Source organism: Herpetosiphon sp. (genome assembly GCF_003512625.1).
Classification (GTDB): domain Bacteria; phylum Chloroflexota; class Chloroflexia; order Chloroflexales; family Herpetosiphonaceae; genus Herpetosiphon; species Herpetosiphon aurantiacus.
On sequence record NZ_DOPT01000087.1, the window covers coordinates 1 to 57,671 of the forward strand.

General features: G+C 51.3%; 49 protein-coding genes, 1 tRNA gene and 1 other RNA gene. 18 read left to right on the top strand and 33 right to left on the bottom strand.

The window, feature by feature from the left end; all coding sequences use genetic code 11:
• Nucleotides 1–107 precede the first annotated feature (107 nt).
• The 8 genes from DEF47_RS18170 to DEF47_RS18205 form a co-directional block, all read right to left on the bottom strand.
• Nucleotides 108–1,343, bottom strand: coding sequence for a HAMP domain-containing protein (locus tag DEF47_RS18170; protein ID WP_012191140.1), 1,236 nt, complete (start codon nucleotides 1,341–1,343; stop codon nucleotides 108–110).
• An 81-nt stretch (nucleotides 1,344–1,424) separates the two neighbouring features.
• Nucleotides 1,425–1,664 (bottom strand): hypothetical protein, encoded by a 240-nt coding sequence (locus DEF47_RS18175; protein ID WP_012191139.1) that lies wholly within the window; start codon nucleotides 1,662–1,664, stop codon nucleotides 1,425–1,427.
• A 66-nt stretch (nucleotides 1,665–1,730) separates the two neighbouring features.
• Complete coding sequence (locus tag DEF47_RS18180; protein WP_012191138.1) at nucleotides 1,731–2,030, bottom strand: AzlD domain-containing protein; 300 nt, start codon at nucleotides 2,028–2,030, stop codon at nucleotides 1,731–1,733.
• Nucleotides 2,027–2,713 (bottom strand): AzlC family ABC transporter permease, encoded by a 687-nt coding sequence (locus DEF47_RS18185; RefSeq protein ID WP_012191137.1) that lies wholly within the window; start codon nucleotides 2,711–2,713, stop codon nucleotides 2,027–2,029. Before DEF47_RS18185 ends, DEF47_RS18180 begins: the two co-directional genes overlap by 4 nt.
• Nucleotides 2,714–2,776: 63 nt before the next feature.
• A complete protein-coding gene (locus DEF47_RS18190; protein WP_012191136.1) occupies nucleotides 2,777–3,631 on the bottom strand; it encodes an alpha/beta fold hydrolase in 855 nt (284 codons plus the stop codon).
• A gap of 24 nt (nucleotides 3,632–3,655) precedes the next feature.
• Entirely contained in the window at nucleotides 3,656–4,549 is an 894-nt protein-coding gene (locus DEF47_RS18195) for a DUF2085 domain-containing protein (RefSeq protein WP_012191135.1), read from the bottom strand.
• 38 nt (nucleotides 4,550–4,587) lie between these two features.
• Nucleotides 4,588–5,139 carry a TlpA family protein disulfide reductase gene (locus DEF47_RS18200; RefSeq protein WP_012191134.1) on the bottom strand — a complete coding sequence of 184 codons (552 nt, stop codon included), beginning with the start codon at nucleotides 5,137–5,139 and terminating at the stop codon, nucleotides 4,588–4,590.
• A gap of 2 nt (nucleotides 5,140–5,141) precedes the next feature.
• Entirely contained in the window at nucleotides 5,142–5,396 is a 255-nt protein-coding gene (locus DEF47_RS18205) for a glutaredoxin family protein (RefSeq protein ID WP_041304680.1), read from the bottom strand.
• Nucleotides 5,397–5,467: 71 nt separating this feature from the next.
• On the opposite strand from DEF47_RS18205, the gene DEF47_RS18210 reads away from it, so the two are divergent.
• From DEF47_RS18210 to DEF47_RS18220, 3 genes are all read left to right on the top strand, one after another.
• Nucleotides 5,468–6,262, top strand: coding sequence for an alpha/beta fold hydrolase (locus tag DEF47_RS18210; RefSeq protein WP_012191133.1), 795 nt, complete (start codon nucleotides 5,468–5,470; stop codon nucleotides 6,260–6,262).
• A gap of 63 nt (nucleotides 6,263–6,325) precedes the next feature.
• Nucleotides 6,326–7,042: a carbonic anhydrase gene (locus DEF47_RS18215; protein ID WP_012191132.1), complete on the top strand. Its 717-nt coding sequence runs from the start codon at nucleotides 6,326–6,328 to the stop codon at nucleotides 7,040–7,042.
• Between the two features lie 109 nt (nucleotides 7,043–7,151).
• Entirely contained in the window at nucleotides 7,152–7,790 is a 639-nt protein-coding gene (locus tag DEF47_RS18220; protein WP_012191131.1) for a carbonic anhydrase, read from the top strand.
• Nucleotides 7,791–7,793: 3 nt separating this feature from the next.
• Here DEF47_RS18220 and DEF47_RS18225 read toward each other — a convergent pair whose 3' ends face one another.
• Entirely contained in the window at nucleotides 7,794–8,507 is a 714-nt protein-coding gene (locus DEF47_RS18225) for a peptidylprolyl isomerase (protein ID WP_012191130.1), read from the bottom strand.
• Between the two features lie 400 nt (nucleotides 8,508–8,907).
• Nucleotides 8,908–9,531 (bottom strand): histidine phosphatase family protein, encoded by a 624-nt coding sequence (locus tag DEF47_RS18230; RefSeq protein ID WP_012191129.1) that lies wholly within the window; start codon nucleotides 9,529–9,531, stop codon nucleotides 8,908–8,910.
• Between the two features lie 152 nt (nucleotides 9,532–9,683).
• On the opposite strand from DEF47_RS18230, the gene DEF47_RS18235 reads away from it, so the two are divergent.
• Together DEF47_RS18235 and DEF47_RS18240 are read left to right on the top strand one after the other, a co-directional pair.
• Nucleotides 9,684–10,904, top strand: coding sequence for an SH3 domain-containing protein (locus DEF47_RS18235; RefSeq protein ID WP_012191128.1), 1,221 nt, complete (start codon nucleotides 9,684–9,686; stop codon nucleotides 10,902–10,904).
• Nucleotides 10,905–11,002: 98 nt separating this feature from the next.
• On the top strand, nucleotides 11,003–12,184 hold the full coding sequence (locus DEF47_RS18240; protein ID WP_012191127.1) for an AAA family ATPase: 1,182 nt from the start codon (nucleotides 11,003–11,005) through the stop codon (nucleotides 12,182–12,184).
• 86 nt (nucleotides 12,185–12,270) lie between these two features.
• Here the strand turns inward: DEF47_RS18240 and rsgA are convergent, their stop codons facing one another.
• From rsgA to DEF47_RS18255, 3 genes are all read right to left on the bottom strand, one after another.
• On the bottom strand, nucleotides 12,271–13,191 hold the full coding sequence (gene rsgA / locus DEF47_RS18245) for a ribosome small subunit-dependent GTPase A (protein ID WP_012191126.1): 921 nt from the start codon (nucleotides 13,189–13,191) through the stop codon (nucleotides 12,271–12,273).
• Nucleotides 13,192–14,091 (bottom strand): ABC transporter ATP-binding protein, encoded by a 900-nt coding sequence (locus DEF47_RS18250; RefSeq protein WP_012191125.1) that lies wholly within the window; start codon nucleotides 14,089–14,091, stop codon nucleotides 13,192–13,194.
• A gap of 106 nt (nucleotides 14,092–14,197) precedes the next feature.
• Entirely contained in the window at nucleotides 14,198–14,413 is a 216-nt protein-coding gene (locus tag DEF47_RS18255; RefSeq protein WP_041304678.1) for a hypothetical protein, read from the bottom strand.
• Between the two features lie 444 nt (nucleotides 14,414–14,857).
• On the opposite strand from DEF47_RS18255, the gene DEF47_RS18260 reads away from it, so the two are divergent.
• From DEF47_RS18260 to DEF47_RS18280, 5 genes are all read left to right on the top strand, one after another.
• Nucleotides 14,858–15,361, top strand: coding sequence for a hypothetical protein (locus DEF47_RS18260; protein WP_012191124.1), 504 nt, complete (start codon nucleotides 14,858–14,860; stop codon nucleotides 15,359–15,361).
• On the top strand, nucleotides 15,336–16,373 hold the full coding sequence (locus tag DEF47_RS18265) for a C40 family peptidase (protein ID WP_012191123.1): 1,038 nt from the start codon (nucleotides 15,336–15,338) through the stop codon (nucleotides 16,371–16,373). Before DEF47_RS18260 ends, DEF47_RS18265 begins: the two co-directional genes overlap by 26 nt.
• A gap of 2 nt (nucleotides 16,374–16,375) precedes the next feature.
• Nucleotides 16,376–17,413, top strand: coding sequence for a dipeptide epimerase (locus DEF47_RS18270; protein ID WP_012191122.1), 1,038 nt, complete (start codon nucleotides 16,376–16,378; stop codon nucleotides 17,411–17,413).
• 138 nt (nucleotides 17,414–17,551) lie between these two features.
• The gene (locus tag DEF47_RS18275; protein ID WP_012191121.1) at nucleotides 17,552–19,357 is read left to right on the top strand and encodes an aldehyde ferredoxin oxidoreductase family protein; all 1,806 of its coding nucleotides are present in this window, start codon (nucleotides 17,552–17,554) and stop codon (nucleotides 19,355–19,357) included.
• 55 nt (nucleotides 19,358–19,412) lie between these two features.
• Nucleotides 19,413–20,354, top strand: a complete 942-nt coding sequence (locus DEF47_RS18280; protein WP_012191120.1) for a PrsW family intramembrane metalloprotease — start codon at nucleotides 19,413–19,415, stop codon at nucleotides 20,352–20,354.
• Here the strand turns inward: DEF47_RS18280 and DEF47_RS18285 are convergent.
• Nucleotides 20,351–21,316 (bottom strand): metallophosphoesterase, encoded by a 966-nt coding sequence (locus tag DEF47_RS18285; protein ID WP_012191119.1) that lies wholly within the window; start codon nucleotides 21,314–21,316, stop codon nucleotides 20,351–20,353. The two genes, DEF47_RS18280 and DEF47_RS18285, sit on opposite strands and share 4 nt — an antisense overlap.
• A gap of 442 nt (nucleotides 21,317–21,758) precedes the next feature.
• Here DEF47_RS18285 and DEF47_RS18290 point away from each other — a divergent pair, with 442 nt between their 5' ends.
• Nucleotides 21,759–23,558 (top strand): S8 family peptidase, encoded by a 1,800-nt coding sequence (locus tag DEF47_RS18290; RefSeq protein WP_012191118.1) that lies wholly within the window; start codon nucleotides 21,759–21,761, stop codon nucleotides 23,556–23,558.
• Between the two features lie 105 nt (nucleotides 23,559–23,663).
• Here DEF47_RS18290 and DEF47_RS18295 read toward each other — a convergent pair whose 3' ends face one another.
• From DEF47_RS18295 to DEF47_RS18360, 14 genes are all read right to left on the bottom strand, one after another.
• On the bottom strand, nucleotides 23,664–27,035 hold the full coding sequence (locus tag DEF47_RS18295) for an ATP-binding protein (protein WP_012191117.1): 3,372 nt from the start codon (nucleotides 27,033–27,035) through the stop codon (nucleotides 23,664–23,666).
• 222 nt (nucleotides 27,036–27,257) lie between these two features.
• Complete coding sequence (locus DEF47_RS18300) at nucleotides 27,258–29,567, bottom strand: cellulose biosynthesis cyclic di-GMP-binding regulatory protein BcsB (RefSeq protein ID WP_012191116.1); 2,310 nt, start codon at nucleotides 29,565–29,567, stop codon at nucleotides 27,258–27,260.
• 69 nt (nucleotides 29,568–29,636) lie between these two features.
• Complete coding sequence (gene asnB, locus DEF47_RS18305; protein WP_012191115.1) at nucleotides 29,637–31,523, bottom strand: asparagine synthase (glutamine-hydrolyzing); 1,887 nt, start codon at nucleotides 31,521–31,523, stop codon at nucleotides 29,637–29,639.
• Between the two features lie 33 nt (nucleotides 31,524–31,556).
• Nucleotides 31,557–32,744, bottom strand: a complete 1,188-nt coding sequence (locus tag DEF47_RS18310) for a glycosyltransferase family 2 protein (RefSeq protein ID WP_012191114.1) — start codon at nucleotides 32,742–32,744, stop codon at nucleotides 31,557–31,559.
• A 265-nt stretch (nucleotides 32,745–33,009) separates the two neighbouring features.
• The gene (locus DEF47_RS18315) at nucleotides 33,010–34,155 is read right to left on the bottom strand and encodes a glycosyltransferase family 4 protein (RefSeq protein WP_012191113.1); all 1,146 of its coding nucleotides are present in this window, start codon (nucleotides 34,153–34,155) and stop codon (nucleotides 33,010–33,012) included.
• Nucleotides 34,152–35,288, bottom strand: a complete 1,137-nt coding sequence (locus DEF47_RS18320; RefSeq protein WP_012191112.1) for a glycosyltransferase — start codon at nucleotides 35,286–35,288, stop codon at nucleotides 34,152–34,154. Before DEF47_RS18320 ends, DEF47_RS18315 begins: the two co-directional genes overlap by 4 nt.
• A gap of 1 nt (nucleotide 35,289) precedes the next feature.
• Nucleotides 35,290–36,756: a lipopolysaccharide biosynthesis protein gene (locus DEF47_RS18325; protein ID WP_012191111.1), complete on the bottom strand. Its 1,467-nt coding sequence runs from the start codon at nucleotides 36,754–36,756 to the stop codon at nucleotides 35,290–35,292.
• The gene (locus DEF47_RS18330; protein WP_012191110.1) at nucleotides 36,740–38,245 is read right to left on the bottom strand and encodes an O-antigen ligase family protein; all 1,506 of its coding nucleotides are present in this window, start codon (nucleotides 38,243–38,245) and stop codon (nucleotides 36,740–36,742) included. The genes DEF47_RS18325 and DEF47_RS18330 overlap by 17 nt, the downstream gene beginning before the upstream one ends.
• 53 nt (nucleotides 38,246–38,298) lie before the next feature.
• Nucleotides 38,299–39,402 carry a YveK family protein gene (locus DEF47_RS18335; protein ID WP_012191109.1) on the bottom strand — a complete coding sequence of 368 codons (1,104 nt, stop codon included), beginning with the start codon at nucleotides 39,400–39,402 and terminating at the stop codon, nucleotides 38,299–38,301.
• Between the two features lie 35 nt (nucleotides 39,403–39,437).
• Nucleotides 39,438–40,571, bottom strand: coding sequence for a glycosyltransferase family 4 protein (locus DEF47_RS18340; protein WP_012191108.1), 1,134 nt, complete (start codon nucleotides 40,569–40,571; stop codon nucleotides 39,438–39,440).
• 18 nt (nucleotides 40,572–40,589) lie between these two features.
• Nucleotides 40,590–41,837, bottom strand: a complete 1,248-nt coding sequence (locus DEF47_RS18345) for a glycosyltransferase (protein ID WP_012191107.1) — start codon at nucleotides 41,835–41,837, stop codon at nucleotides 40,590–40,592.
• Nucleotides 41,837–42,313 carry a sugar transferase gene (locus DEF47_RS18350; protein WP_012191106.1) on the bottom strand — a complete coding sequence of 159 codons (477 nt, stop codon included), beginning with the start codon at nucleotides 42,311–42,313 and terminating at the stop codon, nucleotides 41,837–41,839. The genes DEF47_RS18345 and DEF47_RS18350 overlap by 1 nt, the downstream gene beginning before the upstream one ends.
• A gap of 29 nt (nucleotides 42,314–42,342) precedes the next feature.
• Nucleotides 42,343–42,504: a hypothetical protein gene (locus DEF47_RS18355; protein ID WP_287045279.1), complete on the bottom strand. Its 162-nt coding sequence runs from the start codon at nucleotides 42,502–42,504 to the stop codon at nucleotides 42,343–42,345.
• A gap of 35 nt (nucleotides 42,505–42,539) precedes the next feature.
• A complete protein-coding gene (locus DEF47_RS18360; protein WP_012191105.1) occupies nucleotides 42,540–43,415 on the bottom strand; it encodes a nucleotidyl cyclase domain-containing protein in 876 nt (291 codons plus the stop codon).
• Nucleotides 43,416–43,887: 472 nt separating this feature from the next.
• Here DEF47_RS18360 and ffs point away from each other — a divergent pair.
• Nucleotides 43,888–43,987: signal recognition particle sRNA small type (gene ffs, locus DEF47_RS18365), an RNA gene on the top strand.
• Nucleotides 43,988–44,035: 48 nt separating this feature from the next.
• On the opposite strand, the gene DEF47_RS18370 is transcribed toward ffs, so the two are convergent.
• Nucleotides 44,036–45,115, bottom strand: coding sequence for a sensor histidine kinase (locus tag DEF47_RS18370; protein ID WP_287045281.1), 1,080 nt, complete (start codon nucleotides 45,113–45,115; stop codon nucleotides 44,036–44,038).
• Between the two features lie 245 nt (nucleotides 45,116–45,360).
• Here DEF47_RS18370 and DEF47_RS18375 point away from each other — a divergent pair.
• From DEF47_RS18375 to der, 6 genes are all read left to right on the top strand, one after another.
• Nucleotides 45,361–45,436 (top strand) — tRNA-Gly (locus DEF47_RS18375).
• Between the two features lie 61 nt (nucleotides 45,437–45,497).
• The gene (yhbY, locus tag DEF47_RS18380) at nucleotides 45,498–45,800 is read left to right on the top strand and encodes a ribosome assembly RNA-binding protein YhbY (protein WP_012191103.1); all 303 of its coding nucleotides are present in this window, start codon (nucleotides 45,498–45,500) and stop codon (nucleotides 45,798–45,800) included.
• A 350-nt stretch (nucleotides 45,801–46,150) separates the two neighbouring features.
• Nucleotides 46,151–47,722 carry a DUF512 domain-containing protein gene (locus tag DEF47_RS18385; protein ID WP_012191102.1) on the top strand — a complete coding sequence of 524 codons (1,572 nt, stop codon included), beginning with the start codon at nucleotides 46,151–46,153 and terminating at the stop codon, nucleotides 47,720–47,722.
• Between the two features lie 46 nt (nucleotides 47,723–47,768).
• A complete protein-coding gene (locus DEF47_RS18390) occupies nucleotides 47,769–49,484 on the top strand; it encodes an HD domain-containing phosphohydrolase (protein ID WP_012191101.1) in 1,716 nt (571 codons plus the stop codon).
• A gap of 105 nt (nucleotides 49,485–49,589) precedes the next feature.
• Nucleotides 49,590–50,900 (top strand): THUMP domain-containing class I SAM-dependent methyltransferase, encoded by a 1,311-nt coding sequence (locus tag DEF47_RS18395; RefSeq protein ID WP_287045282.1) that lies wholly within the window; start codon nucleotides 49,590–49,592, stop codon nucleotides 50,898–50,900.
• Nucleotides 50,901–50,941: 41 nt separating this feature from the next.
• Entirely contained in the window at nucleotides 50,942–52,309 is a 1,368-nt protein-coding gene (gene der, locus DEF47_RS18400) for a ribosome biogenesis GTPase Der (RefSeq protein ID WP_012191099.1), read from the top strand.
• A gap of 89 nt (nucleotides 52,310–52,398) precedes the next feature.
• Here der and DEF47_RS18405 read toward each other — a convergent pair whose 3' ends face one another.
• The 4 genes from DEF47_RS18405 to proC form a co-directional block, all read right to left on the bottom strand.
• On the bottom strand, nucleotides 52,399–53,547 hold the full coding sequence (locus DEF47_RS18405; protein ID WP_012191098.1) for an acyl-CoA dehydrogenase: 1,149 nt from the start codon (nucleotides 53,545–53,547) through the stop codon (nucleotides 52,399–52,401).
• A gap of 208 nt (nucleotides 53,548–53,755) precedes the next feature.
• Entirely contained in the window at nucleotides 53,756–55,000 is a 1,245-nt protein-coding gene (locus tag DEF47_RS18410) for a hypothetical protein (RefSeq protein ID WP_287045283.1), read from the bottom strand.
• A gap of 8 nt (nucleotides 55,001–55,008) precedes the next feature.
• On the bottom strand, nucleotides 55,009–56,625 hold the full coding sequence (locus tag DEF47_RS18415) for a Mur ligase family protein (RefSeq protein ID WP_012191096.1): 1,617 nt from the start codon (nucleotides 56,623–56,625) through the stop codon (nucleotides 55,009–55,011).
• A 139-nt stretch (nucleotides 56,626–56,764) separates the two neighbouring features.
• A complete protein-coding gene (gene proC, locus DEF47_RS18420) occupies nucleotides 56,765–57,580 on the bottom strand; it encodes a pyrroline-5-carboxylate reductase (RefSeq protein ID WP_012191095.1) in 816 nt (271 codons plus the stop codon).
• Between the last annotated feature and the right edge of the window lie 91 nt (nucleotides 57,581–57,671).

Sequence of the window (57,671 nt, forward strand, 5' to 3'; positions counted from 1 at the left end):
GTGCGTCCCTGTCCGCCCTTAAAGTGCGGCGGGAGAGGGGAGTTCCAAGTTTCATGATGTGGTAGTTCCCCTCGCCTAGTGGGCGGCAAAGGGTGTGAGGGCATCACTTAGCTATGGCGTTCGGCGTAGGCGATGCCTGCTTGCAAGGTCGCCTCAACCACTAAACTATTGAAATTCATGCCAGTGGTAACTAGCGCTTGAGCAACTTCGGGCCGAATGCCAACCAGCATTGGTTCGCTGCCCAAGAGTCGCACACTATCAATCAGTTCTGAGAAGGCTTGGCTGACCATATTGTCGATTACTGGCACACCCGTCACATCGATAATAATCCAGCGTGGGCGGTCAGTCGAGATCCGACCAAGCACATTGGTTTGCAGGGTTTTGAGGCGTTGTGGTCCAAGTTCGCCGATTAATGGCACAACCAACATGCGCTTGCCAACAGGCAAAATCGGCACACTCATCGAGCGAATAATTGCCCGTTGATTTTGGATGGTGTCAAGTTGAGCGGCGGCATCGCTACGGGCAATTTCGGCCTCATGACGAGCTTGATCGACCCGCTCAACCTGATCGCGTAAGGCTTGCTGCTCGTTGTTAATGCTATCGAGTAGATGGTTGAAGGCCACAAACACATCGCCAATTTCATCGAGGCGTTTAACTTCGGCCCGTTGCGCATAATCGCCAGCAGCCACAGTTTGGGCCGTTTTTTGTAAGGCGCGAATTGGCTTAAAGATCATATGATGAAATAAGATCGTCATGCCAATCAGGGCAATCACCCCAATCACGCCCAGCACATTCATATAACGCAATGGATTATTGGAGATATTAGCGCGGCGCTGAACGCCTTCTTCGGTGACTAAATCGCGGTAGGTTTTGAAGCGCGTATCGAACGATAAATTCAAATCGCGCACTTGGTCGAAGCGGCGTTCGATCACGCGAGGATCGTCGGTGGCAGAGCGATCAATAAAGGTTTGGGTATCTTCAATAATTGATTGAACTGATCGGCGTAAGGCAACATAGGCTGCTTGAACTGGCTGATTGGTATCATCAGTTAAGCCATCCATCACTCCAATTAAACGCTCAGTTTCGCGCACCCAACCAGTTCGCGAAAGCAGATATTGATCATCTTTGGTTTGCAAAAATGCGAGAGTATTTTGGGTGATGCCTTGGGCACTGGTTTGCAGCCGCAACAATGAATCGAGTTGCGGAATCGTTTGATCGATCAGCGCCTCGACATCAGTGCGATACTTGCCTAGTGACCAGCGAGCAATGATATTGGCACTGCCCACCACCATCACCAGAATGATCAGGCCTAAGCCAAAACGTTGACGAATCGATGAACGCATAATGCCTCAGTGTAAATAGTGTTGATATGATCCATGCGATTATGCTGTTGTTGATTCGTTGTTGAGCGTTGCAAGAATGGCTTACAAGACCATTTGGGCAGCTCGCCCCGCAACCAAAAAGCAAAACAGCGCAACGGCGACTGTCCAACCGACTCCACCCAAAACTGCGCCGACGCGAGCACCAGCGCTAGGCCGAGCTTCTACCAAACGCGGGATAATTTCATTGGTCAGGGTGCGATAGCCAGTGGCTAACAAAATGGCTCCTAGCCCTAAATGCGCTAAGCCAAACCCTAGAATGACAATACTGCCAATCAGCTGCATGGTCGTCTCCTTTGCCGATCAAGGATGCTGCTCTTCTATTCTACGGGAGAACCGCATGACCTGCAACTAATTTAGTAACAAAAACACGATAAAACCAGCTACGAGGGTTGGTATGACTTGGCGCGTATACCAAGCCACGATGATCGCGATTGCCCCAGCCGCCATTTTGGGATTAATCAGATCAATCTGCTGATTGCTAATCGCTAAATCACTGGCAATAATCGCCGCCAAAACCGCTGCTGGCACAAAGCGTAGGCCGCGCTTGATGATTTCAGGTACATTGGCGTTGCCAAACAAGGCAATGAAGGAGTAGCGAATTCCGAATGTGAGCAAACCGATAATCACAATTGTGAGCCACTGACTCATGCCCGTTTTCCTTCCAGCCCTAAACCAACCCCAATGCCCACAATTGCCGCCACAATCAAGCCCAATTTATAGGGCAAGCCTGCCGCTAGCACTGCCACACTCGCCCCAGTCACCGCTGCGCCAATCACCGCTCTATCGCGTAAAGTCGGGACCAAAATACCAATGAAGGTCAGGGCTAAGGCGATTTCCAAGACTGGCATTGTACCAATTTGGCTACCAACCAATAAGCCAATTGCCGTGCTGAGCTGCCACGAGAACCAAAGCATGAAGCCTGCCCCGAAGAAGTACCAGTGGCCATACTCAGGGTCATTGCGTTCTTGATAGCCGGTAATTGCCACGGCATAGGCCTCGTCGGTCAGCAAATAGGCCAAAAGGATGCGCCAAGTGCGTTTAAGTTGTTGCAGGTAGGGCGCAACCGAGGCACTATACAAGGCGTGGCGCAAATTTACCACCGCTGCGGTCAGAATAATCGCCAAGTTGGGCACGCCTGTGCCAAACAATTGAGCCACGATCATCTGCGAGGAGCCAGCAAAAATAATTGTAGACATGGCTTGGATGAGCCATGGTGATAAGCCGAGTTTTAATGCAGTTACGCCGTAAATCACCCCAAATGGCACAACCCCTAAAACGATCGGGATTTCGGCTTTAATTCCGGCGAACCAGGCTTGATATTTTGGATGCATGCAGCTTCCTTGGCTAAAAAAACAGCAGGCTGTTGAATCAGCCTGCTGAAACATCGACCCAACTTAGAGGCTTTGCAGAAAGGCCTGCACACCTTGACTGGCTAGCTCGGGCTGCTCGATAAAATAGCAATGGCCGCTGCCAGGAATTAATTGAAATTCAGCATTGGGAATGATCTGCGCCAGCAACCGCCCGTTGCCAATTGGCACCAAAACATCGGCATCGCCATGCTGCACCAGCGTAGGATGCTGGAGTTTAGGCAGACGCTCGATCGTGCTGTGGTTCATAATTGCGCTCCATTGGCCCATAAAGCCATGAGCTGGCCCATGATTTTGCATGCCCACCTCAATATATTCCTCGATCACTTCGGGATGAGCTTCGACAAAGGCTGGAGCAAAATTAAAGCGTACACTATCTTGCATAACTTCGTGGGCAGTTTTTTGCGTGCCACTCAGCATCAACTCTAAAACCCAGGCTTCGGGCGCAAGGTTGCTAGCTTCAGCATGAAATTCATCGGGCAAGGCAGGAATATTGGCGGGATCGTTGGCGTAATGCGGTAGCGTACAGCCCAAAACCAAACCTTGCACCCGCTCAGGGTAATTCAAGGCCACATGTTGGGCGATCATTCCACCCATCGAAACGCCCCAAACGTGCGCCCGCTCAATCCCCAGATGATCCAATAAGCCAATCGCATCGGCAGCAAAATGCTCCATGCTATAGGCGGTGAAATCGGTGGGAGCGGTGGTTTTACCAACCCCACGATTATCGTAATAGATCACCTGAAAATGTTTGGTTAAAAACGGCAATTCTTTGCGCCAGCCATCGGTCGTGCCGCCCAATCCCATAATCAAGAGCAAGGGTGCGCCTTGCCCAGCGACTTCATAATTAAGCGTGATGCCATTGATTGCTGCCTGGGGCATGCCAAAGTACCTCCAAAAAATCTACTAAGCGACTGAACGTTCCATAATGATCCGCAGCCATGCCAACAAGCCAAACTCAGCGGCGGTCATAAAGCTCGCAAAAATCGCTGGCCGCGCCAGTTGGCTCAAACGCACAACCGTGTTCTCGCTGCGGGTGATCATGGCGATGATCATAATATTGACGATAAACATAACACTTAAAATGCCGACCGTGCTGAAAATTGCCAATGGATAGGCAATAAATGGTGAGGCCAGTTGGGTCAGCACAAACAGACAAACTGCCACCGCCACTAAAATCGCATAATCGCGCCAACTGCCAATAATTCGTTGATCGTGGCGAGCATTGGCTCGCACACTGATGTTGAAGGCAAACAGCAACATCGAACCCATGCTAATACCCATCGCCAAGCCTGAGAGGATGCGCAAAATTGGCTGCGGCGTGTAGAGATTGTAGTTGCCAATATCGAGCAACAACGAATTAAAGCCATCGCTGCCCATCCAAGCCACACTCAGCACCAGCACAATCCCAATTGCCAAGGGTGGTAGTTTGGCGGCACGGCCACGGCCCAATAAGCTGAGCGTGATGATTGTGGCCAAGAAACCGCTATACAAGCCTGTATTGCGCTGACAGAGTGGCATCATCGTGCCGCCAAGGCTCAGGGTATGTTCCTTCGAGCAAACTCCATGCACCACCCAACTAAGTTTCTCGGTGAAATTGCCAGGAATTAAAAACAGCCCAGCAATTGTTAAGGTGAGTAACACCCCGATCAAGCCCCATAAGGCTGGGCGTTCATCGCGTTCGGGTAAGGGCTGGGGTTTGCGAGCCTCTTGAACAATAACTTCACGCTCAGCTTTACGAGCTTCAACTTGTTGCTTGGCCTTTTCAAGCACTAAACGATTGAGATCGCGTTCATTCATGATCGGGCTACTCCTACTACTTAGGGTTGTTTTATAGCTTAGGGTTGCCCAAAATCGCTGATCAGCTTAAGCGTTTGCGAACGGCTGATTGCGCCAACATGGATTTTTTGGACTAACCCATTGGGATCAATAAAGTAGGTTGTGGGCAAATAGTTAACATTAAAAGCTTGGCTAATACTGCCATCGCGATCCAGTGGCAATACATAGCTTACCCCAATTTCGCTGGCAAAACGCTGCACAACTTCAGCATTTTCATCTTTGTTCACACCAATAAAGACCACATCTTGGCGTTCGCGGGCGATCGCCTCGAAATCGGGCATTTCGGTGCGGCAGGGCACACAGGTGGTTTGCCAAAAATTGAGCACCACAACTTTGCCACGAAAATCGCTCAGCGCGACCTTTTTACCTGCTTGCTCATAGCTTAGCTCAGGAATTTGCTCGCCAATTTGCACTGTACCTTCAGCCAAACTCAAGTTTTGGGCCAAGCTGACATTGGCGGCTGGCAGGCTTTGTGCTGTGGGACTAGCTTGACTGGCACATGCAGCCAGTAACAAAAATATACATCCAAACGAGGCTAAACGGCCTATCATTATTAAACTCCTTGATCTGGATTCGGTATAGAGTTGAGTGCATTGCGGATGGTAGTCTCATTGAACGGATAGTACCAAGATTGGGCTGCAATTTGCAGCACAGGTATCTTATACTTATAACGCTCATACACTGCTATATCATCAAGAATATTGATACACACAAGCTGAGCTTGAAACTCCTGCGCTAGCGCTTCAAGCCAATGCTCGGCTTCGTCGCATAAGTGACACCCGGGACGCATATAAAGCTGCCAGTTCATTATGACCCTCCTAGCATGCTATTGTACCGCGTCCACGATCAACGAGTGTATTTTTTGGAAGGAGCTAGCTCATGCCGCCGATTGACGTTCGTGGTCATAGTTTGATGTACGATGATGGTGGTGATGGCGAGGTGGTGTTGTGTATCCATGGGTTTCCCTTCAATCGTTCGATGTGGGATGAAGCGCGATTGGCCTTAGCTAGTCGTTATCGGGTGCTTAGCCCCGATTTACGTGGTTTTGGCGAATCAAGTGGCAGCGAGAGTTGGACGCTCGACGATCAGGCCAATGATTTAATTGAATTATTGGATCAGTTGGGAATTGATCGGGTGGCCGTGCTTGGTTTATCGATGGGTGGTTATATTGCACTGAATTTGGCGCGACGCTACCCTGAGCGTTTGTGGGCAATGGTGTTAATTGATACCAAAGCTACATCTGATAATTACGATGCTAAGCAAAATCGCTTGAAAACCGCTGAGACCGCTCTCCGCGAAGGTGCAGCCCCGATTGCCGCCCAAATGTTGCCTAAATTGCTCAGCCCCGCCAATGCTGATGATCAGCGTTTAATTGAGCGGCTCAATAGTATGATGCTCACGACCAATCCCAAAACGATTGCCAGCGCAGCCCATGCCATGGCCAGTCGCCCTGATTCAACGCCCTATCTTTCGACCATGGCGCTGCCAAGCATGGTGATTGTTGGCAACGACGACCAAATTACCACGCCCAATGATGCCCATGCCATGGTTGCTGCCCTGCCACACGCCAGTTTAGTGACGATTCCCGATGCTGGGCATATGAGTGTTTTGGAGCAACCAGAAATTGCCTATGGCGCAATTCGGGTCTTTTTGGAGCAGGCTCAACAGGGTTGATTGGCGCAAACGTTAGGGCTATAATGGGCAAGTTTGATTCTAGCTATCTAAGGAGTAGCCCTCATGGATGTGCGCAAACTATCGCGACGACAATTTTTAGGTGTGTCGGGAGTTGCGACGTTAGGTTTATTGGCTGGTTGCGGAGCTGAAGAAACCATCAAGCCTGCGGCAACCGCTGAGCCAACTGAATTTAACGCCGATAGTGCGTTACAACTGCTCAAAGATGGCAATGCCCGTTTTGTGGCCAATCTTACGGTTGACCCCAACCAAGATCCCAATCGCCGCACAACCACGGCCAAAGGCCAAAACCCCTTTGCCACAATTGTTGGCTGTGTCGATTCGCGGGTTGGGCCAGAAGTGGTATTTGATCGCGGGATTGGCGATTTGTTTGTGGTGCGCACGGCAGGCCAAGTGATTGATGACGTGGCGATTGGCAGCATCGAATTTGGAACTGCTGAGTTGGGTATTCCTTTGGTGATGGTTTTGGGCCATCAAAAATGTGGTGCCGTAACCGCTACGATCGAATCGGTTGAAAAAAACACGCCTGCGCCCGACCAAATTGCCGCAATCGTTGAGCACATTCGGCCTGCGGTTGAGGCCGTCAAGGCTTCAGGCCAAGAACCAAGCGATTTGGTTGACGCAGTGGTGCGCGAAAATACCAAATTAACCGTGGCTGCCTTGAAAGCAGCGCCATTGTTGGCTCAACTTGAGTCTGAAGGTAAAGTCCGAATTATCGGCGGCTACTACCATTTAGATAGTGGCACTGTCGAATTTTTCTAGGCTTGGGTCATTAGATACGTATCTTGGGTAGCGGAACCATAACAGTGTTGGAGCCAAGGCTTGGTATGCTGGTAGCAATGATGCTTTGCATACAAGGAAAGGTTTTCCGATGGCTCCACCTGTTGTTTTGCCAGATCTGCAAACATTGACCGTTGATGCGGCGGCGGCACTAGCCTATTTGCTGGCTGGGAATGCCCGTTTCGTCGCCAACCTCCCACTCGAACCTCACCACGATAGTTTATACCGCCAACAACTAACGCAAGGCCAACACCCATTTGCCATGATCCTCGGCTGCGTCGATTCACGGGTGATTCCCGAATTATTGTTTGATTGTGGCTTTGGCGATTTGTTAGTGATTCGCACGGCAGGCCATGCAATCGATGAAGTAACTGTTGGCAGCATTGAGTTTGGCGCTGATGTGCTAGAAATTCCGTTGTTGGTGGTGCTTGGTCATGAGCATTGCGGCGCTGTCAAAGCGACAATTAACATGCTTGATCAGCATCAAACCGCGCCCGATCGCATTGCTGTTTTAGTTGATCATCTGCGCCCAGCGGTTGCTGAAATTGATATTCATGCTCCCGACCGCTTAGATGCGGCAGTTCGGGCGAATGTGGTGCATACCGTGGCTGAGTTGCAGCGAATACCATTGTTGGCTCAGCGTGAGCAAGCGGGCCTGTTGAGGATTGTAGGGGCGTATTATAGTTTAGTCAGTGGCGCAGTCGAGTTATTGACTACGCCACTTGATTAAGCACTATTTTTCTTCGATCGTAACCGTCAAGATCGCATCGCCAGGTGCGCCACCCATGTTTGGATCGCGAGGCGTGATCTGATCAACGACATCTTGACCAGCAGTTACTTGGCCGAAGATTGTATAGGCATCGGGGGTCAAGTGCAAGGCTGGAGCCAAGGTAATGAAGAATTGTGAACCATTGGTATTAGGGCCAGCGTTGGCCATGGCCAAAACCCCAGCTTTATCGAAGAGCAAATTGCTGGTGGTATCTTCATATTCGTTGACAAACTCATAGCCTGGGCCACCCATCCCAGTGCCAGTTGGATCGCCACCTTGAGCCATAAAGCCTGGAATCACGCGATGGAAAGTCACGTTATCGTAGAAACCTTCACGAGCCAAAAACACAAAGTTATTGACCGTGCGGGGAGCATTTTTGGCGTTGAGTTCAATCACAATATCGCCTTTTTGGGTTTTGAGGGTCGCGATATATTGCTTGTTAACGTCAATCGTCATGGCTGGCTCGCTGGCATATTGCTTCGGCATGCCAGGGCTGCTGGTGTTGCCACCATCGCTAGGAGCAGTGGTTGGTCGGCCAGTGCTTGCCTCGGTTGGGGCTACTTCAGCAGTTGGGGCGGTGGTTGGGCGCGTTTCGATCGTTGGAATTGCGGTTGATTCAGCTGAACCACAAGCGGTTAATACGAGCGCCAACAGCGCAATCGTGGTTGTTCGTCGCATCGGTTAAGGCTCCTCACAGGACATAAAAAATCACCGTGGGATTATAGCACGGGAGTGAGAACATAGAACATAGAGCATAGGGGCGAAACCACGAAGAGCACGCAGAGCGTGAAGTTTATGTTTGATCCACGAAGGGCACGAAGTTACACAAAGTTTGTTTTTGATCCACGAAGGGCACGAAGGGCACGAAATAGGGCTATAGGCTAAGGGCTTTTGGCTAGCGAAATACTTGCGATACCACCAATATGTTCCGATATCCGATAGCCTTCAGCCCATAGCCTCACATCCTCTGCGCCTCTGCGTTAAACGCCCGATCTCTGACCCTAATCCTTTCCTTATGTTCTATGCTCTATGTTCTTTCTTCGCTTTTGCCTTTTGCTTTTTGCCTTTTGCTTTGTACTCACTCGCCTTTGGCAAACACTCCATCAAGATGAGCGGCATCGTTGACGCGCAAGACCCGCCATTCATCGCCGTGAGCTACAATCTCGACGAACGCGCCATTATCGAGCCATAAACGGCCAAAGTGACGTAGCGGTGCTGCCAGCAAGTGGCAGACCAAAGCGCGAATTGCGCCGCCATGTGAAACCGCTACCACGGTTTGACCACGGTGATTGGCGGCAAAATGCTCGAAGGCCTTGGCCATGCGCTGTTGCAACTCAGCATACGATTCGCCATTCAGGCGTTGAGTACTGTCGGGGTTGAGTTTGATCAATTGCATATGGTCGGGAAACAGATCGTGCAATTCTTCAGGAGTATGGCCGGCCCAATCGCCATCGTTGATCTCACGCAGATCAATTAATGGCTCAGGCGTAAGGCCAATTTGCTCGCCAATGATGGTGGCGGTCTCCCACGCCCGGGCAATATCGCTGGCATAAAGATGATCGATTGCTAGGTTTGCTAGGCGTTGACCAGCGCATAAGGCTTGTTCGCGCCCGCGCTGATTCAACGGAATTGGCAAATGACCTTGATAACGGCGTTCAGCATTCCAGGCTGTTTCGCCATGACGAACCACGATCAACCGCATAAGACGACCTCGCTTGACACTAATGCTAGGCTATTGTATCAGAGCCAACACTTGGCTTCGTTGTCAAATCAATCTCTCCTCGCTATAATACGCCCTAAAGCGATAACTTTGCATTTTTTAGTAACCCACACTTCGTGGGGGAGGCGAGCCGAATGTCTCAAGTTGCCTTAACACCACGTTCTCAGCCAACGACTGTTTGGCAGTTACGGCGCAAAAAAGTCCCCGATCAACTTTCGTTGCCTGCTGATTATGTTCCAACTGACTATACGTCGTTGCCAACTCCCGAAGAGCCAAAAAAAGGTGGCGGTCTAGGGATGATTTTGGTTGTGGTGGTCTTGTTCTTGGCGTTGGGGGCAATTGCCTATGCTGTTTGGGGGCAGGGTAGCGGCGAGGAAGATGTTGTTCCAACCAAAGTGCCAACCACCGCGCTAACGATTGATCGGGCTAGTATGATCGTGAGCGATGGCAAATTGACGGCTCAAATCTCCATTACCACAGATGCACCTGATGAGAGTCAAGTGGGAGCGATCTTATTGGAAGATGGCCGCCCATTTGAATTTTTTGATACCGATGCCATGACCACCACTGTCAGCGGCGGCAAGGCTCGCTTGATTATTCCTGAAATGGAAGGTCACGAAGATGGCCGCAAATCGTCGGAATATACTGTCCAAGTAACCGTTGCGAGCGCTGATGGCGATGTTCTAGCCAAAGCCGACGAAGCGATTGAAATCAAGGGCGATGCGCTTGATCGTTTCTTGGGCGATACCGCAGTAACTCCAATCGATGTAACCCCAACCATCACTGATCCAATTTCAGGCACGATGGTACCAACGCCTGCTGATGGCTCGACTCCAGTAACCCAAGTTACGCCAGTTCAGCCAACTGCCGCACCTGGTGGCCTGCCCGTGCCGTTGGATAATGTGGTGATCAGCCGCCCAGGCATTGTCTATACCACGCCGTTTGGCCCAGCCAACCAACGTGGCAACGTAACTGCTGGCGAAATTGCGCGAATTGTCGTCAAGATGCCAGTGAATGGTGAAGTTTGGTATTTGGTCGCGATCAGCCAAAGCGGTCAATCAGGCTGGCTCAATAGCAGCACGATTGACTTACCTGCAACTGAAGTCAACAAAATTACCCCTGTTAGCGGCGATGCACCATTTGCCGTAGCCTTCAATGGCGGTAATGTGCGCTCAGCACCTGGGGGCGATGTTTTGACCCAAGTTGATGCTGGGGTCAATGTCTCGCTGATCAACCGCAGCAGCGATAGCGCTTGGTTCAAAATCAAGTTACCAAATGGTAGTGAAGGATGGGTCGTTGGTCAGATCTTGACTATCAACCCTGCGGTATTAAATACCATCCCTGTAGCACCCTAAAAAACAGTACTAAGCATCCTTGACTCAGCAAAAACCCGTGGGATACAATAGTCTCACGGGTTTTGCCATGGTTGCCGTATCTGTCTTGGAGGTAAAGTATGGATGAACAGCAAAAAACACCGATCAGCGGTTCCATGCAACGAGCGGTGCGCGGTGATAAAAACCCACTCGATGCCGTTGAACAAGAATTACGCACCAGCGTCTTTGGCCAAAATCGCGCGATCGAAAGCTTAATTCGTGCCCTGAATCGTGCTCGCTTTGGCTTTAGTGCTGGTAGTCAGCAGCGTCCACGCGCAACGTTGCTGTTTCTTGGGCCAACTGGCGTTGGTAAAAGTGAATGTGCTAAGCGCTTAGCTGCATTTTTACATCCGCAAGGCGGTGGGTTTCTCAAGCTCGATTGTTCGCTGTTTAGCCAAGGCCACGAAGTTTCGGCGTTGCTTGGCGCTCCTCCCTCCTACGTCGGACGCGATCAAAAGCCCTTGCTCGACCCTGAGTTGATCGAGCAAGAAAATGCGGTGATCTTGTTTGACGAAATTGAAAAAGCCACATCCGAGCTTTGGAATTTGTTGCTGCAAATCATGGAAGATGGCGAGATTACCTTGCTCAACGGTGGGCGCAAAGTTTCATTCCATCGCGCTATTGTTATCATGACCACGAATGTTGGCGCTCAGGAAATGGCAAATTATGTCTCGCAACGCACCATCGGTTTCCGCACACCCAATCGCGTCGTCGAATCGACTGGCCAACAAATTTATCAAATCGGCTTTGAATCGCTGCAAAAGGTCTTTAGTCCTGAATGGATCAACCGGATCGATGAAATTATCGCTTTCCGGCCATTAAGCAGCGACACATTGCGCCAAGTCCTTGATCGCATGGTCGCTGAATCGAATGAGCAATATCGTCGCCATGGAGTGGAAATTAGCTTAAACGAGGAAGCCCGCGATTATATTTTGCGCCGTGGTTTCGACCCACGTTTTGGCGCTCGCCCGTTGCGCTCCCGTTTGATGAAGGATATCGATGCTCCATTGGCCGATTTGCTCGCTTCGGGCGGGATTCCCAGCGGGGCAAAAGTGCAAATTGTGGTCTCGGAAGAAGAAGCCAAGGATGGCAATAATCTCGATTTCTTCTACGAGCCTGATGCAACCTTGGCGGCCTTTGCCGCAGATTATGCGGCTAAGCAAGAGCAAGCTCCGCCATCAGCCCGTGAAGTTGCTGGGCCACCGTCACATACCCCTGGCCCATCGATTGCTCGCTCAACCGAAAACAATAATCGACGCTAAGTTCCCTCACCCCAACCCCTCTCCCACTGAACGCGGGAGAGGGGCTTTTTTTACGTCTCGTTGGGCGAAAGCAGGGCTGAGGGAACTTAAAAGCGTTGACTAGCGCTTTGTTCAGCGGTGTGGTCGCGTAGTTTTTGGTAGCTTTGATGGCGGGCGCTGCTGATTTGACCAGCCTCAACTGCGGCCAAGACTGCGCATTCTGGCTCGTGAGTATGGGTGCAATCGCTAAAGCCACATTCATCGATAAATGGCCGGAATTCGCGGAAGCACCATTCAAGTTCATCTGGCTCCATTTGATAGAGGCCCAGCTCGCGAATGCCTGGAGTATCGGCCACAAAACCACCAGCATGCAATGGCACCAATTCGCCTGCCACCGTGGTATGCTGGCCTTTATTGACTGCATCGCTGACATCGCCAGTGCGCAAATTCAGGCCTGGCTGAATCGCATTGAGCAAACTCGATTTGCCAACCCCCGAAGGGCCAGTAAAGGCCGAAATTTTATTATGAATTATCTCTTGAACTTGCTCGATGCCTTGGCCAGTGCTCACGCTGGTGTAAAACACCGGATAGCCAATTTGCTCGTAGATGCCAAAGACCTTTTGATGGCTATCGCTGACTAAATCGCATTTATTGGCAATAATTGCTACATCAAGATTATTGGCCTCAGCAATCACCAAAAAGCGATCGATCATGCGCACATGTGGCTCAGGGTGAGCTACGGCAAAGGTAATTAGCACAATATCTAAATTAGCAACAATTACTTGTTCAAAATGTGCGCCCTTGATGGCGGTACGGGCAAGCTTGCTGCGCCGTGGGTAAATCTCTTCAACCACACCTTCGTTGGGAATGGTTGGCGTGATCCGCACGAAATCGCCAAGCGTGGCAAGATCGCTATACTGTTTGGTTTTTTTGAGCCGCCCGCGCAGGGTGCAGCGCAGCGTTTCGCCTGTTTCATCGAGTTTTACCCAGAAAAAGCCACTTTGGGCACGCATGATCGTTCCGTTCATTCACGCTCCTTCGATGCTGTGTTCAGCGTTGTCTTCATGATGATGCTCCATATAGTCGGTGTCTTCGTCCATAAAATCTTCATCGGCCAATGATCGGCCTGTGAGGGTCATAAAAACGTCTTCCATAGTGGCATTGGACTTGCCAATTTGCTGACCAATGCGATCTTTGAGACCTTGCGGGGTATCCAAAGCTACAATTTTGCCAGCATCGATAATCGCGATGCGGTCGCAAAGCCGGTCGGCTTCGTCCATATCGTGGGTGGTCAAAAAGACGGTTGTGCCCGATTCATCGCGCAAACGCCGCACAAAGCGTTGCACATCCGAGCGCGAACGTGGGTCAAGCCCGGTCGTTGGCTCATCAAGCAGCAATAACCGTGGTTTGGTCAACAGGCCACGGGCGATTGCAACTTTTTGCTGCATGCCGCGTGACATATTTTCCAGCGGCTCGTACAAGCGTTTTTCCTTCAAGCCCAGCGCCGCCAAAATGCGCACACATTCGGCGCGAGCATAGGCTGGCTTGAGATCATACAAACGGGCGGCGTACATTAAGTTTTCTAAGGCGCTCAATTTCTTAAAAAACGAAGCCTCAACGCTAACCCGATTGATTAAGCGTTTGACGGCTTTCTCATCGTTGCGGACATCGAGGCCAAAAACCTGAATCTTGCCCGAATCGGGAATAAGTAAGGTTGAGATCAAGCGAATCAAGGTTGATTTGCCTGAGCCGTTGGCTCCCAATAAGCCAAAAATCTCGCCCTCGGCCACATCGAGGCTGACGTGATCAACCGCGACGACTGGTGGCTTGGGGTTAGGACGAGGGCGACGAGTGAGCCAATGTTTGACTTCACTCGTGCCAAATTGTTTATAAATATTTGCTACCACTAAAGCAGGTGCTTGCTGCATTGGGATACTCCATCCAAGGGTTGCACGAACTGGTCAATTGCTATGAGCAATTCCATGATATGCGATAGATGGGATCGATCAACTCTCTCTCTTCATTGAGGAGGATTTATCGACGTTTGCTGGCGTGGTCGTCGCTAACGTGTAATTCCAAGCGCCGAAAACCTAGTTGATCGAAGGCCAGATCCACCAAGCGGCCAATGCGGCTGGTTTGATCTTGATCTGGTTCGTGGGGCAACTCGGCATAAGCCCGTTTCATCGAGTTGGGCTTGGGCTTGGGCTTTTCTACACACAGGACGGTTCCATCGCGGTCGAGCATTAACACTAGGAGCCTCCTAAACAAACGTAATAGACCATGAGTATCTTGCTTGAAAGAATGCTCACGGCCCATCATAGAAAGGCAGGTCCACAGCCGTAGAAAACAAGAGCCGTGAGCGTTGTTAGAATCACGCCCACGGCCCTCGGTGCTTATTAGCGAATCGCTTTAGGAGAGAAGCACGAGGTAGATGGGCGCATGGGTGCCTGCATCACTTGCAGTGCGCACTGGATTGTTGATCAAGTTGATCATCATGCAGCCTCCATCTAAGAAAATAGCAGAATTGATTTCGAACAGGCCTAGAATAGCATAGCCGCTTGCAGGCCGTCAAGTAGCGATCACTCAGTCTTTAGTCGGATTATCGAACTAGGACTCTTGGTGGAGTTGGGGATCGTTCGGATTGCCCAAAAATATGGTAGCATACCCATTAATCACGATCTCAAAGGATACCCCATGGATCATTGGCAAACCTTACACATGGCAACTCGCCTAGGGGTGCTTGATGCCCCCTACCCACTGCGCTACCTGAGTATCGACGATGGAGTTGATTTGGGTCGCTTGTTGCATGCTGCCGCCGCGCCATTGCCAAATGAGCCAACGCCCACGCTTTCGGCCACAATCGATTGGGCCTTTGCTGCCTTGCAAGGCGATTACGGTCGTTTATTAGATGCTTGCTCATTTGCGATCGAAACGCGTAGCGGTTTGCTCGGCGCAATTGTGGTGGTCAAACAGGCCAGCACGGTTAAGATTTTGCAATTGGCGGTAGCGCAAGCGTTTCAAAACCAACAATTTGAACCAGTGCTGCTGAGTGCGGCGCTAAATGCCCTAGCCCAAGCGCGTTATCCACAAGTTCAGGTAGCCGTTTTAGCCAATAGTTCACAAGCCCACTTTTTCACCGCTCAAGGTTTCATGCTAGCAGAGGACGTGAACGATGCATCCACTTCAAACCACGATTGATCAGTATGCAGCCCAATTTGATCGTCGGCGCATGACGATTTTAGCTGCCCACGTCGAAGAAGACAATGGAACGGTGCTCCGTGGTCGGGTGTTGGATCGCAGCCAGCATGCGGCGTTGTTGGCTTTATTGCCAAATGTGCGCGATGAATTGATTGTGCTGCGCGAACAGCCGGAGCATGGCTTTGCAACCGTTACTTTTGGGGTATTAGATGTGCGCTGGCAGGCTACTCGCGATTCGGAATTGGTGACTGAGGCCAGTTTTGGCGAAGGCTTAGAGGTACTGGCCCACGAGCATGAATGGTTGCAAGTAATTACCAGCGATGGTTATTTGGGTTGGGTACGGCGCAATGGTGTTGTGCTGCACGAGCAGCCAAGCACCTATCGAAGTGCTGCAACCCACGTTGTGACCAGCCGTTGGTTGCCATTGTGGGGTTTAGAGGGCGACCAAATTGGCTTGTTGCCATGGGGCATTCGGCTTGAAATTGACGAATTTCGTGATGGCAAAGCCTTTATGCGCTCACCTGCAGGCCTGCCAGGTTGGCTCGAAGCCGATTCATTAACGCCCGTTGAAGATTTGTGTTCGGTTGATAGCGCTGGTATCGAGGATATGTTGCAAGCAATTCGCCAATTGATTGGTGTGCCCTATTTGTGGGGTGGCACAACTAGTTTTGGTTTCGATTGCTCAGGTTTGGCTCAGGCTGCCTATCGTTGGCTGGGTGTGCAATTGCCACGCGACGCTGATCAACAATCGCAAATTGGTCGTTTAATTAGCCGTGAGCAGGTTGCAGCTGGCGATTTACTGTTTTGGGGCGTGCTACGCAACATCGAAGATTATCGCCACGAACGGATTAACCATGTGTCGATTGCCCTTGACAACGAGTGGATGATTCATGCAAATCAACGCAATTGGAGCATCTCGCTTGATCGCATTGATGAAGTGAATGCGCAGGTCTATCAAGCACAAGGGAACCCAGGGTTGGTGGTAATTCGGCGGATTCGCGAGGAGCAGTAGCCATGGAATGGGCGATTTATCCGGTTGAACTACGCTTGCGCAACACGTTTCGGATTGCCCACGGAGCTAGCAATACCCGCCATAATGTGTTGTTGAATTTAGATGATGGCTGGGGCGAGGCCGCTGCTGTAGCCTACCACGGCGAAACTGCTGCTAAAATTCAGGCTTGGCTGGAACGCTATCGCGAAACAATTACCAGCAGCTATGATCCAGCGGCAATTCATTGGCTCTTGGCCAAGCTCGATTTTGAGAGCCGCGCCGCCCGCGCTGCTGTCGATTTAGCCTTGCATGATCGCTTAGGCCAACAACTTGGTGTGTCATTGCGTCATCTTTTGGGCTTGAACGGCTTAGAACTCCCACAAACCTCAGTTACCTTGCCAATTGAAGAGCCTGAAGCTTTGCGCCAACAAGCTTTGGCCGTAGCGCATTATCCAATTCTCAAGGTGAAGTTGGGCGGCCCTGCCGATTTAGCCAGCGTGGTTTTGATTCGCGAAGCCGCACCCAACAGCCGCCTGCGGGTTGATGCCAATGCTGGTTGGAGCCGTGAAACCGCCGCCCAATTGATTCCGGCGCTGGCTGAATTGGGCGTGGAGTTGATTGAGCAACCGTTGGCAGTTGATGATTTAGCGGGCTATGCTCAACTTAAAGCTGCCAACTATGGCGTGCCAATTTTTGCCGACGAGCCGATTAAAACTGCGGCTGATGTGGCGCGTTGGGCCAAGGTGGTTGATGGCGTAAACCTCAAGTTGATGAAAACTGGCGGAATTGTCGGGGCGTGCGCAGCGATTGCCACCGCCAGAGCCCATGATTTACAAGTGATGCTTGGGTGTATGATTGAAAGTAGCATCGGGGTTTCAGCGGCCTGTGCTTTGGCTGGCTTGGCCGATTTCGTTGACCTTGATGGGCCATTATTGATCGCCAACGATCTGGCAACTGGATTGAACTTTGCAACCGCTACGATTCAGCCAGCAGCAACGCCAGGTTTAGGCGTGCAAATTGACTGGACAGCACTAAACAGCGCCCGACTTGAAACACGCTAGCATGCAGCCTACAACGACTAGAGAAGCGGTTTTAGGCCAGTCCTGCGGTCGGGCTGACAAGCGTACAGGGTATGCGTTGCTAGACTTGTGTACCTACTGTACAATACCCATCGTAGTAGCTTCGGAAGGAGACCACGCATGGCGTTTATCGGGCGTGCGTTACGCATTAACCTCGACACAGCCAGTACTTCCACGTTTGACATCCCATCGCCAATTCGCGAGCTATATTTGGGTGGACGTGGGCTGACAGCGGGCTTGATGTATCATTTTGTTCCCCCCGATACAGCAGTTCGCTCTCCCGATAATCCGTTGCTGTTGGCTCCTGGGGTGTTGGCTGGCACTCCGGCCTATGCTACTGGCGGCTTTGTGGCTACCACTCGTTCGCCCTTGACTGGCAATTTGATTCATAGTTGGGCGGTCGGCGATTGGGGCGCGGCGCTCAAACGCGCTGGTTTTGATGCGGTTTGGGTGGTTGGTCAGGCAACTGCTTGGCTCTACGCCGTGATCGATAATGGCCAAGCTGAACTCTACCCCGCGAATCATCTCAATGGCCTTGATACCCAGCAAATTAACGATGCCCTGATGGCCGAGCACGGCGCTGATGCACGAGTTTTGACGCTTGGTCAGGCTGGCGAAAAGATGTTGCCCTATGCGGCTTTGGTGGCCGAAGGCCGCTACTTGGCCGAGCCGGCTGGCACGGGCATGGTGATGGCCTTGAAACGGCTCAAGGCAATTGTGGTGCGCGGCACACGTATGGTCAAGCCTGCCGATACCGCCAACTTTCTCTCATCGTTTAAGCCAATTACCGAGCGCATCGACCGCGACCCATTGGCAACCGCGATTCGCGATTATGGTTCAAGCTACTATGTTGATTTAGCCGCTAACCATGGGGCCATCACCGGACGCAATGGCCAAGATCCTGAGCCAAGCGTGATGCCAACCACTGGCGATTATGCTGGCGAGATTTATGATCGTGGTTGCCCACGCTGCCCACTGCCCTGCTACCATGATTTTGCTACCACCAACCAACCTCGCCCCGAAATTGAGGCGATTGTGGGTTTTGGGGCACGCTGCGGTTTACAATCACCAGCAGCAATTATCGAAGCCAACCAACGCTGCCTGCGCTATGGGCTTGATCCCAATGCAACTGCCAATGCAATTGCCTTTTTGATGGAATGTCGCCAGCGTGAATTGACCCGCCAATACGATTTGCAATGGGGCGATGAAGCGGCGATTTTGGCGGCGATCGATGCGATTGCCACCAAACAAGGCATTGGAGGCTTGCTCTCGTTGGGTGTATACGAGATGAGCCAAGTCTTTTACGGCAGCGAGCAATTTGCCCCGCTGGCCAATAATTTGACGATCAGCCCACTTGACCCACGCGCTGCCCAAGGTTGGGCCTTGCACTTGGCGACCAGTTCAATTGGTGGCGATGCACGAGGAGCTATGCCTTGGTATGAGTGGCTTGATACCATTCCCCAATGGCTCAAAGGCAACGACGACCATCAACCAAACGTGGTCAATGGCAAGCCTGAACGCCTGATTTGGCATGAACGCTTTGTCGCTGGCCTCGATAGCGCTGGAATTTGTCGGCGCTTGGCGGCCTTGGCCTACCAAATTACCCCCAAAGAACTGGCGACAATTCTAAGTGCCGATATTGGCAAGAGCGTTTCGCCGACCGATTTAGCCAAAGTTGGCGAGCGAATTATTACGGTCGAGCGGCTGCTGGCCTTGCAATGGGGCCATAGCGACGACCTCAGCACCCGCTGGCAACAACAACCATTGACCAGCGGTATTGCCGCCAATCAAATTCCCACCCTTGACACACTGCTAACGAAATATTATGCTCTGCATGGATGGGACAGTGATGGGATTCCCACAAATGCCCGTCTCGCTGAGCTAAGTATTCCCGAACCCGATTCCCGACCATGGGTGACGGAGTAGGTCATACCGTATTGATGGCCAGGCTGAGCGCCGCAATCAATCAACGAGAAAATCAATGTGGCTTGCAATTGTTTTGACGGTATTGCCAACGCTGCTGTACGTGACCTTTTTGTGGTGGCTTGATCGCTATGAAAAAGAACCATGGCCGCTGCTGTTAGCAGTGTTTGTATGGGGTGCGGTGCCTGCCGTGGCCCTCGCGTTGTTGGCTGAATTGCCCAATACTGCTTCAACTTTAGGTTTTGACCGTGGCAGCCAACCAGTTTGGTATGCTCCGTTGGTCGAAGAACCACTCAAAGCCTTGGCATTGTTTGGCATTTATATGTTCTTTCGCTATGAGTTCGATGGCGTGCTCGATGGCATTATTTATGGCGCACTGATTGGTTTTGGCTTTGCTATGACCGAAAATGCGATTTATTTTGCTAGTCGTGGCGGCTCGATTACTTCATTACTGTGGCTGCGTGTGGTGCTATTTGGCTTTAATCATGCCTTCTACACCAGCATCATTGGGGTGGCGTTGGGCATGATTCGCTACGAGCGCCGCCGTTGGGTGGTGGTTGTGATGCAGCCATTGAGCCTGATTTTGGCTGTCGTGTTCCACGCACTGCACAATATGACGATTAGCTATCGCTTTCCTGGTGTATTGATCGCATGGTTGATCAGCAGCGGCGGCGTGTTAATTGTGGTGTTGGTGGCAATCATCGCCTGGCGTAAAGAGCGCTATTGGATCGATCTAGAATTGGTTGAGGAAATTCGCTGTGGATTTATCGACCAAGCGACCTACCAAACCGTGCGGTCAACCCGCCGTCGGGTGCAAAGCCAATGGGAAGCGCTCTTTCGCGGCGGCTGGCGAGCAGTGCAAACGGTGCGTACTCGCCATCATTTACTCACTGAGTTGGCATTCTTGAAATATCAGCTGCGGATCGGCGATGTGCATTGTCGTCCCGCCGATTTATACCCGCTGCGCCGCCGAATTCTCGAAGTTCACGAAGATTTCTAGGTTGCCATTAAGGTCAATAAGCCAACCTCGGGCGTTGCCCCAAAGCGAATTGGCAGACCTGCCAAACCCCGACTCACATACAACCCACATTGGCCGATGCGAAATTGGCCGTGTGGGTATTTTTCGCCCCAACGTGGCACAACCAACGGCCCCAACCACGGTGCATTGATATGGCCAGCATGGGCGTGTCCCGAAAGTTGTAAGGCTACTGGCTGCTCAGCCGCGATGTCGGCAAAATCGGGGCCATGGGCTAGCAATACCACTGGTACTGCTGGAGCGTTGTGCAACGCCTGTGCCAAATCAGCATCGGCCTGCCATGGATCGGCTACTCCAGCGATGACAATTGATTGATCCCGCCATTGCACCAGCCGATGTTGATTGATCAATACCTCTACGCCAACTTTTTTGAGCGTGCGGGCAATCAGTTGCGGATCGTCCCAGTAGTCGTGGTTGCCAAGGCAGGCATACACGCCCAAGGGCGCTGAAATTCCCGTCAGCATCTGTTCTAATGTATCAACATCGCTTGGACGATTAACAAAATCGCCAGTTAATAAAATAATTTCAGGTTGCCAAGCGTTGATCGCGTTGAGTGCTTGACGCAGCACACGCTGGCTATAGTTTGGCCCAAGATGCAAATCGCTGAGATGGGCAATTTTGAAGCCATTGAGGGCACTTGGCCAGCGGGGTAAGCGCAATGTATGCCGTTCAACTGCTAAGCGCCAAATGTTACCAACCCCAAGCCCACCCGCAGTCAGCCCCGCTGCTAGCAACGAGCCGAGTATTGGCTTGGCCCAACGTGGTGGTTGGCTAGCAAATAAGGCAGTAAGGCTGCCCAACCCAAGCATTCCCAATACTCCACCAAGGTATTGCCAGCGCCGCGAATAGACTAAATGCGAGACATTTGGAATATCTTTGCTGCCGCGTGGCACAGCCACTAAATCGGCAAAAGGATCGTCAATCATCAAAAATTCCTTATAGGCGGGTTGTTGTAATGTGCATAGATCACCCTTCAAGGATCGGTTTTTAACCAATCATTGGGATTCACCACCCTTCCGTCCCGCCTCAAGGCGGGAAACGCCGGGGGCTTTAATCCCCCAGCACCCCCTCAAGGGCAATCTGGGGTAGTCACCCATCCAATGATGAACCATAGAATCATTGGTACGAAGCGTAAAACCTATGTCAGAACCCAATGCATCCTTGTAAGCCATGGAGCACGCTGTTGAAGTTATAGCATAGCGAGCTTAATGGTTGATGAAAAAGCTACTACAAGCCTTGGCATCTCCCCCATGGGCTAGTATAAGCTAGGACTAATGGCCATACATAACGTCGAATACTGGCATAGCCTATGATATAGCAGCCTCATTCCGCTCGAAACATCGCATGTATGCCAATTTTGGAGGCGCTATGGATAGAGAACATCGCAGAGGATTTTTTCGCAGTTTATTGCTGGCAAGCCTCTTTTTGAGTGCGATTGGCCTTGCACAGCCTGTTGCAACCACCCAACCGCAATCAATGTTAGTGCAAGGTGCTGCGCTAAGCAACCAAGCTAGGGCAATTCAAGCAGTTGGCGGCACTGTCGAACGCCAATTTGCCCGCTTTGAAACCAGCGTAGCCCAATTAACCAAACCACAAATTGCTCAACTGCAAGCGCAAGGCTTGCGGGTTTTTGCCGATCAAGCGGTTGCTAGCTCAGCGCAAGGAGCTGTTGATCAGCCAATTGCTGTGCAGGCTGGCCCCAAAAGTAGCAACCCTGCGCCATTGCAATATCCATCGATTGTAACCGGCGCTGATGTGGTGCAACGCCGTGGTATCGATGGACGCGGCGTGACCGTGGCAGTGATCGATTCGGGTTTGCCAGCGATCGAACGACCTGAGCGTTGGCAGCGCATCGATAACACGACTGCTCGCTACAACCAAGGCAGCCGTTTTTTGATTTATAAAGACATGTTGGCAAGCAACCAAATTACGAATAGCAGCGACCCCTACGGCCATGGAACGCATGTATTTGCCACTTTAGCCGATAATCGCGCTTTGCCAGCAGGCTATAGCGGAGCCAAAGTCGGGATTGCCCCAGGCGCGAATTATGTGGTCGTTCGGGCCTTAAATTCGCAAGGCCAAGCCTCGTATAGCACGATTATTGCGGCGATTGATTGGGTGATTGAGCATGCTGACGAGTACGATATTCGGGTGCTGAATCTCTCGTTGCAAGCCGAAGTGATTGCGCCCTACTGGTATGATCCGCTCAATCAAGCGGTGATGCATGCTTGGAATGAGGGCATCACGGTGGTGGCAGCGGCTGGCAACACTGGCCCAAATCCTGCCACGATTATGGCTCCAGCCAACGTGCCCTATATCATCAGTGTCGGGGCAATTCGGCCTGCAATCTACAACGACAATGGCAGCGATAGTTTAGCAGCCTATTCATCGGCTGGGCCAACCGAAAGTCGTTTTGTTAAGCCCGATGTGGTGATTGCTGGCTCGCGGGTCATTGCACCCCTGCCCGCCGATAGTGTGTTAGCTAATTCTGGGTCCGCAGGTTTGGTTAGCGAACGCGCCAAACTCGAATGGGCTGATTTGAAAACCTCGCAACAGCTTAATTATTATGCCTTGAGTGGCACATCGATGGCCGCCGCCGAAGTCAGTGGAATTGTCGCCTTGTTGTTGCAAGATGAGCCAAATTTGACCAATAACCAAATTAAGGCTCGTTTGACTGGCACGGCCCAACTTGCCACTTTGGATGATGGTCAAGCCGCTTACAGCACGTGGCAACAAGGCGCAGGCAAAGTTGTGCCAACTGCGGTGATCGATGGTAGCAACACTGGCGCTGCCAACGCGGGAATGGATTTGCCGACCGACCTGATTGTGAGCAGCAACCCCGATGATACCAGCAACCATTACCAAGGCTCGACTGAGTATGATGCGGTGACCAACACTTTTACTGATAACACCACGACCTATAGCTCAACCCTTGCGACCAGCTACAGCACCTGGGCGGGGAGCTATAGTACATGGGCTGGCAGTTATCTAACATGGGCTGGTAGTTACAGCACGTGGGCTGGCAGCTACAGCACGTGGGCTGGCAGTTACAGCACGTGGGCTGGCAGTTACAGCACGTGGGCTGGCAGTTATAGCACGTGGGCTGGCAATAACGCTGCTGCGAGTGGAACCACCAATGTCAACGCTGGAAGCCTCGTGAGCGACTAAATTTCAACCATTTCGAGCGGAGCGTGGGAGCAGCGATGCTTCCACATTTTGGCATCAAAAAAATAGCGCAACAAAACGCTGGGTTGTGGTTACAACTCAGCGTTTTTACATGTATTCGCGGAGCATCGCTGGGGTATTCATCTGCTCAAATAAAATGTCAGCACGTTCTTGATGGGCTAGGGCAACCGTGTAATCGCCATTCAGGCGCTTAATCGTCGCGCCAATGATCAAGCCTAAAGCCAACAAATAATTATTGTTAACCGATAATTGCAGCAGTTGATCAATCGCCTCGCTGGCTTGGCGGCGTTGGCCGTTATAGGCTTGCAAATAGATCTGCAAGGCTTGGCTGCGAAATAGCGATTGTGGTTCATTGAGTTGTTGGGCCAGCCGCAAAGCACGAGCAGCCATCCGATTGGCGCAAGCTCGCCGACCTTCCACGAACGCGATTCGCCCAAGCATTTCGGCCAAAATTACTCGCTTGGGGTCGTAGTGGCCTAATTCACGAAAGAGCTGCTCGGCTTGGAGATAGTAGCGCCGAGCACGTGGATAATCTTGAACATAAAATGAAATCGTGCCTTGTTGAATTAATGCTGTGGCCATATGTAATTTTGCGCCAATTTGGCGGGCCAAACGAAAAGCCATTTGCGAGAATCGTAGCGCATCGTTGAGCAATCCAAGCATCAACATACAATGCGAACGATTGTTAATCGCCAAAATCTGGCCATTCAAATCGCCGATAGCTTGGGTGGTTTCTAGGCTTTGCTCGTAGTAATTGGCGGCAGCATGCCAATCGACCAGCTCCATCGCAATCACCCCAAGGTTATTGAGCGCCCGACTCATTGCTGGTAAATCGCCTAAATAGCGACTGACCGCCAAACTTTGGTTGACCAAGGCTTGGGCGGCTTTAAGGCTTCCCCGTTGCCAATAGACCCCCGCCAAACGATTGGCGGCCAGCGCTTGCAAGCCATGGTGTTGATTCAATTCGCTGATGGTCAAGGCGTTGTTGAGCAACCGCTCAGCCTGGGTCAAATTGCCGCGATGAAAGGCGATCCAGCCGGCATCGCAATCAATGCGGGCATGATCAAACAAGGCTCCATCGGCCAAAACCAAACGAGCTTGGTCTAAATGCAGCATGGCTTCGTCGTAATTGCCCTGTTTTTCATAGGTTGCCGCTAGTTGGCGCAAAATCGTGGCATGGGTCGCTTGGGTTTCTGGGTTTGGCTGAATCATGCTCATCGCTTGTTGATAGGCCATGCGAGCTTCATCGTAGCGCCCAACAAAGCTGAGCACATCGCCACGCCCATGAAACAAACTCACGGCTTGTTCGGCTGCGGGGTGATCCAACTCGCTGAGCAAGGGCATAGCTTGATCATACAAGCGCAGCGCATCGTCGTTAGCAAAACGGCTAGCTGCTCGTTGCGCCGCCAACAACAAATATTCCAACGCTTTGTGAGTCAGTTGCGAACGGCTGAAGTGATAGGCCAAGGCATCAAGATATAATTCAGGCCGTTGTTCATCGTGGGTTTCGAGTGCTAGCGCAACCTCGCCGTGCAAGTTATAGCGTTGTTGCTGCAACAGGCTGGCGTAAATTGTTTCTTGCAGCAGCAAATGACTAAATGCCCAATCATCGTGATGGTTGGCGATTGGCTGTACAAACCCTCGTTGCTGCAATTGTTGGAGTTGCTGATTGATCGGTTGCTCAGGCCGTAGTTGGCAGAGTAGTTGCTGGCTAAAACGGCGGCCAATCACCGCCGCCAGCGCCAAACTATGCGCCAAATCGTTGGGCAAACGATCGTAGCGCGAACGCATCAGCGCTTGCAGCGAAAGCGGCATTGACGGTATTTGTAGGCTATCACTGCTTTGAGCCTGAATATCAAGGCCAGCATGCAGGGCATGACGCGCTAATTCTTCTAAATAGAAGGGCACACCATCGGCTTGGCGCACCAAATGATCGATCATCACGGCTGAAGCTTGCGGCAGAATTTGTTTGATCAAGGCTTCGGCTGCTTCAGGGCTAAGCGAATTAAGTTCAAGCACTAAGCCACGTTGGCGGGCTTGCGCTAAAATCCGATTGAAGGTTTGGCGAATCTGCGGCGTTTCATCATCACGCGCTACCAAATAGAGCAGCAACGACGAAGCATCAAAGGTTTCGGCAATAAATTCGAGCAATTCCAACGATAGATCATCGGCCCATTGCACATCGTCGATCACAATTGCCATCGATTGTTGGCGGGTACAGGCTACCAATAATTCGCGAATTGCCAAAAAGACATGGCGCTTCAATTGAGCTGCGTCAAGATGTTGCACCCGCTCAACCAAACTTTGATCGATAAAATCCAGCGAGAGCAAATATTCAATGTAGGGCAGCAAATCGAGCGGCATATTGCCCAAACTATGAATCATCAATTGGATTTTATGATGAATTGTGGCGGCAGAATCGGCATGATCAATCTGGAAAAGTTGGCGAATCAGGCCTAAAAAGGCGCTATAGGGCACAATTCGAGTGGCGCTGCTACAATCGTTGGTCAATACTTTGACCTCACGGCTATGCAAATGCTGAATAATTTCGGCGGTCAGGCGGGTTTTGCCCACGCCAGCCCGGCCAGTTAGGCCAATCACGCCGCCCATGCCGTTGTGTAGTAGCTCGGTTGCGCCGATCAGATTCCGCAATTCGGCCTCGCGGCCAATCAAAGGCAAGCCAAAACTGCCATCAACGACCGCCTGGGCCAATTGTTTGCCCGCTAAAATAGCCGCAGTGATAGGTTGCTCAAAGCCTTTGAGCGCAACTGGATGCTGCTCGTTGAACATAAAACTGGTTTGTAATGATTGGGCTAAATCGCCATCGACCATAATCGTGCCAGGATCGGTTACTTGTTGCAGCCGCGCCGCCAAGTTGACTGGGCCGCCGATCACGGTCAAATCGCTGTAGCGATCAGACCCAAGCAACCCTGCAATCACTTCACCACTAGCTAAGCCGACCCGAATCTGAAATTGCACTCCAGCATGGGCAATTGTTTCGTTGTAGGCGGCTAATTCTTCAAACATGGCTAATGCGGCGTAGGCAGCTTGGGCGGCATGCGCTTCGAGCGCGACTGGCATGCCAAAAACCGCCATCAAACCATCGCCAGTAAATTTATCGATTGTACCTTCGAAGCGCCGTACCGTTTCGCCCAAGCGTCGCAAACATGGGTCGAGCAAACTATACATATGCTCAGCACCCAGCCGATTGGTCAGGTTGGTGTAGTTGCAAACATCGGCAAACAGAATTGTGACCACGCGCCGTGTTGTGGCGGCAGGAATATACTCAATCAAGCCAGTGGCGCATGTGCCGCAGAAGCGAAAGCCAGGTGGATTGGCCGCGCCACAGCTAAAACAGTGCAGCGGTAAAGGACTAGCGCAATTGCCACAAAACCGCGCACTCGGCGGGTTTTCGGCAAAATTGCAGGTTGAGCAGCACGTAGTTGTTTGAACTGTCATAAACCGATTGTTGCTCCATACGAAACGATACTGAGCCTATAGCAAAAAATCGGCCACAAGCTCAAAACGAGGGGTCAGAGGCTAGGGATCAGGGATCAGAGATAGGGTAGTAGGGAACTGCGAAGAACACAAAGAGGGAATGATGTGGCTTGGGGGTGGTTTCAATTTAAAAAAAGGCCGAGGATCTACTGATCCCCGACCTCTAGTAACTGATCCTTTGTTCTAAATTCGGCGTTGCTTGCGCTTGCGGGCTGCTTGAATGATGACAATCACTGAAATGATCACCATCACCACCAACAGACCCGCGATGGCATACAAAATCCATTCGGGCTTTGTAGGTGGTATAACTTCACGATAGATCGGGTCATCTTGGTTTTCGCCGAGGGCATCGTTGGCAATCCCCGCAGTATCGCCAGTAACCGTCGGATCTTCAACGCTGATCTGTTGGTCGTTGACGATTGCCAAGCTGCCGTTGAGCCGCGTGCGCAGGCGCGAAGTCGTCAAGGCATTGCCCGACCATTGCACGCCTTGATCGGTGCTGCCAAGCACCGCCAAAATGCTGCGCTGCTCGTTCCATGGCGAACGCATAAATTCTAAGTAACCAAGGCTCAATTCAGCTGGAATTCGATAGACCACCCGACTATTGCCAAGGGTTGGATGCTTGCTGCCTTGGGCAAACGGGGCAGGAATAATTGGCTGCAACGCTGGATCTTGCAAAATAGCATGATCAGGTGCTTGACCAACCAAAATCAAATCATGATTTGCTTGGACGCTAGCAACTTGCTCCGGATTGACCGCGCGTAATTCGACAAAAGCTGGGTCAAGGCTATCGCCCAAGGCCGTGGCGAGTTGGCCTGCGACCGTCCAACTGGCTGGATCATCGCTTGGAACAACAAAGGCCAAATTTTTCAAAGTATTGCTAATCGTCAATGGCTCAAGGAAGGTTGCTAAATTGCGCAGCACCACCGAGCGCCCACGCGTGGCCCGCACTGGAATCCCAATCATCGAATCAGCTCGTAGCGTGTACCAAATCCCCGCAAGGTTGGGATCAACACAAGGCGTATTGGGAATCAAGTTGGCGCTAATCGTGATTCGGTTGCGACCAACATTCAAGTTGCCCCGTGCAATCGGCACGCGACCGACCCCATTTTGGGCGGTGGTATCGTCGAAGCGAATCGAGCCTGCTGGGCGATCGTTGACGCGCACCATCATCGCTGAAACTGAGTAATCGAGCAGTGCCGAGTGGGCAAAATGGACTTCGATATAGCCATCGTCGTTCATTTCATAGCCGCTGGGCATATCAACATTCAGTTCAAAGGTATGCCCACCAATTCCAAACTCTGAAACCGTTTCGAAGCCAAGGCTACGGAAGCTGCGTTCGACCGTCAAGCCAGTGCTTGGCACATCGGTAATTTGCAAATTCAAGGTTTTGGTCAAGACATCGGGCGAATTAACTTCAGCGACTACAGCAATCGAAGGCTCGCTGCTAGCACGAATGTTGCCGGTGCTAAATGCCTTGGCAGCTTTGATCACGCCCTCGTCATCGTTGCCGCTGAGGGCTAAAACCACCCGTTGTTGGTTCCAAGGCGAGGTTGCCATTTGAATAATGCCATCGGCGGCTTGAGCTTCGCTCAGATTAAAGCCCTCGGCTCCACTGCCCTCAGCAAAATCCACAGCATCCAAATTTTCGAAATTGGCAGCTTGGCCCACGAAAATCAAGTGCGATTCGGTGCGCAAGGTTGGTGAAAGCACACTTTCGGCGATTAACGGCACTTGAATCCGGCTTGAGGTAATGCTGCCAACTTTCGCGGCCACAATCAAGCCTGCTTCAAGCTCGGCAGCGCTGGCGTTGTTGGGCACAATAATCGTGGCAACATCTGGCTCCAGCGGTGAATCTTGGAAGATTGGGCGGGGCAGTTGCTTAACATCGGTTGATAGCGTACCCAAGGTATGTGGCAATTTAAGCGATGAGGTTGCTCGAATGATCACGCTGGTTTGGCTATCGTTACCACAATTTAAGCCTGCATCGAGCAAAATGCCCAGAGTGTGAGCACCATCGATGCGGGTTGAGGTATAGGCGGTGGCTGAAATGGGGATGGTCACTTGGCGCGGGCCTGAACGATCTAAGAAAATTCGTTCAAGCTGCACATTGTTAAATTGCACATCCATCGAGCCAGCAAAAAACTGCACGTTTTCTTCGCTGCTGACGGCGCTGCCTGAAACGAAGGTTTCAAAATCGAGCGTAATCGCTGCGCCTGGCTCTAATTTCCAGGTATTTGGCAAGCGAATGTTGATATAACGGGCATTGAATGGCCCTTCCATCGAATCTTCGCGAGCGCCAAGCTGGGCAAAGGTCACAGTATCGCTATCGGTAACTACCGGCGTAACCGTTGCTTGGTTAAGCGGGGCTGCCGCAGTTGTTGCTGAAATAGGATTAAGGCTGGTGCGAGCAGCCTGTGAAACCATTGGCAAGCTGGCAAAAAGACCCAGCGCCACGGAAAAAAGCAGAAAAACGCGCACTAAACGAACCATGCGAACTCCTTGCGAGACAATAGGCCAGCGTAACGCACTGTTACGCTGGCAGGGTTGGTGGTACGTCGCTTATTTGCCGTACCGCTCGTACCACATGCTGAACATCAGTAAATTCCAGATTTGGCGGCTGTAATCGTGCCGCCCTGCCCAGTGATCACTCAGCATTGTTGCGATATATTGTGGGTTGAAGAAACCTTGTTCGGTCAAGGCCTCAACCGAAAGTTTTTGATTGACCAATGGCCGTAGATCGGTTTTGAGCCATTGGGGAATTGGCACGCTAAACCCAGCTTTGCGCCGCTCCAAAATTTGGGCTGGCAGCACTTTGGCGGCCACTCGCTTGAGCAGATACTTGAGCTTCATACCATTGATTTTGGTGTGGCTGGGCAATTTGGCCATCCACTCGACCAAGCGCGTATCGAGCAACGGCACGCGCACTTCGAGCGAGTGGGCCATACTCATGCGATCAACTTTGACCAGCATATCGTCGGCCAACTGCACTTTGGAATCGACATACAGCAAGCGATTGAGCACATCGTCGGCATTGTAGGCATCGTAATAGCCTTGCAAGAGATCAACCGTTGGTCGTTGCTTGGTCAAAATGGCCGAGCCAGCGTACAACTGCTCTTTCATCGATTCGCTCATAAAGGCTTTCCAAGCGGCATGGGCTGGCAACGGGGCAAGCATCCCGCCTTGCACAAAACGCTTGGCCTTGAAATCGAAGCTGACTTTGCCATCGGATGTGGGCAGCATATTGACCAAACTTGGTACTAACCCGCCGCCAATCGCTTGGGGCAAACGCCGATAGAGCGCGGCAATTTTGTCTGCTTGATAGGTGGCATAGCCACCAAACACCTCATCGCCACCATCGCCACTGAGCGCCACTTTGACATGCTGCCGCGCCAATTCGCTGACTGCATAGACCGCCACCGACGACGAATCGGCGAATGGCTCGTCAAAATACTTAACCATGGCATCAACCGTGGCCTGCGCATCAGGATTCATGATGATTTCGTGGTGATCGGTGCGGAAGCGTTCGGCGACAATTCGCGCATACGGCGATTCGTCATACGATTTTTCAGCAAAGCCTACCGAGAAGGTTTTAACTGGTTGGTTGGTGACTTCGCTCATCAAAGCCACGACCAAACTCGAATCAACCCCGCCGCTGAGAAATGCGCCCAAGGGCACATCGCTAATCAGTTGATCCTGCACAACCGTGCGCAACAGATTCAGCAAGTCGGTTTCAACGTCGTCGGTGATTTTGAAGTGCGGCGAAACCACCCGTGGAATATCCCAATATTGCTTAACTTCGACGGCATTGGTTTCAGCTTCGTAGGTCAGCATATGGCCAGGCTGAAGCTTTTTGATCGCTTTGAAAATTGTGTTTGGGCCAGGCACATAATTCAGCGAAAGATAATCGTGCAAGCCAATTGGGTCGATTTCGCGGCTGATGCCTGTATCGAGCATGGCCTTGATTTCCGAGCCAAAGACCAAGCGATCGCCTAAATTGGCATAATAGACTGGCTTGATCCCAACGTGATCGCGGGCAATCACCAAGCGCTGGCGACGGTCGTCCCAAATTGCGCAGGCAAACATGCCGTTAAGATGCTTGGGAAATTCATCGCCAATTTCTTCGTACAAATGCACGATTGTTTCAGTATCGGAGTGGGTTTCAAATTTATGGCCAGCTTTTTCCAAGCGTGGGCGCAACTCGGTAAAGTTGTAAACCTCACCGTTATAGACGATCCAGATCGAGCCATCTTCGTTGGCGATGGGCATTTTGCCGCCTGCAACGTCGATAATCGAAAGCCGGACTGAGCCAAGCCCAACTGGGCCATTGAGATAAAAGCCATTTTGATCTGGCCCGCGATGATGGATATTGTCGCACAGTGCTTCGAGCAAGGGTCGCTCGGCTGTACGGCTGCGATCAAAATAGACAATGCCACAAATACCACACATAGGATCACCTCAGTTCACCAACAACAGTCGAAGTTAGTTCGTGCGCCGCCCCACTCGCTGCCATAGCGTGGTTTGTCGTCGTCGGACAAAGCGATATAGGCCAATCAAGCCAGCCCAATTGCTATTGACTAGGAAGGTTGGAATGTAAACCACCTTGCCTAGTTTACTATTTGAGTCAACTCGGCCACCCAGCCAAGCCATGGTGTAGAACACAATTTGGAAGATTAACAACAGCCAATTGAATGGTGCTGCTAAACGTAGTAGTTTATGCGATTTTGCCTTACTTGGCGAGAGCACTGCCAGAATGTTCATCACCAAAGCGCCGACCATATTGACCGCTACCAAGGTGCGTAAGGTTTGGTGCGAGAGTAATTGCCACAAGGCGAGTGGGCGGCGGAATGGCCACAAACTACGAGCATAAGTAATGGCTTGATAGCGTCCAGCGAAAATTCGAGCGCGACGGGCAATTTCATCCTGCGCCGATTGCGAAACCCGTTCGTGTGAGCGAGCCTGGGGCGCATAGTGAATCCGAAAGCCACGGGCGATGATCCGCATGCCCATATGGGTGTCGTCGTTGATAATTTCATCGGGCGGCGACTCAAATAAATCGCTGCGAATCGCTAGCACTTCGCCAGCAACGGCGGTACAACCAGCCAATTTGCTTTCTTGCTTTTTAACGAACGATTCGTAGCGCCAATACAGCCCTTCGGATTCGCCCAAAGCGCCGTCGCCCTTTTCGATTACCTTTGCGCCAGAAACAGCGCCAACATCAGCATCGGCAAATGGTGCAACCAATTCGCGAATCACATTGGCATCATAGCGATTGTTCGCATCAGAGAAAACAATAATTTCGCCGCGCACAAATGGAATTGCCCGATTGATCGCCGCCATTTTGCCGCGCCGTGGAGCTTCATACAGCAATTCCACGCCGCGATCGGCATATTGCTGCACGATTTCGGGGGTGCGGTCGCTTGAGCCATCGGCAATAATTAATAGTTGCAGTTGCTCACGTGGATAATCCAAGGCCAACGAGTTTTCAATTTTGCGAGCGATTTCAGCCTCTTCGTTGTAGGCCGCAATCAGCAAAGTAACTGCTGGCTCAGCGTGCGGATAAGGCCCGCGCTCACGTCGAAAGCGTGCTAGTAAAGTCAACAGCGCTGGATAACCAGCATAGGTATAGATGACGCTGCCTGTAAACAGCCAAAATAACGCCGCAATCATTGAATATTCCTTAATCACTATTGATCCACGAAGGACACGAAGTGCACGAAGGTTGTAACCACGAAGAACGCGAAGATCGCGAAATTCTTGTTTTAGCCACAGATTAGCACAGATTTGTATGATTATTCTGTGATGCTAATAGCTCGACCTGACCCCCTAAGTGCTTCATCCTCTTCGTTCTCTGTGCCTCTGCGTTAAAGCAAGACTACTCTCTCCCCGACCCCTAGCTCCTGAACCCTCGCTCCTATGTTCTATGCTTTATGTTCTATGTTCTTAACGTGGCTATATTTTCATACAATCCGCGCAATTGCTTGGCAATCACGCTCAGGGCAAACTCTTGTTGCACCCGTTGGCGAGCGGCTTGGCCCATGCGTTGGCGCGAGGCTTGATCGCCCAAAACTGCCAACAAAGCTTGTTCAAGCGCTGGCTGATCGTCGGGCGGAATCACCAAGCCATGCACAGTATCGTCAATCGCATCGCGTGCACCGCCAACATCGGTGATCACGACGGCTAATTCGCTGGCCATGGCTTCGAGCATTGCCACCGAAAAACCCTCGGCAATCGATGGCAGCACGAACACATCGGCGGCTTGCAAATAGGGTGGCACATTATGCACCGCCCCGCCAAAAATCACTCCATCGCTGGTTTTGGCCTTGAGATTGGCTTCTTCTGGCCCCTGTCCCAAAATCAATAAGGTCGCATCGGGATGTTTGGCACGAATTGCTGGCCAGGCCTCAACCAAATAGCGCACCCGTTTTTCCTCAGAGAGCCGCCCAGCATACAGCGTAATTGTGCCTTCGGTTGGCAGATTGAGTTCGCGGCGTAGCGCAGTTTTGGCTTCGGCAGCGATTGGGCAATATTTTTCAGGATCAACCCCGTTGGGCACATAATGTCGCCGCTTGGCCTCAATGCCCAAAATCTGCTCAAATTCTTGATCGATTTCGCGACTGATCGTGAAAAAGGCATCGGCAGTTTTGGTGATGCGCTCCAGCCGGCCTTTGCCAAACGGACGTTGTTGCATGCGCAGCACATCTCCCAGTGGCCCTGAACGATGGGCGGTCACGGCGTAGGGCAGACCCAAGGCTTGTTTGGCCGCAATCGCCGTGGTGGCAGGCGAAAACATTTCGTGAGCATGGACCAAATTTGGCTTCAAACGCCAAAGCAAGGGAATCGCTGCTGCGGTGAAAACCAAGGCCGCAGTTGGCACAGGCCCAGGAATTGGCAAGCGATGGACTGGCACATTGTCGATTATCTCGAAGGGCTTGAAACCTGCATACCGTCGTGTCAGCACGCTAATTGCCACGCCTTCAGCGGCCAAAAAAGGAGCCAAAGCCGCAAGCTGGCGTTCAGCGCCGCCGATGCGCGGAAAATAGCCTTGGATGATCATGGCTACGTGTAACGTGTCGTTCATGCCGAGACAGCCTCGCGCTGGTCAACGCCCTCGTGGGCGGCGGTATACAAACTTAATAATTGATCAACCCACGCGCTAGGGCTATGGTATTGCTCGATAATTTGTTGAGCAGCCTGTTGCATCGCCTGGATCTGGCTTGGCTCGCTCAAAACTTGATTAATTGCAGCAGCTAAGGCTTGATGATCATGCGGCGCAACCGTAATGCCCGCTTGTTCGCGAACCACATGCGGCACGTCGCCAACTTTGGTGGCAATAATCGGCAAGCCTGCGGCCATGGCTTCGAGCACGGCGATCGGCAATCCTTCGTTGGCTGACGAATTGACAAACAAATCGGCGCTACGCAATAGCACTGGAATATCATCGCGTGCGCCAAGCAAATTGACCACTGCAGGCAATTGGTGTGCGTTAATTTTGGCTTCGATTTTGGGTCGTTGATCGCCTTCGCCCGCCAAAACGAGCCGCGCCTGGGGATGTTGAGCATGCACCAAGGCAAAGGCATCGATCAAGGTTGGCAGATCTTTGATTGCCGCAAAACGCCCAACGTTGATCAACATGGTCAAATTTGGGTCGCCCAACACTGCTTCGCGCGTGGTTTGGCGTTGCTCAGGGCTAATTTCTGGCACGGCTACCACGGCATTATGCACCACATGCAGCTGGCGATTGGGCATAATTGGCTGGTAGGCATCGCGAGTGGTATAGCCAACAGCGATAATTTGCTGCGCCAAACGCTGTACCACTTGGGCCTCAAACTGCTGTTGGCGATTGGCAATTGATGGATCGAAGCCCGCTAAGTGCATCGTCGCCACCACAGGAATATTAGCCAAACGGGCTGCCAAAATACCTACGACATTGCCATAGGTCAAATGGGTATGCACCACACTGACCTGATTGCGCCGCAGCCAACGGGTTAATTGCCAGATTCGTTTAGGGGCCAGCATTTTGGGCGCAGCCAAACGCAGCACTTCAACGCCCAAACCATTCAGCCGTTCAACCAAGTTGCTGCCGCGATCTTCATCCTTGAGACAAACAACGCTGGTTTTGATCCCACGGCGTTGGGCTTCGATCGCGAAGGTTACCAGCAATTGTTGTGCTCCACCACGATAGAGCGAATCGATCACCTGAACAACGTGCATATTATCTCCGTGCCACCGCACCACGTAAGGTTTGGCCTGCTTGGGTCAGAACTTCGCGCTGACCAAACCACAAAGTTCCAGCATAGGAGCCGATGCCCACCACGACTGCCGCCAAGAGTTGCAGCCATGCAGGAGTGTTTTGCAAGGCCAGCAGGGTCAAAATCAAACAAGTACTCATCACCGTGCCAGCAATTATGGCTGGTTGGAAGGCGCTCAAAATTCGGCGAATCGGCATGTTCAGCACTTTGGCGGCAACCACCAAATTAAGTGTGCTGCCCAAAAATGCCACAATTGCATGGGTAATGCCGACTGCCTGCAACGATTTGAACTGGGCAGCGGCAAACCATAACGCCGGAACTAACACAATTAAACGAGCGATTGAAAGCTTGGTCAAAATGCTGGTGCGATTTTGCGCCTTGTAGACATCACCAACGTTGTAGCCCAGCGAAAGAAACAGGGTGTAAATGGCAATTGTGCGCATAATCGGCACAGTTTCAATCCATTTTACGCTTAGCAAGGTCAAAACAAACGGCTCAGCCGTAATTGCAATTCCCAATGAAAGCGGCACAGTCACTAAGGCGACATACCGCGAGGCAATAAAAAAGCCCTGTTGCAACCCAGCAGGATCATCGCGCAAACGACTGTACAAGGGATACAGCACATTGGCCAAGGCAATACAAACTTGCATCACCATCAGGTCAGGGAAGCGAAAGCCATTGGTATAAATACCTAAGTTTGCATCGCCAAGATAGCGTCCAACTAGCAGATAATCGGTTTGCGCCAACATGACAGCCAAACCATTGACTGCCACGATATTGCTACCAAAGCTCAACAGCGGCTTGATCACGGCTCGATCAATCTTGAAGTTAGGTCGCCATGGATTGACCATCCAATAGGCAATCACGCCACAGGCCGAGCCACCCAATTGGCCCCAAACCAAGCTCCAAGCGCCCATGCCCGCCAAGGCACAGCCAATCGAAATTGCGCCTTTGCTGCTGACCTGAATCAGATCGGGAATAAAGCGTTTTTTGAATTGCATGCGTTTGCGCAACAAGGCATCGTGAATATTGCGCATGGCAAACAAGGGAAAGCTCAAGCCCAAGGCCCGAATAATCGGAATCACATCAGGATTATTTTGCAAGAAATAGGTGGCAACTAAGGGTGCTGCCAACCAAGTTATGCTAAAGAGCGTCAAGGCGATTCCACAGCCAAGCCAAAAAGCGGTGTTAGCAGCATCCTCGCCTTCGCGATAAATTACTGCCGAGCCGATCCCTAGATCTTGCATCACCTCAAGAAAGGCGATAACCGTCAAGCCCATGCCGACCAAGCCGTATTCAGCTTTGGTCACGAAATAAGCCAGAATCACCGTGGTGATAAAGATCAGAATTTTGCCGCCATAGGTGGCGGCATACGACCATAATGTATTACGAGCCGCACTCTGGACAATCGTTTCAGGCTGTTTCGCCATTTGGTAGCGCCTCGCGATACTCTTCATAAGCTTTATTGGCAACATTGGGAATTGCATAGGCGATGGCGATCAAAATCCAGAAAAAGCGTGGGTAGGATAGTTGCAGGAAGATCCCGGCAAACATATAGCCAACCAACCCAGCCTGGAAACCAAAGATCAGACCATCGAAATCGCCCATATTGATTTCGCGAAACTTTTTACGTGCTCGGTTCATATCGCGGAACAGCACCCACATCATTGCGCTAAAGACCGAAAGCCCAAATAAGCCTTTTTCGGTCAGAATTTCAAGGTACATGTTGTGCGGCGCTTGGTCCCAACGGCTGTTATCAAGTCCTAGATCACGGGCATATTCTTGATAGTGATTGCCAAAATTGCCCACACCTAAGCCAAAAACTGGGTTAGCCCAGAACATGCGTAAACCCGCTTGTTGGGCGCTCGAACGGCCACGGAACGAAGCCTCGTTGCGCACATCTTCTTGAGCTAAGCCGGGAATTGCCTCGGGAATCGTTTCGAGCCGCGCGATATACGAAGCTGGCAAGGTCGGGATGATTACAAAACCCAAAGCGATGATAATGATCACCGAAAGCGGCTTGGGTGGTCGGCGCACAAACATAATTAAGCTGGCAATCGAGAGCGAGAGAAATGCCCCACGACTGAACGAGAAGAAAATTGAGGCCATACAAACGCTCAATTGCCAAATTGCAAACCAGCGTAATTTTTTGTTCTTCTCATTCCACATGCGATCCATGCCCAGTGGAATTAGGGTCAAGAGCACTTGTGAATAGAAATTAGGGTCGCCGATTGGCCCAGCAATCCGATAATCATCCTCAACGCCTGAGACGATTTGCATTTTGCCAGCTTTGGCAAAGCCCAAATAATCGTTCTCGAACGTACCAGTTAATTGCTGCCAGGTGGTAATCGAAGCCATAAAAATGCCAGCGAACAAGAGCGCCCACATCGAACGATGCAGCATCTTGGGCGAACGCATCATCATCACCACCACGATCACGATAATCGCATCTTTGAAGTAGGTGATGACCCCATTCTTAACTCGCATGACATCATCAGCATAGAGAAATGTGGCGACCCCAACCATGCCATAGACAAAGATCCAGGCGGCGGGCTTGAGCCAAGGCTCGGGTTTTTGGTTGTAGAGTGCCCAGCGCAAGAAAATAATTAAAAAGAGCAACGCTAAAAATGGTTGGGCGGTTGAGGGCGCTCCGTTGCGCACCATCACATCGGAAAAACGGGTGTAGCTCATGAACACCAGTGCCAGCAAGCCCCATTCGCTATTGCGCATTGTGACCATGGCTGCACCAGCGCCACCAAACAGCAGCACTAATTTCAAGGGGTTATCGAAAAATGCCAAGGCGGCGGCAACCCCAGCGCCCCCAGCGATCGCTAAAAAAGCAAAGGCAAATTTCATCCATTTGCTGTTAAAAACATCTGGTTGGCTGGTTGGCTCTTCTTGCGGTGTGTTGGCCAGCATAACGACCTCATGGCTGCACGGCATGAATTGCATGCCGTGCAGGTTGGTTTAATTTAGGCAGGTTGTTCAACGGCTGAGAAGAGCACATTCTTTTCGCCACTGCGATACGAGCGGGTCAAGGCCGATTCAGCTTCTTCGACTAATTGGGCATAAGCCATATTGTTGCGACGGGTGGCTCCACCAGCATAGGGCGTGAGTTTGACCACCACGTCATCGATCCCAGTTTCGACTGGCTGATCAAGCGCGTTCAAAATCCGATCAAGCGTGCGCGTGGCGGCAATTTCGGGGGTTTCGGGCAACAAAATCGAGAAGGTCGTGTTATCCCAACGGCCCACAATATCGTTGCCGCGTAGTTCGTTGCGCAACACATTTTTGGCATGGCGCAACACCCGCTGCACAACTGGCGCAGGCATACTATCGATCACATCTTGCATGCCATCGAGATAGACCAAACCCAACGAGGCGATCGAGCTGCGACCCAGCGCTTCCTTGGATTGTTGGTCGAAGTGGCGGCGGGTAAAGGCGGTCGAAACGGCATCGACGGTGCTGCGGCGACGCAGTGCTTCCAACGGCGTTTTGAGTTGCTCTTGCACAATCGCGATAATTGCACCAACAACTGCACCCAAAATCAAGGCCAAGGTCGTGTCACGAACTGGCTGCGGGCTTTGGGGGGTTGATGAGGGCAAGGCTGGGTCAAGTACGGTTAGGCTATAGCTGGGATATTTTTGATCAACAAAATCAATGGTGCGTTGAGCCAAACTATTGGCTAACAAGGCAGTGGTTGGCGCATCAGGCCCATCAACATAGACTTCCAAAACGTTGGCTTCAGGAACTGTCACCGCATTGTTTTTGTAGCGCAAAACTTCGGCTGGCGGCAGATTAAGCACCGAGCCAGTTTCCTTGAACGGGCTGCCGCTATTCAGAATTTCGGCAATCGTATTGACGATTGTACGATTTTGCAAGGTGGTAACGCTATATAACTCTTGGCCGCTATCAACCCGTGCCAAGTTGGGGCTGAGCAACAGGCGCGTGCGCGTGCGATACTCAGGCTCAGTTACATAAGCGCGGGCCAGCGCCAAAGTTGACCCAGTTAATGCTGCCAGAGCGATCAGCCACCAGCCGCGCCCTAACATTCGAAGATAATGACGAAATTCCATAGCAACGGTTCCTTTGTTGCAGCGCCGACTGCTGGCTAGGCCATGCGCTGCGTTGGTTGAATAGTTGAAAGAATAGCAGCCCGAATGCGATCGCCAACGCGATCCCAAGTAAATTCACGATGGGCTAATTGGTAGCCAGCTTCACCAAATTCACGGCATCGTTCAGGGTGATCCAATAAATCACTTAAATAATTGGTCAGGCCATCAACGTCACCTGGTTCAATTAGATAGCCAGTTTGGCCGTGCAGCACGCGGTCGGGCAGGCCGCCACTGTTGGCCGAAATAATGGGAAGTTTATACATAGCCGCTTCAGTGAAGGCGATCCCAGCTGGCTCGATGCGGCTGGGCATGCAAAAAATAGTTGCCTCACGAAAATACTGAACAACTTGTTCACGCGGCACTCGCCCAATCACCTGACAATTGGGCAGATCAAGCTCAGGCGAACATCCCACAATCGTTAATGTAGCGTCGGGATGTTTGGCTTGGATGCGTTTAAACGCTTCGGCGACTTCTGGCCCGCCTTTGCGCTCCCATTCTACTCCAACAAATAAGATCCGTTTGGCGGCATATGCTTTGTTGGTTGGTGGGTCTATTTTAACATTAATACCTGTATATACGCATTCAGCCTTTTCAGCCGGATAATCATAGTCCTCGATCGCTGAAGTTCGGGCAAAATTGCTGGCAAAAAAGATTTTGCTGGCGTTGCGATAGATCTCTGGCTCAATCGCTGAACGCCATTCGGCTGAATATTGAATTCTGCTAGGATCGAATAATTTGTAGCGCCAGTTGGCTCGCAAGGTATGGTCGGTATAAATAAAATGGGGCATGCCCGCCACACTCGCATCAAAATTGGTCTGAGTTTGAAAGGTAAAGGCATATTCGCGCGGGTTGAAACGCTGTTGCACCAGCTTTTTAATCTGTTTGCCAATCCAACGGGTGACGAATAAATGCGGATTAGGCTGCTTATGACCAGCCAAAATGTCGCGACCATATTCTTTATACACGGCTGCCATCGCCAAGAGATAAAGATGCGGATTGTATTTGAGCCAATCCTTAAAATCGAAAACCTCAAGCGAGTATTCAGGGAATACCCGCTTAAATTGAGCGATCAGATTGGGATTGATAAATGAAAAATCGCGAATTTTAAGAAAAGCAATCTTCTGGGGCATTACAGCTGCTCCTGAGCATTAGGCATTGCGTTGAATTGGCCGTTGCAAAGCGGGATTCACGGCGAGTAACGTTTCAGAAAGTTTTTCGACGCAAGTTACTAAGTTGAAGTCGCGTTGGACCAGTTCGCGGCCACGAGCAGCGTAACTAGCGGCTTCCTCAGGATGATCGCGTACATACAGCAGTTGTTCGGCTAGGGCTGCGGCATTGGCGGGGGGCACAAGATAGCCTGTTTCGCCGTGGCGCACCAATTCAGGAATGCCCGACATGCGCGAGGCCACGACTGGCAACTCACAGGCCAAGGCTTCCATCAACGAAACCGGAATGCCTTCCATTTTGCCTGAGGGCGTGATAATGCTAGCTTGAACATAGCAATCAGCGGTAGCAAGCAGCTCGCGCACGGCGGTTTCTGGCTGCGGGCCAAGCAATTCGACCATCCCAGTTAATTGTTTTTCGGCAATCAATTGCTCAAGCATTGGGCGATCTTCGCCGCCACCAATAATGCGGCAACGAAAGGCGATCCCACGATCACGCAAGAAACTACAGGCCTGAATCAAGAAGGGGTGGCCTTTGTAATCTTGCAAACTGCCGGTGGTCAAAATTTCAAAGCGTTCGCCAGCTGGCTTGGGTTGCGGTTGATAGCGCTCAGGGCGAATGCCACAATGCACAATATGAATCCGATCGCGTACCCATTCGCCTAATTTTTCAACCAAAAATTCGCGGTGAAACTCGGCGATTGCCATAATGGCGCTGGCTCCACGGGCTTTGGTCGGCAGCATCGCCCGATTGACAAAAATATCGTGGCCATGGACGGTGAAAGAATAGGGAATACCCGTTAGGCGATTGATAATCCACGCAGCAAAGGCAGGATAGGTGGCGTAATGGCAATGGATATGGGCAATCTGCTGGGCCTGCATATGCTTAGCCAAGGTGATTGCTTTAGGAATTAATGCCAATTTACGGACTAATTCGCTAGGAGTTGTGGCACTTTCGGCTAGCGTTTTAGCAACGATGCCACCTGTTTTGAGAGGTTGTTTGGCCAAACGCTGTAACGAACTCAGGGCAACATGCGGCGAGATAAATGGCTGCGGTTGAGCCAGCGGAATCCAGCGCTTGGCCTCATCGTGGACGACCGCTTGTTGCTGCAACATCAACGGAAACAGCTTAACATCCCAGCCAAGCCGTTCCATTTCAAGCATTTCACGCAGAATAAAGGTTTCCGACAGATGCGGAAACCGTGACATCATGTAAGCGATTGGTTGTGCCACTAATGTGCACCCCGCTGTTTCAACACGGCAGGAATCGTGCGGAACAGAATTTGAATATCGAGCCACAGGCAGCGACGTTCGATATAGGCAATATCCAAGAGCAAGCGATCATGAAATTCGGTGCTAGCGCGACCAAACAACTGCCATAGCCCAGTTAGCCCTGGCTGAACATCGAGGCGTTCAGTTTGCCATAAGTCGTAAGTGTGAGCGCCAAATGAGGTTGGGCGTGGGCCGACGAGGCTCATCTCGCCTTTGATCACATTCAACAATTGGGGTAATTCATCGAGGCTGGTTTTGCGCAAGAATTTGCCAACCTTGGTAATGCGAGGATCATTGCTAATTTTAAAATCAGGCCATTGCAATTCGTTGAGGTGCATCAACTGCTTTTTCATTTCCTCGGCGTTGGGCACCATTGTGCGAAATTTATACATTCGGAAGGTTCGGCCACCTTGGCCAGTGCGTTTTTGGGTAAACATAATCGGCCCGTTGGGCGAATCGATTTTGATCAAAATGGCAGCAAAAAGGGCATTGCCATTAATAAAATCAACAAATCCATCATTCGTTTGCTCGCCAAATAGATTTTACGAGCCATTGGCGAGCGATTGGGTTGAATTTGAAACAGCCAGGCATAGGCTGGGTTTTCACGATAGTTGAGTGAAGAAGCCATGACGGTTCCTTTCTGCACGATGCATGAACGGCGCTTTAAACCTCAGTCTGAACGGTCGAGCGTGTGTCTTGTGGTTTTACCCCTTTGAGTTGGCGCAACGCACGGGTATCGGCCTCGCGGATCAACTCGTCAAATGTCAGGGCATCGTCGGGAAATGATGCAATTCCACACAACACATCTACACCCAGCCTCTCGGACGCAGCAGCCTTGATGCGTTCCGCAAACGAAACAGAATTAGCAGCATTGGTTTCGGGACTCATCACGATAAATTGGTTTGAGCTTGGTTGCTCAAAAATCATGTCGGTTCGGCGCATAACATCGGCGACAACGCGGGTTAAACTGGTTACGACATAGCGCGTCATCATGGATTTTTGCACTTCTTCGACACTGCGATGAATCGCCAGATTGACTGATTGGGGATCGGGCTTGATCACCAGCACACTCATTGGGCGACGATGGCGACGACTCCGCACCATCTCAGTTTGAATTTCATCGTTGGAATCGTTGAGCGGGCGGATTTGGCGATTAACTTGCGGCAAGGTGATGTTGATCACAGCTTGCTCGAAATCGTAAAGATCGATGGCAACCTGGTGGGCAAAGCGAACACCAACCAATAAGAACACCAATTCAGTTAACGACAAGTAAATATCGACCCCAACAAACGAAACATCATTGAAAAATGCTAAACGAATAATTGCGTAGATCGCGCCCCAGTAGGTGAGGGCCACCAAAAGCCGACGTTGCCGAAAAAATGGCAGCACAATAGTCGTAAGGATTGCTGCCAACCCGAGCACATACACAAATGAACGTAGGTCAATAACATTCTCGCCCTGGAAGTCCAGCCGCTCGATGTTGAAAAACGCAGCAAGATAGAGAACGAGCGCAATAATTGATCGACGCAGGTACTTCATGGTGGCTTACTTTCTGGCTATAGGTGCCACACTACACCAAAATTGAACACTGAGCTAAGCTTCCGCCGCATCGGATTCCAACGAGGATCGGGCCCAAATTGAATACTTAGCGCTACTTACAATAGTACGGTGTCTTTGGTCGTGTGCCAACTGAATATTCTAAAGCGTGGGTACTAAATTTTTGATAGTACTTAAGCTTAACCATATCAAGAGAAAGGACTACCTACCAATGGTCGTCTACTACTTTGGCCTCTGACACTAAAAGTGTCAAGGGTGACTTTTGTCCTAAAAAAAATTAAGTATCCAATAAAAAAGCGATGCACTTGCTCTGGCATCGCTGCTTTCTGACACATCGCTATCTTCTAGGACACCATTGGCTGTAGTTGTTTCTGGCCATCGCCAGTATACCATGCCAGATGAAAAGATCAACAGTTTTTGACTTAAAGCCGCTTGTAGCCTATAATGACGGATGGGTCGGGTCTTGTGCGGCATATGCTTGCCAACTCCGCCAGGATTGAAAGATAGCAACGGTACGCTTGCCTCTGTGGGTGTCACAGGGTTGCCTGGCCCATGCTCTTTTGGCAACAACCACCATTCAAATAATGGTGGTTGTTGCTTTTTTAGGTAACATAGACGGTTAGTGGAATTGATAGTTGCACGACTAAGCCGCCATCAACGCCGTCATAGGCATCCAAATAGCCATTGATCTCTTGCGCCCGATACCGTAACCAACGTAAGCCACGGCTACCAGCCCGTTGCGTCGTACCATATACCAAGCCAATCCCATTATCGCGGACAATTAAACTAATGTGCTGTTCATCGCTGCGGAGGCTGATCTCGACCAAACTCGCTTGGGCGTGGCGAGCCACATTATTCAAGGTTTCTTCGAGTGTTCGCACGAATAAGGCTTCAATCGATGGGTTCAATTGCTGCGGTACGATCGTCGTATGAAACGCTACGTCAATCCCATTGTTGATTTTCCAGCGTTCAATAATTGGTTTAAAACGTTCGATTAGGCTTGGTTGGACGGCTTGCGGTGTAATGTCATCAATTAATAAGCTTAAGTCGCGTACACCATGTTGAGCTTGATGATAAACCGCTTCAACCATTGCTGAGCGTTGGGCATGGTCGATAATTGCCCGAATGAGCTCAAAACGGCGTTGCGCTGTCTGTAAACTGCTGAGCATGCGCGAGCTTGGTTGCGGAATCGGTTCAACTTCCTGCGGTTTGATGCTGATCAATAAAATTGCTGGAACTCCTAGCACCAACATACAAAAGAGCATCGGGTTGGTTTGGCCCAAGGGATTGCTGGCAAACAACGCTACGCTATAGCCCAACCATACTATGCCCAGCGTAGGACTACTGCGCCGTGAAAGTTGATGTGCCGTTGCAGCCAACATCAGCCATGTATCAAATAACCATGGGCTATACCAGCCAGTCGCGATCAGTGGCATCAACAGCGCTAGCCCAAATTCAGCCCATTGATCAATCCATGGCATTCGTCCAATTGGCCAACGCTCAGCATAGCGCAAATAGTGCACCAGATAGCTAAAACTGCTTAAGCCCAAGGCCAGCGCCACATAGTGCGGGTGTCGCCAAGCTGTCCACGCCAGCAAACATGGCAAAAGCCCAGTTCGTAAGGCATACAGGTTGCCACCAGCCATTAAAAAACAGCGGATGTGGAGCAATAGGCGCTTCATAAAGCTTTCCGTGATTGGCTGATTTGGGTGTTTGTCGAGGGCATCATCCACACCTTTCATTAATTTGAGTGTAGCAGAAAGCTGAGCCTACGACAAGATTTGAACAAAATATCGACAAAGCATGAACAAGTAATTTCTGCTGATTAGCATCACTTAGAATCCATCATTCTAAACTTAGGTTGAGCCAGAAGTTGGCTCAATTTGCAATTTTCTCCAAGCTGTGTATAATAAGCCCATAACGCGATGCGGGAATAGCTCAGTTGATAGAGCGTCTCCTTGCCAAGGAGAAGGTCGCGAGTTTGAGTCTCGTTTCCCGCTCCACGAATGACTGCTGGTGAAAACCAGCAGTTTTTTATTGCAATCGAACCTTGAAAGGGCAATAATGCTCACATTAAATAGTAATCAGCGCCAATATTTGCGCCGTTTGGCTCACGATCTCAAGCCTGTGGTGCAAATTGGCAAGCAAGGGCTTTCAAGCACGGTGGTAGCCGCTGTGGCCGCCGCTCTTGATGCCCATGAATTGATCAAAGTGAAGTTTGGCGAATTTAAAGAAGAACGGCGCGAATTAACTGATCAATTAGTGGCTGATACTGAGGCTACGTTGGTCGCGTTGGTGGGCAATGTGGCGATTCTGTATCGACCAAGCCGGCTTGATGATAAACAAGTAATTGTGCTGCCACGCTAAGCTACATCGCGAGTTCTGTTCACAATTAGCACTACTTTTGATTCGCCACCCTTCCGTCCCTCCGCCGGAGGGAAACGCAGGGTGTTTTCATCCCCCTGCACCCCCTAAATGGCAATTTGAGGGATAAAGTGGCATTGAAAATCGACCAAAAATGTGCGTTTGCGGAGAACTCATTGTGCTGCCACGCTAAATCAGCGTCTAGCACAATCAAGGCTTTCTGCTATAATACATAATGTTGGGCTACGGCCCTTGGTAATTTGACGCGATAGAATGCGGATGAGGCGCACAATGCAAGGTGCGCCTTTTGTGCGATTAGCAGCCGCGCTTAACGCAATAAACAGTGATGTGCTATGGAATATCAACCAAATCTTAGTAATATTCGACCAGGCAATGGCGGGGTTATTCAAGCAGTCGCAGCAGGCAGTACTGGTGCGCAACTTGGGCTACAAGCTGGCGACGCAATTCTGCAAGTCAACGGTCGGGTGATGCGCGATGTGATTGATTTTCGCTTTGCCATGACTGAAGATCAAGTTGAGTTGCTGGTGCGCCAAGCTGGCGAAGAACGTAGCATCCAATTAACCAAAAACCCCGATGATATGCTTGGCCTCGATTTTGTCGAGCCATTATTTGATCGCTTGCGAACCTGTAATAATAAATGCCCCTTCTGCTTTCTGACCCAAATGCCTAAAGGATTCCGCAAAACACTCTACCTTAAGGACGATGACTATCGCTTGTCGTTTTTGTATGGTAACTTTGTAACATTGACGAATCTCAAGGAGGAAGATTGGGATCGGATTGCTGAACAACGCTTGGGGCCAATGTATATTTCAGTCCATGCGACTGATCGTACCTTGCGGGCAATTTTGTTGGGCAAGCCCGATGTTCCCGATGTGTTGGAGCAAATTCGACGCTTAGGCGATTTGGGCATCGATGTGCATACCCAAGTGGTGGCCTGTCCACAGTTGAATGATGGCCCAGCCTTAGCCCAAACCATCCATGAATTGGGCCAGTTGTACCCAATTGTTCAAAGCATCGCGATTGTGCCAGTTGGCCTGACCCGCTATCGCTTTGAGGGCAAGAAGCCCCAAAGCATCAAAGCTGCCATCCGTGTGCACGAAAGCGCCGAATGGATTGATAGCAACTGGGAAGCTCAGCCAATTTGGCAAGAAGAAGCGCCAGTTGCCAACGAATTGTTTCAAGCGGCCAAGGAAGGAAATCTCGGCTTTTGTGCGCGGTTGGGGGCGGCCACCGAAGTCGAGTTGCGGCCATATCGTGGCGATGAAGCCGCTGCGGTGATCGATATCTGCGAACCATTTCAAGAATATTATATGGCCGAACATGGCTCGGTCTTAGTCTATCCCTCGGATGAGTTTTATCTGTTGGCGGGCCGCGAACAGCCCGATGGCTCGTTGTACGAAGGCTACGATCAATTAGAGAATGGTGTGGGCTTGGTGCGCCAATTCCAAGATGAATGGGCCGAGATTGTGCCTTCGCTGCCAAGTGCCGTCGATAAACCCACCCGTATGTTGCTGGCTTGCGCAACGCTCGCCGCTCCCGTGTTGCAACAAGTCGCTGAACAACTTAGTCGAATTGAAAACCTGACCGTAGAATTATGCCCAGTCGTCAATCAATTTTTTGGCGAGATGGTAACAGTTTCGGGTTTGCTGACTGGCGGCGATGTGGTCGCTGAGTTACAAAAGCATGGCCCCGCTGATATTGTGATGCTGCCGAAAGTGATGTTCGATCACTCCGGAACTCGTACAATTGATGAATGGACTGTTGAACAAATTGCAACCGCACTTGGTGCGCAGGTGACAATGGCACGGATGCCCCACGAAATTCGCCGGGTCGTGCGTCAACTCAGCCGCCAAGCTAAACCGCGCTCGCAGCGCCGGTATCTGGCTCAGGCTTCAATGCGCTAGCCGCTCAGCCGCCTGCGAGTGCTACCCGACACAGTGGAGCATGAGTATGACATCGCAGACGGTTGTGCAAAATAGTGCCTTTGAGTTGGAACAAGTGTTGGTCGTGATTGAGCGGGCTGATGCAATTGCTAGCAGTATGACCCTCGATCCGTTGCTTGATCGCATGCTGGCCTTGTTGATCGAGATTGCTGGCGGTGAGGCGGGTACGCTCTATTTGGTTGATGACGATGAGATCGTCTTTCAAGTTGTCCATGGCGATCCGGCGAGTCAACATTTGGTTGGCATGCGTTTACCAATTAATATCGGTTTGGTTGGGGCTACCATTCGCGCAGCTCAACCATTGTGGATCGAAGATATCAACGCAGACCCACGTTGGGATCGACGGCTAGGCGAGGCCAACAGCCTGCAATTACGCTCGCTACTGTCGTTGCCGCTGCTGCTCGAAGAACAGGTCGTTGGGGTGATTCAGATTTTCAATCCACAACGCTCTGAGCCGCGCTTGCTCAAACTCTTGGGCAATCGCATGGCTGCCGAAGTCGAAAAAGCCCGCTTGTTGAAAAAAAGTCAGCAACGTGAATCACGCTTGAGTGCCTTAGTCGAGATTGTGGGCCATATTGGTTCGACCCTCGACCGCACAACCTTGCTGAATTTGATCATCGATTATGCGCGAATTTTGCTTGATGCCGAGGCTAGTTCGCTGTTTTTGACCGAGCCAGAATCGGGCGATTTGATTTTGCAGCATTCAACTGGCCATCTGCATGAACGCGTTCAGTCGGTGCGTTTGGCCAAAGGTCGTGGCATCGCAGGCTACGTCGCTGAAACTGGCGAGACAATCTGCGTTGGCGATGTCAAGCGCGATCAACGCCACGATGGTAGTGTTGATCAGATGACTGGCTTTGAGACCCGTTCAATTTTGGCTGTGCCATTGCGCACTCGGTGCATTACTTTTGGCCGTGAACGAGCGCAATCCGAGGAACATCTGATTGGCTGCATCGAGGTTTTGAATAAACGTGATGGCCGTTTCGATGATGATGATAAATTGTTGTTGCAAACGTTGGCGCGGCAAGCTGCAACTGTGCTCGAAATTGCCGATTTGTATGCTGATGTCAACGAGCTATTTCTCGATGTTATTCAAGCCTTGACAGCGGCGATTGATGCCAAAGACCCATATACCGAAGGCCATTCCAAGCGGGTTTCGGAATTTGCCGTGGCGATTGCTGAGGAATTAGAGCTAGAGCCAAGTTTTATTCATCATCTACGCATTGGCGCGATTTTGCACGATGTTGGCAAAATTGGCATTAGCGATGGGGTGCTGAAGAAACCTGGGCGCTTGACCGACGATGAATTTGGCGAGATGAAATCGCATCCGGAAATTGGCGAGCGAATTCTCGGCCATATTCGCATGTTGCAAACCGAGTTGCCTGTGATTATTCAACATCACGAGCGACTTGATGGTAGCGGCTACCCCTATGGCTTAGCCAAAGGCCAAATTTCACTCGGCGGACGGATTGTTGCCGTGGCCGATGCCTTTGATGCGATGACCTCTGACCGACCGTATCGCAGAGGCTTACCAACTGAAGAAGCGTTTCGACGTTTGCGGGCTGGAGCCGACACAGAATTTGATGCTGTCTGTGTTGAAGCGCTCTGGCAAGCATTAAATCGTGGGCGAGTTCGCCCTCAACGTTTGCGTGATGATATTGGTGACCATCGAATTATCAACGATGCAACGCCATTTCGCACGCCACTAACACCATCGGCTTGAGCAGGCTGGGTTTTCGGGCATTTGCGCGGGCTATGGTGGGTTTGTTGGTCAACAGCATGGCTGTTTGGCCTGAATTTAGTCTGATGAAAGGAAAACTCGTAATTTTTGCGAGTTGTAATAGATATGCCATTCCAACGCCCAAAACGCCGTAGCCCACAGCGCGGCCCGCAATCAAATGCCGCTCGTCCAGCACGGCCTGGCCGACCTGGCTCACGCCCCAATCAAGCGCCAACCCGTGGTCCACGTCATGATCCTGCTGGCCGCCCAGCGGGGGCGGCTCCTGCCGGAGCAGTTCGTCAGCGAGCATTTGTCAAACAGCCAACGGTTGATATGAGCCGTCCGTTGTTTGCAGTGCAAACCCAACCTGGGGTTGGCCAATTGTTGTTGGCCGAAATTAATGCTACCTTGCAAAAACCAATGCTAGTTGCCCAACGCCACGTTACCCAAAAAGATGATATGTTGTTGTTTCATACCGACACCAACTCTAAAGAATTGTTTAATTTGCGGACTGCCGAAGATTTATTTGTGGTGGCAGCGCGGGCTTTCAACATCTCACCTGATCAAAGTGGTTTGAAGCAAATTCATGCTGCGGTCAAAAATAGTATGCTTGTGCCAACAGCCTTGCGGGTTTTTACCTTGAATGGTGGTCGCACGCCCAAAATGACCAGTTTTCGGGTGGTAACGCGGGTCACGGGCAAGCAAGATTTTGCTCGTAAAGCCGTGGGTATCGCCGTCGCCGATGCTGTGCGCGATAACTGGCCAGGCCGCTGGAAATTGGTCGAAGAAGAAGCCGATGTTGAAATGTGGGTAACCCTATTTGGCAGCGAAATTGTGGTTGCAATTCGGCTTTCAACTGGCGGTATGCGCCATCGCATTCAGCGGGTGGTTGATCGTCCGGCGGCCTTGCGACCTGCGATTGCCGCAGCAATGGTGCGGCTCTCCAACCCGCAACCGACCGATGTCTTTTTAGATGCCATGGCTGGCACAGGAACGATCATTGCTGAACGCGCAGCAGTTGGCCCGTTTGAGCGGCTGATTGCTGGCGATAAGAGCCGTGAAGCAGTCAAAGCTCTGAGCCGTAACTTGGCAAGCGTTGGCGGCGATTTAGCCATTCGCCGTCTAGATGCTACTGACTTACCATTCCAACCAGGCGAAATTAACAAGCTCGTCACCAATTTGCCCTTTGGTAAACAAGTCAACAATATCGATGAATTGCATCAACTCTATTCTGGGGTCTGTGCAGAATGGGCGCGAATCGTTGCGCCTGGCGGCATGATCGTGGCGCTGGCTGCCGAAATCGATGTGCTGCGCGAAAAAATCAATGCTACCCCAGAATTACGAGTTCGTGGAACCTTCCCAATCGCTGTATTGGGTCAAACGGCCACGATTGTGCAACTTGAACGTCGTAGAATGTAGTGATGTTGGCTTTTGGGCCGCATTGCGAAAGAGGTATAACCATGGAAAAACCAATTGTGGCGATTGTTGGCCGACCTAACGTTGGCAAATCGACCTTGTTTAATAAGCTGATTGGCGAGCGCCGCGCGATTATTGCCGATGAAGCTGGTACAACCCGCGACCGCCAATATGGCGAAACCATCTGGAATGGCCGCGTATTTACGATTGTGGATACAGCTGGGTTGTTGGTTGGCGATGATGACCCGAACTTGCCTTTGGCTGAAATTGTGCGCCGTACTCACCAACAAGCTCAATTGGCGATCGATGAAGCCGATGTGATTGTGTTTATGGTCGATGTGCGTGAAGGACTGATTGCTGCTGATGAAGAGGTTGCCGCCTTGTTACGTCGCAGCAGCAAGCCCGTGGTCTTGGGTGTAAACAAAGCCGATACCGAAGATCGCCGCCAGAATGCGGTCGAATTCTATAACCTTGGCTTGGGCGACCCAATTGCCTTGAGCGCTTACCATGGCACTGGCTCGGGCGATTTGCTCGATGAAATTGTACGCCACTTGCCAGCAGGCCAAGAAGAAGAGGAAGACGACAATTCGCTGAAAATTGCGATTGTCGGGCGACCAAACGTTGGTAAATCGAGCTTGCTGAATAAATTGGTCGGCGAAGAGCGGGTGGTTGTCAGCAATATTCCTGGCACAACTCGCGATTCAATCGACACCAAATTGACCTATAAAGGCATTCCAATCACCTTGATCGACACCGCTGGGATTCGGCGGCGTGGCTCGATTGAGCAAGGGATTGAACGCTACAGCGTGTTACGCACGATGAAAGCGATCGAGCGTTGCCATATTGCCTTGATTTTGGTCGATGCCCAAGAAGGCCCAACCGCTCAAGATACCCACGTCGCAGGTATGGTTTTGGAAGCTAACAAAGGCTTGGCGATTATCGTCAACAAATGGGATTTGATCGATAAAGCCAAATTCAGCTACGAAGATGCCAAAACTACGATGTCGCAGGTGTTTCACTTTGCGCCGTATGCGCCGATTGAATTTATTTCGGCAAAAACTGGCCAACGGGCTACTAAAGTGCTCGATATTGCCCAAACAATCCAGAGCGAACGCAACAAACGCGTAAGCACCTCGGATATTAACAACTTGTTGCGGGCGGCGGTGCGCGAACATCCACCAACAGCGATGCATAAAGGCGCTCACTTGCGCTTATTCTATGCAACTCAAGCCCAAGTCGAGCCACCAGTGTTCCTGTTCTTCTCGAATGCGCCAGAACAAGTGCACTTTGGCTACAAGCGCTACCTCGAAAATCGTATTCGCGAACAATATGGTTTTATTGGCACACCAATTATTTTGGTGTTCAAAGGCCGCGAAGAAGAGCAAACCGTCTCGGTTTCCGGTAAGCGCTAAATATTCTAGCATTCAATTAAAAAGCACTTCAATCAATTACGATTGAGGTGCTTTTTACGATTAACTATTTAATGATTAATTCCAGCGAATTAGGCTAATTCGCCAAGTAAACCACGTGAGATGACCATGCGCAGAATCTCCGATGTGCCTTCGCCAATCGTCAGCAAACGCGTGTCGCGATAGTAGCGCTCAACCGGATATTCGCTGCTATAGCCGTAGCCGCCAAAGATTTGGACAGCGTTGCGGCAGGCGCGTTCTGAGGCTTCCGAGGCATAGAGTTTGGCAATCGCTGCTTCGCGGGTGAATGGTTTGCCGTTTTCTTTGAGCCATGCGGCGCGTAAAATCAGCAAACGAGCTGCCTCTAGCTCGGTATCCATATCGGCCAACATATTACTGATCGATTGATAGCTGCCAATCGCATGACCAAAGGCTTGACGCTCACGGGCATAGCTGACCGCAGCTTCCATCGCGGCCACGCCTAAACCAATCGCCATTGCCCCGATCGAAATCCGTCCGCCATCGAGCACTTTGAGAAATTGCACAAAGCCATCGCCCTCAGCACCCAGCAGATTTTCTAGCGGAACCCGCACATTATCAAAGGTGATGGCGTGGGTATTCGAGCCACGTAAGCCCATTTTGTGCTCAGGGCTGCCAAAATGTACGCCTGGCGTACCTTTAGGAATGATAATCGCGCTGATGCCACGCTTGCCACGATCTTTATTGGTAATGGCGGTAGCGATCAGGTGGCCGGCTTCGGCGGCATTGGTGATCCACATTTTTGCGCCGTTGATCACCCATTCGTTGCCATCGCGCACGGCGGTGGTGCGGGTTGAGCCAGCATCGGAGCCAGCATGCGGCTCGGTCAGGCCAAATGCTCCAAGGTAACGACCTTCAGCGGCGGGCCGCAGAAATTGCTCTTTTTGTTGATCGTTGCCAAACATCGCGATGGGGGCGCTGCCCAAACCAACATGGGCTGCATAGGAAAGCGCCGTCGAGCCACAACAGCGGGCAATTTCTTCGACTGCCAGCGCTGCGCTAATCGCATCGGCTCCTGCGCCGCCCAATTCTTCGGCAAAAGGCAAGCCCATCAAACCCATATCGGCCATTTTTTGCCAGGTCGAGGCTGGAATTTGGGCTTTTTCATCAACGTCTTTGGCTTTGGGCAATAACTCGCGCTCAGCAAATTCACGCACACTCTGACGTAACTCTTGCTGTTCTTGGGTTAACTGGAAATCCATTGAGCATATCTCCTATGATTTGGTCGGCTTCGTTGCCTCATTGTAGTATACCAAGAAGTTGTCGGAAGGATGAAGGATGAATTATGAGGGATGAAAGCAAGAACCAAAAGTCAGAATTGAGCTTGGGGATACTGTAAGCATACAAAGTTTATCGACCTTCGTGCTCTTCGTGTTCTTCGTGGTTAAATTTCATCCTTCATCCCTCTAATTAAGTTTCTTCATCGATGAAGGCCACATGACGGAAGGTGGTTTGGTCTTCGATGCTGGCCCCAAGTGCGCCTACAATCAGGCCAATGATCGTAACCGTGCCAGCCAAGGCCAGATTATGCTCAAGCGACAGAATCGCAAAATCAGTCCAGCGTTCGGCTAGCTCATTTGGCACCACCCAAATCACCAACATTGCCGCGCTGATTAGCAGCAACACCATCGAAAGCATTGAGCCTAAAATCGTCAGAATAATCGCGAAATCGGTTACGACAACTTGCTCAGTCAGCCGAAAGCGGGTGCGGCGGGTGAGCAATCGTTGGCGCGTCACGACAAAGGTGGTTGTTCCGGCAATCGTAATTCCTAACGCGCCAGCTACCTCAGCCAATGGCAAGCGCACGCCAACATCCCAGACTTCGGCGGTAAAGAGCAGAATTAGCAAGGTTGATAAGGCTGCGCCCGTAAATTTAGTCAGATGCCAAACCAAGATCCATGGGCGGTTTCGGGCAACTGCGGCGATAATTTCGCGGCCTGAGCGCACCAGCACCCGCAAGGTAAAAAAGAATGGATTGCGCGATGATTGACCAGTTTCTTCAACCCGTAAGTCGGCAACTTCGGTCAGCGATTCGAGCATCCACTCATGCTCCTCGCTACTAAAATCGTGGACTGCATCGAGATCTTCGGGCACACGCGGCACGCTCATTGGGCTACTGTGATCGTCGTTATGCGGCAAGGCCAACAAATCGCCCAGCAAATGTAAAAATAAAGCCCAAATTCGATTGCTCAACACCAATTCGCGCTCAGCTTTGCGTACCATCGAGCGCTGCGCAGTTGGGTCGAGCCGCGCAGTCGAGATCGCCGCTGCATCAAGGCCACTGGCGGGCGTGCCAAGCGTATATTGTTTGCTCAGGGAATGTAGATCGGTCGCGGTAAAAGCAATCGCAAAATCCCAACCCTTAGTCAAACGCTCGGTCACCGCCATATCAATTAAGCGAATTGGCTCGGCTAGCACATCGCCAGGGTCAGGGTCGGGGCGCACCACAATTGGCACGCGCCACGAAAATTCAGGGAAGTGCTGGCGTAAATATTCACGAGTCCGTTCGCGAGCTGTGCGAATTGCGCCTTCGTCGATTTTTTCAAAGGTGCCAATTAACACCCAACCAATTTCAACCAATGGTTTTTTGGGCGGCAGATCCTCACGGGCGCTATTCCACAGGTATTCCTCTTGGATGCTTACAGACTCGCTCATGGCTTCGCTCATGGGTTGCGCTCCCACGCTTGGGCGATGGCAATTTTGCTAGCCCGATCTTTATAAACAATCCAAATCAGCACATCGCCCGCCTTGGCTGGTTGGGTCAGCTCATTAAACGCAGCTTCGTCGCCCTCTAGCTCAGCGATTGCGGCAGGATCAAGGCCAGCAGCAGTTGCCGCAGCGATCATCAATGGCTCTAAAACGCCTGGTTCGCGCCCACGCAAAAACCATGGATCACGTTTGAGGATCAACCGATCGACATGCTGAGCGATGATCGTCATTTGTTCTTGAATTTGTTGGTCGGTACGATCGCCAGTGCCACTGAACACCATGGCAATATGGCGATTGGCGGCGCGAAGGGGCGCGGCGCTGGCTAATAATACCCGCAGCCCATCGCTATTGTGCGCATAATCAATTAACAAGGTGATGCCATCGCGTTGAAATTGATTCAAACGGCCTGGATTATGCTCGGCGTTTGGTTGAAATCCGGCGAGGCCAAGCGCAATCTGGCCAGCGCTTAATCCAAACGCAAACAGTGCGGCAGCGGCAGCCAAAGCATTGGCGATATTATGCTGCGCCACTCCGCCAAAGCTCAAGGGCAACTCAGCCACCGCAATTAATGCTTGAGTTTGGCCAGCACTGGCCAGGATTAATTGGTTAGCATCGAGATACAAACAGGCTTGTTGGTTCTGTTGCGCTTGCACAATCAAGGGATTGGTGGCTTGCAAACTAAACCAGATAATTGGCGCTGTTGCTTGAGGGGCAACCACCTCAACTAACACTGGATCATCAGCATTCAAAATAACGGCTTTTTGGGCGGCTCGCACGATGGTGGCCTTGAAATGAGCCATTTCGGCGACGGTTGCCAAACCGCGATCTGGCAGATGATCGTCGGCAACATTGGTTAAAACCGCAATCTCGCAATGGTTGAAGGCCAAGCCACGGCGCAATAAACCACCGCGAGCAGTTTCCAACACAGCCACCTCGACCGCTGGATGGCTCAGCACCCGTTGTGCTCCACCAAAACCTGTCCAATCGCCTTGCTCGATTGCTTGGTTGTTAATCCAAACGCCGTCGGTATCGGTGCGGCCTGTTTGGTAGCCCGCCGTGCGCAGGCTAAAATCGATCAAGCGGGTCGTGGTGGTTTTGCCGTTAGTACCGCTAATCGCAATAATTGGCAAGGTTTGGTACGTGCTAAGGTCGAATTGAGCAGCGTTTTGGCGATAACGACCATAGCCAACCCACCATGCTTCAGCCTCGCGCCAAAGTGGCAAGTGTTGCTTGGCTAAATCGTGCAATGGGTTTGGAATTTGCTCCTGCTCCAACATAGCCTGAATTTCAGCCGAGCTAGCGGCTGCATCCGTGCCCGCCAATTGCTCAAGCAGCAGAGCCAAACTTTCGGGCGTGGCGGTGCGCCAAGTAATCGCATATTCACCCAAACTAGGGTGTTGTTGTAAAACAGGCTCAGTATGGGCAATGCCATAGTTGGCACACGCCAGCGCCACTTGCTTGAGCCAAGCATCGATCTCCACAGTTTCGCCAACCAGCCGAACTAAAGCAACCGGGGCATGATCATAGCCATTTGGCCCTTCCAAGGCCCGAATATCACGAAACTCCAGCATAGGCCACCAACCTTAATTCAGCACGAATCTAGGCTTAATGGTACATGGACAGCTGAAAAATGCAATTGATTTGCTGCTACTCAATCACAGCCTAAGCATTATGCGAAAATTCGCTGAGACTTCGGCTGTATTTGAACAACTACTCGCCGCCAAGTTCACGAGCGCGACGATATGCAGCCCAAACTCCATCGGCTAAAACCGTGCGCAAACGACCTTTTTCGAGTTCATAAAGCGCTGCGGCGGTTGTCCCTCCTGGCGAAGTGACCATATTGCGTAATTCGGCGACATGCTTGCCCGATTGGGCCGAGTAGCGCACTGCCCCAATTACGGTTTGCTCGACTAGTTGGGCCGCGATCCGGCGGGGAAAACCCATATGCACGCCAGCATCGATCAAGGCTTCCATTACCATAAAAACATAGGCTGGACCTGTGCCCGAGAGCGCTGTGGCCATATCCATAAATTTCTCGTCCTCAACCTCAACTTCCTCGCCAATCGCACTGAGCACGATTTTGGCCCAACCACGCCGCGCTTGATCAAGCCCCTTGCTGGCTGTCCAAACCGTAATGCCTTCGGCAATTTGGGCCGGAGTGTTGGGCATCGAACGGGCGATGGCGCTATGTCCGGTGGCTTCGGCAATTTGGCGCATCTTGACCCCAGCTAAAACTGAAACGATCAGATCATCGGTTTGAAATGCGCCGTTGAGTTGGGGCAGCACTTGCTCAGTCATCTGAGGCTTGATGCCCAAAATGACCACATTGCCCCAGGTTGCGGCCTCGCGATTATCGCCTGTGGTGGCGATGCCCCAGCGTTGTGATAGCTCGCGGCGACGCTCAGGGCGCGGAGTGGCTGCCAAAACCTGGGTTGGCTGCACTAATTCGGCTTGGAGCAGGCCACCGATGACGGCCTCGCCCATGGTGCCTGTGCCAATAACTGCAACATTGAGATTGGTTAACATGGTCTGGTGTTCTCCATGATTGGCTGAAGGTTCACAGGCACCATTGCCTCGCCGCCACGCTGCGGAAACGTTGATTTTGATCCACGAAGGG

Coding starts and splice junctions, on each gene's coding strand:
- DEF47_RS18410 (WP_287045283.1), bottom strand. CDS start 55,000: ATGAGCGAGTCTGTAAGCATCCAAGAGGAATACCTGTGGAATAGCGCC.
- DEF47_RS18275 (WP_012191121.1), top strand. CDS start 17,552: ATGGCGTTTATCGGGCGTGCGTTACGCATTAACCTCGACACAGCCAGT.
- yhbY (WP_012191103.1), top strand. CDS start 45,498: ATGCTCACATTAAATAGTAATCAGCGCCAATATTTGCGCCGTTTGGCT.
- der (WP_012191099.1), top strand. CDS start 50,942: ATGGAAAAACCAATTGTGGCGATTGTTGGCCGACCTAACGTTGGCAAA.
- DEF47_RS18290 (WP_012191118.1), top strand. CDS start 21,759: ATGGATAGAGAACATCGCAGAGGATTTTTTCGCAGTTTATTGCTGGCA.
- DEF47_RS18235 (WP_012191128.1), top strand. CDS start 9,684: ATGTCTCAAGTTGCCTTAACACCACGTTCTCAGCCAACGACTGTTTGG.
- DEF47_RS18170 (WP_012191140.1), bottom strand. CDS start 1,343: ATGCGTTCATCGATTCGTCAACGTTTTGGCTTAGGCCTGATCATTCTG.
- DEF47_RS18250 (WP_012191125.1), bottom strand. CDS start 14,091: ATGCAGCAAGCACCTGCTTTAGTGGTAGCAAATATTTATAAACAATTT.
- DEF47_RS18220 (WP_012191131.1), top strand. CDS start 7,152: ATGGCTCCACCTGTTGTTTTGCCAGATCTGCAAACATTGACCGTTGAT.
- DEF47_RS18240 (WP_012191127.1), top strand. CDS start 11,003: ATGGATGAACAGCAAAAAACACCGATCAGCGGTTCCATGCAACGAGCG.
- DEF47_RS18340 (WP_012191108.1), bottom strand. CDS start 40,571: ATGCCCCAGAAGATTGCTTTTCTTAAAATTCGCGATTTTTCATTTATC.
- DEF47_RS18210 (WP_012191133.1), top strand. CDS start 5,468: ATGCCGCCGATTGACGTTCGTGGTCATAGTTTGATGTACGATGATGGT.
- DEF47_RS18325 (WP_012191111.1), bottom strand. CDS start 36,756: ATGGCGAAACAGCCTGAAACGATTGTCCAGAGTGCGGCTCGTAATACA.
- DEF47_RS18355 (WP_287045279.1), bottom strand. CDS start 42,504: ATGGCTTCTTCACTCAACTATCGTGAAAACCCAGCCTATGCCTGGCTG.
- proC (WP_012191095.1), bottom strand. CDS start 57,580: ATGTTAACCAATCTCAATGTTGCAGTTATTGGCACAGGCACCATGGGC.
- DEF47_RS18280 (WP_012191120.1), top strand. CDS start 19,413: ATGTGGCTTGCAATTGTTTTGACGGTATTGCCAACGCTGCTGTACGTG.
- DEF47_RS18385 (WP_012191102.1), top strand. CDS start 46,151: ATGGAATATCAACCAAATCTTAGTAATATTCGACCAGGCAATGGCGGG.
- DEF47_RS18415 (WP_012191096.1), bottom strand. CDS start 56,625: ATGCTGGAGTTTCGTGATATTCGGGCCTTGGAAGGGCCAAATGGCTAT.
- DEF47_RS18330 (WP_012191110.1), bottom strand. CDS start 38,245: ATGCTGGCCAACACACCGCAAGAAGAGCCAACCAGCCAACCAGATGTT.
- DEF47_RS18335 (WP_012191109.1), bottom strand. CDS start 39,402: ATGGAATTTCGTCATTATCTTCGAATGTTAGGGCGCGGCTGGTGGCTG.
- DEF47_RS18315 (WP_012191113.1), bottom strand. CDS start 34,155: ATGAACGACACGTTACACGTAGCCATGATCATCCAAGGCTATTTTCCG.
- DEF47_RS18175 (WP_012191139.1), bottom strand. CDS start 1,664: ATGCAGCTGATTGGCAGTATTGTCATTCTAGGGTTTGGCTTAGCGCAT.
- asnB (WP_012191115.1), bottom strand. CDS start 31,523: ATGTGTGGTATTTGTGGCATTGTCTATTTTGATCGCAGCCGTACAGCC.
- DEF47_RS18225 (WP_012191130.1), bottom strand. CDS start 8,507: ATGCGACGAACAACCACGATTGCGCTGTTGGCGCTCGTATTAACCGCT.
- DEF47_RS18390 (WP_012191101.1), top strand. CDS start 47,769: ATGACATCGCAGACGGTTGTGCAAAATAGTGCCTTTGAGTTGGAACAA.
- DEF47_RS18310 (WP_012191114.1), bottom strand. CDS start 32,744: ATGATTGCGGCGTTATTTTGGCTGTTTACAGGCAGCGTCATCTATACC.
- rsgA (WP_012191126.1), bottom strand. CDS start 13,191: ATGAACGGAACGATCATGCGTGCCCAAAGTGGCTTTTTCTGGGTAAAA.
- DEF47_RS18270 (WP_012191122.1), top strand. CDS start 16,376: ATGGAATGGGCGATTTATCCGGTTGAACTACGCTTGCGCAACACGTTT.
- DEF47_RS18300 (WP_012191116.1), bottom strand. CDS start 29,567: ATGGTTCGTTTAGTGCGCGTTTTTCTGCTTTTTTCCGTGGCGCTGGGT.
- DEF47_RS18405 (WP_012191098.1), bottom strand. CDS start 53,547: ATGGATTTCCAGTTAACCCAAGAACAGCAAGAGTTACGTCAGAGTGTG.
- DEF47_RS18350 (WP_012191106.1), bottom strand. CDS start 42,313: ATGTTTACCCAAAAACGCACTGGCCAAGGTGGCCGAACCTTCCGAATG.
- DEF47_RS18230 (WP_012191129.1), bottom strand. CDS start 9,531: ATGCGGTTGATCGTGGTTCGTCATGGCGAAACAGCCTGGAATGCTGAA.
- DEF47_RS18370 (WP_287045281.1), bottom strand. CDS start 45,115: ATGAAGCGCCTATTGCTCCACATCCGCTGTTTTTTAATGGCTGGTGGC.
- DEF47_RS18190 (WP_012191136.1), bottom strand. CDS start 3,631: ATGCCCCAGGCAGCAATCAATGGCATCACGCTTAATTATGAAGTCGCT.
- DEF47_RS18285 (WP_012191119.1), bottom strand. CDS start 21,316: ATGATTGACGATCCTTTTGCCGATTTAGTGGCTGTGCCACGCGGCAGC.
- DEF47_RS18195 (WP_012191135.1), bottom strand. CDS start 4,549: ATGAATGAACGCGATCTCAATCGTTTAGTGCTTGAAAAGGCCAAGCAA.
- DEF47_RS18360 (WP_012191105.1), bottom strand. CDS start 43,415: ATGAAGTACCTGCGTCGATCAATTATTGCGCTCGTTCTCTATCTTGCT.
- DEF47_RS18320 (WP_012191112.1), bottom strand. CDS start 35,288: ATGCACGTTGTTCAGGTGATCGATTCGCTCTATCGTGGTGGAGCACAA.
- DEF47_RS18205 (WP_041304680.1), bottom strand. CDS start 5,396: ATGAACTGGCAGCTTTATATGCGTCCCGGGTGTCACTTATGCGACGAA.
- DEF47_RS18180 (WP_012191138.1), bottom strand. CDS start 2,030: ATGAGTCAGTGGCTCACAATTGTGATTATCGGTTTGCTCACATTCGGA.
- DEF47_RS18260 (WP_012191124.1), top strand. CDS start 14,858: ATGGATCATTGGCAAACCTTACACATGGCAACTCGCCTAGGGGTGCTT.
- DEF47_RS18185 (WP_012191137.1), bottom strand. CDS start 2,713: ATGCATCCAAAATATCAAGCCTGGTTCGCCGGAATTAAAGCCGAAATC.
- DEF47_RS18265 (WP_012191123.1), top strand. CDS start 15,336: ATGCATCCACTTCAAACCACGATTGATCAGTATGCAGCCCAATTTGAT.
- DEF47_RS18215 (WP_012191132.1), top strand. CDS start 6,326: ATGGATGTGCGCAAACTATCGCGACGACAATTTTTAGGTGTGTCGGGA.
- DEF47_RS18295 (WP_012191117.1), bottom strand. CDS start 27,035: ATGACAGTTCAAACAACTACGTGCTGCTCAACCTGCAATTTTGCCGAA.
- DEF47_RS18200 (WP_012191134.1), bottom strand. CDS start 5,139: ATGATAGGCCGTTTAGCCTCGTTTGGATGTATATTTTTGTTACTGGCT.